We start from the raw sequence: 56,726 nt of genomic DNA, 5'->3' as shown, positions 1-56,726 counted from the left end.
AGGTAGAGAAGCCCTTAAAAAGGGATTACATATTTTAAAAAAATCATTTAATAACATATTAAAATTGCTTTATCAAATGATAGTAACCGTTCATTCAGAGGCTTGCCCCTTTGAGTGAATTTCGTGTGGATCTCTCAGGATCAAGCCGCGGGACGTAGGAAGGGGGGTGGTGTTTATACTTATGGATAATGATATGGAAGCAGGGACGTAGGAGGCGCAGATGTTAAAATTGCATTCATCTTGAATAGTTACAAAATTATTGTATAAAACAAAAACATGTTTTTTTAAACGAAAAATGATCATTGCTAAAAGCAATTATTCTTGACCTAAAATAATTCTTCATCTATATTTATTGCTCTTTAACTTAAGGGCATATGATGGCTGGCACTGACTCAACGCGTCCCTCTACATTAGGTGGGCCTAGTATTATTTTGATTGATCCTCAATTAGATGAAAATATAGGGACAGTTGCACGTGCAATGCTTAATTGTGGGCTCAATGATTTGCGTCTTGTAAGGCCACGTGAAAATTGGCTAAATGATAAAACGCGTGCCTCTTCTTGTGGTGCCGATATTGTTTTAGATCAGGCGCGTATTTGTGCAACAACCCAAGATGCTATCCATGACCTTAACCACGTTTATGCAACAACAGCGCGTGGTCGTGATATGGTGCGATGGGTATTTACTCCACGTGAAGCAGCCTTAGAAATACGAGATTATGTTCTTATTGAGGAAAAATCGGGCATTTTATTTGGTCCTGAACGTGCAGGTCTTCAAAATGAAGATATTTCACTTTGTGATAAACTTATTCGTGTACCGCTAAACCCTTCTTTTTGTTCACTTAATTTAGCGCAAGCTGTATTGCTTATTGGTTATGAATATTATCAGGCAAGTGATCAGACAGAAGGTAAAAGGCTTGTGCGTGCAGGACACAAAAAAGCAGAGAAAAACTTATTACTAAATTATTTTCAGCGGCTAGAATTTGCACTTGATGATGCAGGCTTCTTTAAAGTTGAAGAAAAAAAAGAGTTGATGCTTCAAAAAATTCGTGCTGTTTTTGAGCGAACTGAATTAATGGAGTTTGAAGTTCATCTTTTGCATGGTATATTGACGGCACTTACTGTTGCACCACATAAACCAAAATGCTAAGAAGTGATTGTTGTGTCTCAAAAAAATAAAATTATCTTTTCAGTTTTTCAATTCTATTTATCATGGAATTTGAAAAACACCATTCACATGATATATTGACCATAGATATCTGTTACTCTAAATAGACAAAAATTTTAAAAACAATAAAACTATAGAGATTATCATGCCTCAACAAAATGAAGCCACCTTTTCTATCTTCCAATTTTACTTGACCTTGTTTTCAATTGGCACGCTCGTGATGCTGTTGAATATCGAGTTTTCCGCTGTTAATTTAGCGCTTGTGCCTATTTCGAAAGATATAGACGTTAATTTAAATGACCTTCAATGGGTTTTAAGTAGTTACATCCTAGTTTGGGCAGCGCTTGTCGTGCCTGCCGGACGATTAGCCGATCTTTATGGCAAAAAATTGATGCTCATCATAGGCATATTGACTTTTATGATTGGCTCATTTGTGTCAGGTATCGCAAATCACATTGGTCCCTTGATTATGGGGCGTATTATTCAAGGGATTGGCGCTGCCATTTTATCAGCACCTGCTTATGGTATTATATTTTCATCTGCTCCTGCACGTTTGCAAGGGACTGCTATGGGTATAGTCGCAGGTATTGCAGGTTTTGGACTTGCAATAGGGCCTAGTCTTGCAGGATACATTATTAAAGATTTTAGCTGGCGCTGGATTTTTTATATTAATGTACCTTTAGGTGTTTTGGTTATTACTGCTATTTTTTATCTTGTGCCAAAATCACAAAACGGTAAAAGTCACGGTAAAATGAATTATGGCACTTCCTTACTTTTAATTTTAGGACTTGCTGGATTTGTTTTTGGGCTCAATCAAATTGAAGTATGGGGTTATAAACATAGTCTTTTATGGATTATTCTTATAGGCTCTTTATGTCTTTTGGGGATATTTTATAAACTCGACCAACGATCTGTGCATCAAACTTTACCCAAATCTTTGCTTCACCATAAAACATATCGTGCGACATTAATTACGATGATGTCATTGGCGTATATTTTTGCCCTTACCCTTTTCATGGTTTCTCTTTATTTGCAAAGCACCTTACGTCTTTCGGCCTACGAAGCGGGTATTGCGCTTATGTTCTTTTCTGCAAGTTATGGAATATTGTCACCTATTGGTGGTAAAATTACGGATAAATTTGGCATTCAAATACCCTGTGCTATCGGTGTTTTATGTCTTGCTGCAGGCTTAAGTTTATTGGGTTTTTCGTCTGAAAAATCAACACTTTTATTCCTTGCTTTCCCGCTTTTGTTGTTAGGAATAGGCTTGGGCATTACTTTTCCTGCCATTAATACGGCAATGTTTAAAACAGTGCCACCTGCATTGATGAATACAGGGTCAGCTTTGTTTACAATGGTGATGATGCTTGGGAATACAATTAGTGTGATCGCTTCATCGTCACTGCTTGTTTTTTGGAGCGATTTTAAATTAAAAGGCTTGCTTGAGAAAGCAAATATTACATTAACGCCAGAACATTACGATATTCTGCTTAAAGTTATCTCAAAAGCTGAACATACTAAAGACCAATTACAAGGCTTCAATGAAAAAGAAATCCCAACATTGCTTTCAATCATTGATCAGGCCTTTGTAAAAGGGTTTCATCTTAACATGTGGATTGGTGTTTTTATGGCTTTTGTAGCGCTTTATTATATAATGCGTTATTTTTCAGCAAATGCTTTTCAAAATCAAACGTCAACGCCTATTATGCCGGTACACTAATTTTTAGTCGTGCGTTATTGCGTTATATGGACAGATTTAATAAAGATCTGTCCGTTTATGCGTCATTAGTTTTAAGTGGTTTGAATGCTTAAAAGTATTAAATAAGTTCTAATTTTAATAAAAATTAAATATAAGTAAGTGACATTGATGATCTATAAATATGTATTGTGATTTTTAAAATTGAATCTTATAATTAATTTTACATAACAATAATAAGACCCTCGTTAAATCAAAAAGTTTAACATAAACATACTTTTATGTTTGTTTATAACATAAAAATGTAACTAAATAACTTAAAATTAATCTTGGGAGAAGTCATGTTGAAAAAAATTTGCGCGTTGTATTTTATGTTACTTTTCCTATGCAATCCTTCTGTTTTCGCGACTTTAAAATATGATATTTTTAATATTAAAAAGAATCATAACATTTATTGGACCGATGAAAATGAAAACAAATTACCTATAAATTTTAGTATTGATGATATCGCGACTTTTAAACATGTTGGAAATGAATCTTATGTTTTATATATTGAAAAAAATTGCAACGATAATGATACAGGCATAAAAGAAAAAATTAATATAAAATTTCAACTCAATAAATTAGATAGCAATATAAAAATTTTTGTGCAAGATAGCATAACAGATAGTAAATTAAATATTCACGTTAGCGAGCATGATAAAAATTCATTTTTAATAATTGATAACCAAGATGAATATAATATCCATTTTGATAGAAATCCAATACATCCTGTTTCAATTATATTTAAATCGATCAATCCGGATGAGTCTGAAAATGTCGATCCTATTGATCTTTCTTTTTCTATTTTTAAAGTAAAATCGCAATTAATGGCACCTAAAAAATCATCAAAAAATCGAAGAAAAAGACAAAAACAAAGAGAAAAAAGGCGATTGTTAAAAGAACAAGCATCTTCTCATGCAAATGTTCCTGTACCGCCACCACCACCTCCATTATTAGATTTATCTATACGTAAAACTTATCAACCTATTGTTAAAAAAGAAAAAAAACAAACTGATACGTCGAAACAAATGGTGAGTTCAATAGAACTTCAAGAACAGTTTGATAAATTAAAATCTGCAAAAGACCGTGAATTACCACCTAAAATTCAGGATGTATCTGATTTTAATTTATTTGATGCTTTAAAAAATGGTTTAGATAGTTTTAGGCAAAAAATTAAAGAAGACGAAAGCGATAAAACGGAAAGCTATAGTGATTTTTCGCTTCAAAGCACTTGTAACACTTATTCATGCTTATCCTATACTTTTGTATCAGCTATGTCAGCTATGAAGAAAGATGATGCAGAAAAATATAAAAAAGATGATGACACAGATAATGACGAAGTTGAAGACTTTGCCCAAGATGAAATTGAAGATTTTGTTCTCGTCGAAGACGATGAAATAAAACAAGTTCAAGCGTTAAAATGTACTGATTGCCCAAAACCTATTCAGCAACTCGATAATGACGCTGAAATAATTGCTGTTGATTTGTACGGCGGTGGATTACCACAACAAAATCAAACAACAAATGGATATGCTTTTGATGCAATCACTCTTTATCAAACAGAAGAATCAAGCAAAGATTTAAGTGATCATGCGGAAAGTAAGAAAAAAACTGGATTAAGAGGCATCTTAAAAAAAGCTGGAACGGCTAAATCAAAAATTGTTGGTATATTAAAAAATACAAAAAAAGAAAAACCTGTAATACAAGATGAGACATTACGGGATGATGTTGTCGTTACACCAAGACGTTTATCAGTAACGCATATGCGCAATATTTTTGAGACGCCCTCTGGATCAGTATCAATGGCTAATTCTCCTCCCAATGCTTTACCTAAAAGAATGCTATCTGAACGACCCAGATATTCATCTATAACGCATTTAAACGCGCCGTCTAATGAACCCAAAGATAAATTACTCGGCTTTGATGAAGATAAAATACTTCAAAAAAGAACATCTGTTAAAGACCTTAAGGCTTTATTTGAAGAACAACCAAGCGAATCACTCCGTTCAAAACCTGCATTGCCCCGAAGCGTTTCTTTTCAAAATATAAAACAAGTAGATGATGACACCTCATCTAAGAAATCTTTAGGATTGAAAAGAAAAATTTTTATGAAATCTACATTACATAAAAACGATTCAAAATCTTTAGAAGGTCAAAAATCTAAAACGCCGTTTATAGGAAAAGAAAACTAACAGATTGAGAAAAAAAGTTTTTTAAGTTTTTTCCTTAAAAAAGCTTGAATGTAAGCTCAAATTTTGCTAAATAATGTCAGGGCGTTAAATCCCTAATAAAAGCGGTCGTGGCGGAATTGGTAGACGCGCAGCGTTGAGGTCGCTGTGAGATAGCATCTCGTGGAAGTTCGAGTCTTCTCGACCGCACCATTCTCGAAGTTAAGCAATCAAATATATTTTAAGAGATTTTAAAGTGAAAAATTGTGTGAAGCTATTTTTATGTAGCGTTTATTTTGCTGTTTTTTCCACCTTTGTTTTCGCTGTAGAAATATCAGAAGATAATTTTGATCAATTTTTCAATAATTCTTATAATGCGTGGTTTTTAAATCGTGAATATTGGGAAACTTCAATAGAAAACAAAAAAGAAAAAATATTAATGCTTGATGTTTTTCTAAATGAAGAAGAAATAGATTTTTTACAAAAATTATTTCCTAATATTACAATATTAGTTATTCGTGTAGATACAAAAAATTCTTTTTTTCATGAAGACGAGCTTTTTTTTGGCGAACTTGATTGGGATGTTGATGAGGGTTTGAATATTGTTGATAATAAAAAACAATCTGAATTTACATCTATTCAAATAGAAAAATTATTAAATATTTATCCATCTATTACAACATTTCACTTTATAAATAAAAATGATATTCAAATGTGGTTAAATAATTTTGAATTTTTTAAAAAATTAACGCATTTAAACATTGAAACAGATACATTAACAAATGAACAACTTCATAAATTATCCAATTTAGAATTAGAATTTTTTAGATTGATCTATACATTACCAAGTACCAATATAAAAATTTTAGATAAAATGAATTGTCGTAAAGAAGTACAAAAAAAATAATTACTTTGGACATAAAATTTTTTAATAAATATTAGATTGTATGTTTTTCGTAATTTCTTAATCCTTCTATATAATGCCCCCATAAAATAGAACAGTAGCCAAAGGAGAGATTCAGCCTTAATGTTCTTAATTTTGGGGGGCGCTATATAATGTGACTTTAACTTTTTATGATAAAAAAGATTTAGAGTTTCTAGCTTGAAGATAATTCCATACATTCAGCTGGATCTAGAATTTGATTTAGCCACTCCTCAATAGCTTCATCAGAATCTTGTTCTTTTAATGTTTCTAGCATTAATTCTTTTTTTATTTTAATATCTTGCGCATCTTTTTCTAAAGAATAGGACCAATCATCCTCAGATATATAAAAATCTTTTTCTTTTAATGTTTCCGTTATTAATTCCTTAATTTTTTTTATAATTTCTCTTTTTTTTTCTAAGATGATTTCTTTTTCTAATGCTTTTTTCAATTTAATCATTATTTTTCCACTACTACCATTACTAGTCATATTAAGTAGCTGTATATATTCTTCATTTTCTAACAAAAACTCTAGTGTAATTTTATTAAACAATTCAATAATTAAATCTTTTGCAGATGTCGTTTTAATGTCGGTATTACCAATATCATTTCTAGCTGATTCATCACATTGTTCGAATGTTGTTGAATTGGGTTGAGCTAAAGGAAGCGTAGATAATTTTGTTATTGCTTTCGGTTGTGCCAAATTCAGTTGCACCAAAGGAAGTGTAGATGAATTTGCTATTGGTTTTGGTTGCGCCAAAGACGGTTGCGCTGGTGGTGAAATTCTGGACGAATTTGTTGTTGATTTGATCTGCGTGGAGGGAAGTGCAGATGAAATTGTTTGGGCTAAAGGAGGGGTATTTCTTGATTGTATGGGTAAGTTTGATTGAGGCGAAGAAAGTACATTTTTTGGTAGAGGTTGATTTTGTGTGATAGGGTATGTCGTTTGAGATTCTTCAGATGGATATGTACCGGGATAATATGTTTGAAAATGCAATGGGGTACCACTTTCTTGGTAAAGTGCAACTGCTTGAGTACAAGATATAAATTCTAATGGGTTAGTTTGCTGTTTTGTTCTATGTTGTTTAGGCATTTCTGGATTGTAATGATGGAACGGACGATCTTGTGGTTCAACAGCTTCACTGTGCCATTGCAATTGGCGGGCAGTTCTTGATGCTAGTATATTTGGGTTATTAAAATGATTTTGTTGTTGAATGGGAAAATGCGGGAGCGTTGGTATGTGCGCTCTAGTATTTTGTTGTATTGTTGGCTGTTGCTGAATATCAAAACTGCCGTTTGATTTTGTACTACCACAAGTTGCGCTTCGTTTTGCTTGTGTTTCATTTTGAGATGAATCGATGCTTCTTTTCTTTGATTGAGTTTTTTGAGATTTAAATTGGTATTTTCTTGCTTCTTCGTGATATTCAAAAATTCTTAAAATTTTATGATCTGTAGAAAGTAGACAGGGATTTTGAATAGGGTATTTTTTGTTGCCAATATAAAAAATTGTATGCATTATTCCATTATGCAATTCCTGATTTATTTCAATTCGCTGTGCAGAGAAAGACTCAATTTTAACATGAGATCCTTTGTTGCTTATATTCATACCCGTTTTACAAAAATTAATTTTATACCCATTGATATCAATTTGAATTATTGCTTCATTTACATCCCTCAGCGTAATTGTTGCATCCACAACATATGTAAAAAATAATGCAAATACCATAATAATTTTTTTCATTTTAGTAATTCCTTATTTTCTTGGTGTGGTTATATTACAAATTAATCTAAATCATTCTTATACGGATAGCATGCATTGTAAAGTCACAACATAAAAATCAATATATCAAGATGAATGGTCACAACGATTAATTATATGTTTTAATTAAATAAATATGATAAAATGAAGCTTATGAAGCGTATCGAATCCCGCAAATTGATTATTAGAGACGATAACGGGACCACAATATTTGTGCATCGATTGTTTCAACTAAATGATCTAATGGTTTTTGATGTAACCCTAACAATCTTTTAATAAAAGATCCTTGAGCTAATTGAATATATTTTATTTTAACGTTTTTACCGAATTTCGCGTAAATTGTTGGATATAAAAGTCCAATCTCATCGATCAGACCTAATTCTTTTGATTTTTTACCTGACCAAAAATCACCTTGAAAAAGAATATCATCCTCTGCTTGGAGACGATGAGTGCGTCTTCCTTTGACATAAGCAATAAAATGTTGATGGATATCGTTTTGAATGTCTTTAATACGTTTGATATCATCTTGATTTTCTGGCAAAAATGAATCCAATTGGTTTTTGCTTTGACCGGACGTATAAACGCGTCGCTCAACACCTATTTTTTCAAGTAATTTAGGAAACCCAAAACCAGCTGCAACAACACCAATTGAACCTATAATCGATGATTCAAGAGCAATAATTTTTTCTCCAGCACAAGCGAGCCAATAACCACCAGAGGCTGCAACATCTTCAACGAAAGACCAAACAGGTACTTTGTTGCGTTTGCTTAATTCTAAAATACGATCAGCTATAAGATTCGCTTGTCCCGGCAATCCACCAGGTGAATTAATAATAAGACATAAAAGATCAGGTTTACATTTAAATGCTTCATCAATAGGTTCACGTAAAGATTCAAATTGAAGAGATCCTTGCCCGTGAGATTTTTGACCAATAACACCCGCTAATCTTAGAATAGTAACACGCTTCTTTTTTGGTCCAAATAAACGCTGAAACCAGGATAATTTAAAAGATTTTGAACCTTCACTTTTTTGTGATTCATCTAAAACTTGAGATATTTTTTTTGGCACACCAACCCCCTATGCAGCTTTAGCTACAGAATCATCAATCAGCAAATTATAAATATCTGTTTTATCCGTTAAATGCCTTAGTCTTTCGCATAAAGTATGATCTTTAAAAAGACGCGCAACACGGGCTAATGCTTTTAAATGATCAGCGCCAGAAGCATCAGGTGCAATTAAAAGAAAAACAAGATCAACAGGATGATTGTCTAGGGATTCAAAATCAAGAGGTTCCGTTAACGTAATGAAAAGTCCATATGTTTTAGTAAGTCCAGCAATCTTTGCGTGGGGAATGGCAACACCATTCCCTACACCTGTTGATCCTAGTTTTTCACGCGTAAAAATTGCTTCAAACAAATCTCCCTGAGGCAGAGAAAGATGAATTGAAGCAATTTCAGCCAGTTGTTCAAATAAATTTTTCTTAGTTGTTACTTTAAGTTGCGTAACAATACGGTTAATTTGAGGAAGTAAATCAAATAATTCCATCGTCTCACTTTAACTGTTTTTAGGATCAATCCAGCCTATATGTCCATCAGGACGTCTATAGACTACATTTATACCACCATGTTTTTTATTACGGAAAACAAGCGTTGCAATATCGCGTAAATCCATATGCATAACTGCTTCGCTTACACTGAATGAGTCAATATTTGTTTCCATTTCAGCAATAACAATTGGTTGCGCATCATGTTCAATCAATTCTTCAGAGAAAGGATTGTTTTCGAGTACATATTGCTGCGCTGAAAGCGTATCAATCGCATCAGTAACGCGTTGATTACGATGCTCTTTTAATTTTGTTTTATAGCGTTTAAGTTGACGTCTAATTTTATCTGCAGCCATGTCATAAGCAACATAAGCATCATCGGCCGCTGCATGCCCTTGAATAACAAGACCTGCTTGAGGATGAAGCGACAATTCGACAAGAAATTGATGACGTTGCTTGGAGAAAGTAACCCGCCCATCGATGGGGTGTTGAAACATACCACGTGTGACTTCGGTTAAAATTTCCATGACATAGGTTCTCAATGAATCGCCTACATCAACATGCTGACCTGTAATTGTGATATTCATCCGTTTCTCCTTTTTGTTCTTAATATCATTATAGCAAAATTTTAAGATTTTCGCTCTAATTTAAGGGTGTTAACGATTTTAATTGGTTATTCATGACCATCAACATCGGAATGTCTAAAACCGGAAGAGATTTTAGCTCTTTAATCATTTCATCGATCGGTAAAATAGGCTCATTGTGCAAATCTAGCCAATTTTGCATCAAAACTTCCTTAATATTTTCCTTATGATGCATCATGTCAATTGTTATACCTGCCTGATGTGCATAAAACTCTTCAACAAGCGACGAAATTGCAATTTTTTGCCATTGATTTTCAACATCAACCAGACGCGCAGATTGTCTAAGCCAATTAAGAGAGAATCTTTTACCAACAGCAAAAAATACACTTGCTACCTCAATAACACTTAAATGTGTATAATGTCCAATACGAATAATATCACAAGCTGAATTTAAGAATGACATATTGGCAATACTGCGCGCTAAAGATTCAGGCACATTTTGGCGGGTAAATTCTGAAACCCTAGTTTCCAAATGATCCTGGTCATTTTGATCAATAATTTGATTAAAAGATTCTGTTAGAATTTTTATATCTTGACCAAAAAATTCTATATTTTCATTGAGCTTAAGCGGGTGCGCGCAATAACGTAACAACCACAAAGTTACACGCTGTAACAAACGTCTCACACGACCAACAAGCATTAATTGAACATTTACGGCCACTTTACCATCAAGTGCTTCAATTTGTGACCATATATCATCTAAATTAAATATGTGTCGTGTGATAAGATAAGCACGCACAACATCACTTGCTGAAGATCCTGTTTTTCTAATTTTTTCATTTACAAAGGCAATACCGGCTCTATTCACGATGTCATTCGTCACCATCATCGTTGTAATTTCGTGTTTCAAGCTATGTTTTAAGATTTGCTCTGGAAATTGTTCTTGAATTTGTTTCGGAAAATAATGCATTAATTCTTGATCTAAGGCAGGATCATCGGCAAATTTGTTATCCGATAAGCTACGTGTCAACGTCAATTTTGCATGCGCAATAAGAACTGATAATTCAGGCCTTGTTAGACCTTTTTTATGCAATCTACGCTCTTTCATTGTTTCTTCATCAGGCAATTTTTCAAGAACGCGATCGAGCATTCCTTTCTTTTCAAGATACTGAATAAGTCTTGAATAATGATTGGCGTGATCAAATCCTTGTTCTTCAGCATGGGTTAAGGCTTGCGTCTGAAGATAATTATCACGAATCACAAGTTTTCCAACTTCATCTGTCATTTCAAGAAGAAGTTTATTGCGGTCAATAAGTGTTAATTCTCCAGCTCTCATAACATCATTTAAAAGAATTTTGATATTAACTTCATGATCGGAACAATTGACGCCACCCGCATTATCAATAGAATCTGTGTTAAGTCTGCCCCCATTCAATGCAAATTGAATCCGTCCTAATTGTGTTATAGCAAGATTTGCACCTTCACCAATAATTTTGGCGTTTAATTCTTTTGCATTAATACGCAAAGCATCATTAGCACGATCCCCAACTTCTGCATTATTTTCAAAACTTGATTTGATAAAAGTGCCAATGCCCCCAAACCATAATAAATCTATTTTGAAACGTAAGATTTCACGAATAAGTGCATTTGGCTCTATTTCGTCCTGCGTTAAACCAAACAATATTTTAATTTCAGGTGTTAAAGTGATTGATTTTTCAGAACGCAGAAAAACACCACCGCCTTTAGAAATTGATTTTTGGGTGTAATCTAACCAAGTGGATCGTGGTAAATCAAAAAGTCTTTTACGTTCATTAAAACTTGTTAAAGGATCGGGATTGGGATCAATAAAAATAGCGTGATGGTTAAAAGCTGCAATTAACTGTATCTTGTCAGATAATAACATGCCATTGCCAAAAACGTCGCCCGCCATATCGCCTACACCAATACAGGTAAAGCTTTCATTTTCGATATCTTTGTCCATTTCATAAAAATGACGTTTAACAGATTCCCAAGCACCTTTTGCTGTAATACCCATTTTTTTATGGTCATAACCGGCAGAACCACCGGACGCAAAAGCATCCCCTAACCAGAAATTGTATTCTTGTGATATTTTATTGGCAATATCTGAAAAACTTGCCGTTCCTTTATCAGCGGCTACAACAAGGTAAGGATCATCATTATCACGTCTTATAACATTTTTAGGATAAATGATTTGATCTTCATATAGATTATCTGTGAGATCTAAAAGCCCCCGAATAAGAATCGAATAACAATCAATAACTTCTTGAGATGTTGGATTAGGTGATTTGACAACAAAACCACCTTTTGCACCCACAGGCACAATCAATGCATTTTTAATTGTTTGAGCCTTCATAAGACCTAAAACTTCAGTTCTGAAATCTTCCCGTCTATCAGACCACCTAATGCCACCACGTGCGACTTTACCACCCCTTAAGTGAATAGCCTCAACTTTAGGAGAATAGACAAAAACTTCATAAAATGGTTTGGGTAATGGCAATTCATCTATTTTACGGGAATCAAACTTAATCGCTACATAAGGGTGTGATTTTCCAAAAGCATTCTTTTGAAAATAGGTAACACGTAAACTTGCGTGAAGAAGATTTAAAAAGCGTCGAATGATGCGATCTTCATCAGCGTTTTTAACATTGACGAGTTCTTTTAAAATATAGGTGCTTTTTTCTTGAATCTTCGATTGGTCAATTGATTCATTTTTAGGATCAAAATAAAGATAAAAAATGTCTACAAAGGTTTTAGCCAAATGAGAATGTTTAACCAATGTTTCTTCAAGATAATTATGGCTAAAATGGACCCCGATTTGACGCAAATAACGAGAATACGTTCTTAAAATCGTTATTTCTTTCCACGTTAATTGAGCTGTTATGACGAGTGCATTTAAATAATCGTTTTCAATTGCACCTTCCCATAATTTAAGAAAAGCATTCTCAAATTTTTCTTTGATTTGATCCAAATCAATTTTGAGTTTTGAACTTAAGCAAAATTCGTGAATCCATAAGGATTCATCAAGTTCTTGAACTTTCACTTCAAAGGGCACTTCACTGATCGCGCGTAATCCCATTCCTTCAAACATTGGCATAACATCTGATAGATGAATGGGTGATGCAAGATGGTAAAGCTTAAGATAAATAAGTTCCTCGTCTTGATCTGGAAGTTGAAATAAATTAATACCTAATTTTTGACTTTGAATGACATCAAAACAAATTTCAATATCAACAAGCGCAAATTCAGGCGCATATTTATCGCGATACGAAAAAGGAAAAGCTTGAGAAAACTGACGGAAATAATCGCGCCCTAATTCTTCACCTTTTTTATTTAACAAAACAAGACGCAAATGATCTTGCCATGTTTCAGCAGCTAAGCTTAAATGTTCTGTAATTTCTTCTAAATTATAAAGGGGTAAAAACCCTCGTTTAATGCGTAAAATAACATGAAGTCTGGCCAAATTATCATCAGAAATATGGGTATAAAATGCAGATACTTTACCATTAAAAGAAAGTTCCAGAATTTTTAAAAATTTTTCACGCAAGGCTGTATCATATCTGTCACGCGGCACATAAACAAAGCATGAAATACTTCTTCCAAACGGATCTTTACGTATAAAAAGAGCAATTTCAGGACGCGCCATAAGCTCTAAAATACCTAAAGATATTTCATATAATTCTTCGGCTGAAATTTGAAAAAGTTCATCACGTGGAAAGCTATTTAAAATATGGGTAATGGCTTTACCGTCATGGCTTTTTGGGTGATAACCCGATCTTGTGACAATAGATGAGGCTTTACGTCTGCAAATAGGAATAAGTTCTGGCTTATCGTGGTAAGCAGAGGCTGTAAAAAGACCAATAAATTGATAATCACCTACAACATCTCCTTTAGGAGAGAATTTTTTAATAGAAACAATGTCTAAAAAACTAGGACGATGAACGGGTGATCTTTTTGTACTTTTGCTAAAAATAATTAAATCGGGACGTGTGGATAAGGCATGAACTTCTGGCGGCACATCCCCATTATCTTCATCTTCATAAAGCATAAAAGCGGGATCTTTAAAAAGCCCTAAAGCTTCATCTGAAAGAACACGATTTTGAATTTTACCATTTTTCGCAGAATAAAGATATTCGCGATAGCCTAAAAACGTAAAATGGTCTTGATCTAACCATTGAAGAAAAGCACGCGCTTCTTCTTCATCTTCAATTTTAAGACCTGGCACAAAAGTCATATCATTAATAACAGAGTATAATTTTTTGCGCATTATTTGCCAATCATGAACTGATTGGGCTACGTTTTCGAGTACGCGTCTAAGGTTTGCTTCAATATCATTTTTTTGGAATTCACTTAAAGATTCATTCAATTGTAAAAGCATAACACATTCAACTGAAATTGTTTCCTTAGACGTATCTGATGTTTTAGGGAAATCCATTATTTTCCCATTTTTATCACGCTCAATAACAAAAACTGGATGGAGAAAAAGAGAGGGCGAAAATCCTAAACGTAAAAGCTCAGAGGAAATAGAATCAACGACAAAAGGCATGTCTGTTTGAATAATTTCAATGATTGTTTTTGGGCCCAACCAATTGTTTTCTTGATCATAATTGCTTTTTAATCTAATTTTAAGTTCGTTTTTTTGACGATCTTGTAAAAATTCCCAAACGCCACTTACATAATGCGCAAGATGTTCAGGTGATGCATAAATAAGATCATCTTTTGTTAAATGGTCAAAAAAATGTCTGGTAAAAAGCGTTAGAATTTCTTTTTTAGTTGAAGGAAAATAATGGCTTGCTAAATCAATAATTTTTTCAATTTGTTCACTTTTACGGTTTTTCATCATATTAATGGCCTGTACTTTACCCATAAAATTTATATCCTTCACTATATTATTCTAAAACCTTAGACAAACCAAGAAACATACTCAAAAAATACTTATTTTTTATCAAATTCTGCCCCCCAAAGATGCTCACGCTCAATCCACCCTGTATGATTTTTATGGTTACTCAGCGTTAATCTGCACCAATTTCCTTTGCACAATTTTAATTGACCAATGATACCATCGCCAATTGTTACAATGATAGAAGAACTAGCTTGAGGCGCACGTCTTAAAAAGGCCTTAGATGTGTTAATCATAGCCGTTTTATTGCCTGTTAGCATCGACTGGAAAACCCAGCCAATCGTACCATCATGAAGTTCAATTTTACGCCAATTTTCTTGTTCAGCAATAACTTTAACGGGAAGGAATTTTTTTTTAATAACCCAAGAAATGGGATAACGTGTTCCAGGACCGCTTCTTAAATTAACGTCTGCTGATCTTAAAGCTGCAAATCGCGGAATGGGAAGACCTGAATTGAGAGGAAGTTTTGCGTAAAGATACGTATTTTCAGCCATACTAAAAATTAGACAAAAACTAAAAAAATGAGCTAATGTCTTAATCACAATGCATCCTTTTGAACCGAAAATGTCAATACCATGAAAAATATACCTAAAATCTTTGATAAAGCCTATATTAAATCGATACGGACAAAAACGCTACCTTTACTTCCGCCTTTTAATTTTTTACATTATGAAATAAATGAAAGGCTTATTGAAAGATTAAAAGAGTTTAATCGCTCTTTTGATACAGTTTTAATCCTAGGGTCTAAAAGTAATAATTTATTTAATTATTTAGAAAATAATAATAACTTTCAAAATATTACAATAATGGATTTTGGACACTTAAAAAAACATGAAAAATATAACTTTATTCAAGGCGATGAAGAAAATTTACCTTTTGCGCCAAATAGTTTTGATCTGATCATATCGTCTACCCATTTGCATATGACCAATGATTTGCCAGGTGCTTTAAAACAATTTCATACAAGTCTTAAAAACAATGGCGTTTTTATAGGGAGTCTTTTTGGTGGTGAAACACTTTACGAATTAAAAGAATCCTTTTATAAAGCTGAAATGACTTTAACCCAAAAAATATTCCCCCATATCATTCCCATGATTGAGGTCAAACAATTAGGGGATTTGCTCAAACGCGCAGGATTTGAACTCCCCCTTAGCACCGAAGATCGCCTTGAAGTAACTTATTCGCATCCCCTCAATCTTTTAAGAGATTTAAAACAAATGGGTGAATCAAATACATTAGACCAACGTTCACGACAATTTTTAAATAAAAAAGTTTTTGATAGAATGTGTTATAACTACATAAGTGATTTTAGCATTGAAGAAAATAAAATTTTGGCAAGCTTTGACCTGCTTATTGGTTCTGGCATGAAGATTTGATATAGTAAAGTAACTTCAAATTGATACATCGTCAAACCTTCCTCATGTAGAAAGGGACTACACATCGCGCGTCATTCCTTGTCTGAATTTAAAGTTATTTCACTATATTTTCACTAAGGAATAAACACTCGACCTCCACAGTTTGAAAGAGAAGAATATATGGCAAAAAATATAGAAAATTTAATCAAAGGTTATCAAAAATTTAAAGAAAATTATTTTGACGGGACGTCCTCAACTTTTGAAAGTCTTGTACGTTTAGGACAACAGCCTAAAATTTTAATGATTGCTTGTTCAGATTCACGTGTTGATCCAGCTATTATTACCAATTGTGAGCCTGGCGATTTATTTGTTATTCGCAATGTGGCTAATCTTGTGCCACCTTATCAGGCGGATGATTCTCTTCACGGCACAAGTGCTGCGCTTGAATTTGCTATATGTAATTTACAAGTACAACATGTCATCGTTTTTGGGCATAGCCAATGCGCTGGCATTCAAGCACTTCTTGATCATGCAATAACGCCATATCTGCCCTATAGCTTTATAACCAAATGGATGGAATTAGCCCAACCTGCTTGTGATCAAACCTATCTACAGCATGCTGAAGCGAACCCAGAAGCAAAAAATCATTTTTGCGGCAAATATGCCATTATAAACTCACTCAAAAATCTTATGACGTTTCCATGGATTAAGGAAAATGTTCAAAAAAACAATTTAATTATCCATGGTTGGTTTTTTGATTTATCAACGGGCATTATTAATGCATATAACGATAAAATAGATCAATTTGAAGAATTATAGTCGACAGACATTGGAAGGATACATCGTCACGCCTTACTCATGTATATAGGGATACACTTCGTTCGTTGTTCCTTGTCTACTTCTCAAGGCTATCGACTATATAAAATTTTAATCCTTATACCCAAATGATTTGGAAATGTCGATTTTTAGGCATGAGATTTGAGGTGATTTTTGATGCCAAAAATAACGACAGGTAATTGTTTTACCTTAGAAATTTTTGGTTCAAAAAGCGGCCAAAAATCATAGACTAAAAACGGTAGTTTCAGATAATTTGGGTATATATATTGAAAAATTAAAACATTTCATGGCATTATGCTGACGATAATAATTTTATAGAGGAACCCTAAAGAATGAAGAAATCACTTTTGCTTATTGCTGCTTTTTCTTTCGTCTCCAATATCACTTTTGCCGAAGAAAAAACAAAAGAAGAACCTGCCGCTATCAGCCAACACACCATTACGCTTAACCATTATAAGGATGGATCTGCACAAATTGTATCTGCTGATCATCAACATATTGCACCTGAAAAAGGACATCCAAGCGAAAAACAAGCCATTCTTTTTTCTGATAAATTGGTTAATTCATCTAAAAATGCTGTAAAAAAAGTTTCAACAAATGCACGTCCTGCTGAAAGAGGTCTTAAACCAACATTGACGCAAATTGTGAGCGAAACACCAAGTCAGCATATTAAAGACCCTATTCAAGCACATGCACAAAACGTACATACAAATGCGGCACCTGCAGCACATGCGGAAGCTGTTGTACAACCTGTGTCAGCTGAATAAAATTAAAATAACCCCCGTTTTAGCGGGGGTTAAGAAAACTTGATGTTCAATTTGAGGTTATTTCATTACAAGCTGCAGCTCTACTCAAACGATCATTAATCGCGCCCCCTAAACCTTCATTCGGAATGGGCATAACGGCGATACCGCTTGATTCTTGTGCATCAAGAATATGTAATGCTTCAAAAAAATGACTTGCAGCTTCTACCAGATCACCTTTTTCACTTAAATTATATACATATCCTTTTGTAGCAAGTGGATGCGGCCCAAAAGCAAGAAGCACTTCATTCTCTTTAATCTTAGTCACATTTAGACGTATTTTATGATTCGGCGCATAATGGCTTTTTAATTGGCCAGGTGCAATCAAAGGCGCATCAATTTTATCAGTACTACATCCAATTATTAAATTGGGGATATATTCTTTTAATGTTTCGAAAGAAACAAAACCAGGTCGTAATAAAGTTGGAATGGGACCTGATAAATCCAAAATAGTGGATTCAAGTCCAATAACAGATGTGCCGCCTTCAAGAATGTTTGGTGCATTATCACCAAATGAAGCATGCACATGGACAGCTTTCGTAGGACTTATTTTACCTGAAACATTGGCGCTTGGCGCTGCCAATGGTAGATTTATTTTTTTCAGTAATTCAAGGGCGATAGGATGATTTGGAATACGCACACCAAGGGTTTGAAGACCCGCGGAAGCAAGTTTGGATATGGGTGAATCTGATTTAAGGGGTAAAATCAAAGTTAATGGACCTGGCCAAAAAAGAGTACCCAATTTTAAGGCTAGATCTGAAAATTCAACATAATGTTGTGCTTGCTCAATTGAATAAAAATGAACGATGAGTGGATTAAATGATGGCCTGTTTTTAAGACGATAAATTTCAGCAATAGCCATATCACTTGTAGCGTCAGCGCCAAGACCATAAACAGTTTCGGTGGGAAAGACAATCGCTTTTTTATTGTGTAAAAAGGCAATCGCTTCATCGAGAGAGATAAAAGACATCATTTTATTTCAATTGTTAATATCTGTTATATTTAGTAGGTTTTAATACAAAAGTAAAATCAATCTTAACTCTTCCTGCTTCAATCTGTGGAGGGCGTTAGATTTCAGGATTCGACATACTCATGTATAAAGGATACACTCCGTGTGTCTCACCATTCATCTTCCTACCCACATTTTGAAACCGATTGAGTACACGGAATGAAATCATTTAAAGATATGCCGCACTTACTAAACACGCAAAAAGAAAAACCATCTTTTTGGATACGAGATGACGATTTAACGATACCTAATCCTAAAATGGATCAATTCTTAGATATTTGTGCGTCTTTTGCAATACCAGTCTCATTGGCCGTGATTCCAGCAGGGATGTCAAAAAATTTAAAGAATTATACACAAAATTATCCCAAATTATCCATTTTGCAACACGGTATTTGTCATGAAAATAAGGCGATAGCACAGCAAAAAAAATCAGAATTTATATCTTTTGATGATGCGCAATTACAAAATCTTTTGAGTGAAAAAAAACGCATGGAAGAACTTTTTGAGGACTCATTTAAACCCATTTTTGTGCCGCCCTGGAATAGAATGGATATGTCCTGGAAAGAACACATTTTAAAGCACTACAATCTTATTTCTGCTTTTGGCATTCATCTGGATGCATCTTATGTGAATACACATCTTGATCTTATCAATTGGAAAAAAAGATGTTTTAAAACCGAAGAGGAATTATATGTTGAATTGGAAAATTTATTAAAAAAAACGTCTAATATCGGTGTTTTGTCACACCATTTTATTTATAAAAAAAACGATTGGACGATATTTAAAAACTTATTACTTTCTTTAACGTCATAAAAAACATTAAGATTTATATTGATTTTGAATTTTACTATGGTATAAATACACCATTGTTTATATAAATTAAGAGGTTTACTGTGATAAAAAAAATTTCTACCGTCCTATTTCCAGCTTTTCTATTTTTTTCTTCAACGAATTATTTAGAAGCAACTTTTATTGATGGCCTTGTTGAAAGTGCAAAACCTGATAGATCAACACCTTGGATGCTTTTCGATCAACCCAATATCCAATTTAATGAATATAATATTTCTGCTTTGGACCTTGCTTGTGGTTTCAGGGCGTTCGGATATGCTTCACGTAATGATGCCATTGATGCGATGCTGAGCGCACTTGCTGATATAGACGAACAATATGAAAATCGTAATGCACAATTACGTGTCTATATTGAAAATGATTGTGGCGATAATGTTGAAGATTATTTAAAAAGTCTTAAAAACACACAATACGAACTTCCTTATACCATTAATAGATATATAGATAGCGATATTGATAAAAATCTTGAAGAATTTACATATACACTTATTAATGCTTTTGCTTTATTGAACAATATAAGCCTTTGCATTTACGAAGAAGTCAAAGATGAGAAAAAAACTATTTCTTTAACGCATTCATTCAGATGCGATAAAAGTGATAAAATACTACATCTTTTAAGTCGTGGGTTACATTACAATAAATTAGTTTTTACATCTGACGAAAATGAAAATTTAAGGGCACAGGATGCAGAAAATAATTATTTGAGTGAGTTACACGTTTTTTATGAACGTGAATTAGGCAATAAAGTAATGCAACCTTCTTTTAATAATCCTTTGTTCGATTATAATTTTTCTTCTAATATCACAGAACAATCTAATAAATTTAATGCAGATGAACAAAAAAAAATAAATTATTTTAATAATATGATGTTTTCATCTGATCAACGAGAACCATCTATTGTAGATAAAATTAATATTATTGAGGATTATACAGCTGAACAATCAACAAATGTAGAACAAAATCCGATGACGCCAATTTATCCAGGCATGCTTCATAAAGTTTCTGCATTAATTACAAATGAATCAGTTTTTAACGATATATCAAATGGTTATTTTGATACGCTTAAAAAAGAAGCATCTGACATTGATTATATTGAAATGTTAGAGAATCAGATGGATCTTTTACATTCAAATGTTGTAAATAGTATTAACAACGAAAGAGAACGTACTCAAGTCAATTTAGCCAATGAGATGTCAAGTAATAATCATTCTTATAATATTATAGATAATAATTCATTGAATAATATTACGTATAATAATGATGGTAATATGGATCTAGGTGACGATTTTTATTATAATCCGAATGATTTTAATTGATTACCAGACTTCAAGCATATCACTCCCTTGTTTCCCTGGATCCGCATTCGAGCCCTATGGGCTCTCATTGGTCCAGGGAAACAATTGAGTTGTTTGCAGATTTCGAAAAAGAGTTATATGTTGTCTTATGCATTAACAATCTATCACAACTTAGCAGTCGCGTTCTTCAACCAAATCTTAGTCTCTGCATCCACCAAATCGTTTAATTTTTCATAAACCTTTGTGTGATACTTATTAACCCAATCGATTTCAACTTGCGTTAATAAATCCTTATCAATCAAATGACGATCAATAGGCGCATAGGTTAAAGTTTCAAGCGATAACATAGGACGATTATTCGTATTGCCAGATTCTTGCACTGCCACAAGATTTTCAATGCGAATGCCATATTCACCCGCTACATAATATCCAGGTTCATTCGAAATGATCATACCCTTGCGAAGTGCCACATTATTAGGTGCTTTTGAAATACGCTGTGGGCCTTCATGAACATTCAAATAGCAACCCACACCATGTCCAGTACCGTGATCATAATCAAGGCCTTCTTGCCATAACGGATAGCGCGCGATAGCATCCAATTGATGACCGCTTGTGCCTTCAGGAAAACGTGCATTGCCAAGTGCTATATGTCCTTTTAAAACAAGCGTAAAATGCTTTTTTTGAGTCTTGGTTGGCGTACCAATCGCAATTGTACGTGTAATATCAGTCGTGCCATCCAAATATTGCCCGCCTGAATCAATTAAATAAAGCATATTGGGTGCAATAGGACGATTTGTTTCAGGACTTGATTTATAATGAACAATTGCGCCATTAGGGCCAGCACCTGAAATTGTATAAAAACATATGCCTTGAAACATAGGATCTTCTTGGCGACATTCTAGTAATTTTTGTTGTGCTGACATTTCGGTGATTTCTTCAGTCAATGCAGCCTTTGATACCCACGCTAAAAATTTTGTAACGGCAGCCCCATCACGAATGTGGGCTGAACGAACGCCTTTTAATTCAATCTCGTTCTTTTGAGCTTTTGGCAACAAACAAGGATCTTGCCCATAAATAAGTTCTGCATTTGATTGACGCAATTTAGCATCCACCCAAAAAGGGATGGTTTGGCGATCAACAAGAATTTTTTTCTGGGAAAGCGACAAGAAATGTTTTTCAAGCTCATGCTTTTCGGCGAAATGAACTTCATTCCCCAAATATATTTTAATTTCTGAGGATAATTTTTCAGATTCAATAAACCAAGCGACGTGACCTTTTGTATCAATCAACGCAAAACTTAAAGGTAAGGGCGAAAGCTCTACATCATTACCGCGTACATTCAAAAGCCAAGCAATTGAATCTGGTAAAGATAAAAAAGCATAATCAGCATGTTGTTTGATTAAATCTTGTGCAATTTGTGCGCGTTTATCAGAAGATTTTATGCCAGCATGCGTTATATTATGAATTTGAACAGGCGTTAAAGGTATTTTCGGTCGGTCGCTCCAAATAAGATCAATTAAATTTTGCGCAACAGGCACAAAAGTCACTTGTACGCCTACTAATTTTTCTTCATAAGATTTAATTTCTTCAGGCGTATGAAGCCATGGATCAAAACCAATACGTGATTTTGGTGCAATATTCTTTTGAATCCACGAGGATGCTGGCTTAATCCCCAATTCTTCGTAATCATAAAGATCATTTGGTACTTCATGTTGGACTTGAAGCGTATAACGACCATCTACAAAAATGGCAGCTTTTGTATTTGCAACAATTGCAAAACCAGCAGAACCTTTAAATCCTGTTAAATAAGCAAGTCGTTCAGAATGAAATGCTACATATTCACCCATATGCTCGTCACCACGAGGCACAAAAAAAGCATCAAGATTGTTTTTTTTAAGTTCTTGTCTTAATAATACTAGTTTTTCTTTTGAGTTCATGATGATGCCTTTATTTGATGTGTTAGTATGAGACAAGTCCATTCTCCTAATCTAATTCTTTTGTATAGTTTTAAGTCTTGCATGAAATGGGCATAAAGCACCATATTTTCTTGACGTCCAAGAAGTCCTGCTAAAATAACAAATCCATTGGGTGCCAAACATTTTTTCATATCAACAGCCATTTGCATTAAAGGTCGCGCCAAAATATTAGCGATAATCAAATCAAATTTTTGACCTTTAACTTTTTGGCTTTTATAGCCGTGGCCACAATAAGCATCAATCATAGATGCCATTTTATTGAGCGATGCATTTTCGTCTGTTACACGAATAGATTCAGGGTCGCAATCAACGGCTAACACTTTTTGAGACCATAATTTACTAGCGGCCATAGCAAGAATGCCTGTACCTGTGCCCATATCCAGTATTTTTTGAGGGTTTATTTTTTTTGATAATAACGATAAGGCTAAAAGACACCCAAAAGTACTTTGGTGCTCACCACTGCCAAAAGCGGTTGCCGCATTAATTTCTAAAGCATGTAATCCTTTGGGGAGGATGCCTTCATAATGACTTCCATGAATAAAAAATCGACCTGCAGTAAGAGGCGGGAAAGAGGCATAAGATTGTGCTAACCAATCAGCACGTGGCAAAAGTTCTAAAAAAACATCTTCGGCTTTTAGCTTTAATTGATCTTGAACTTCTGCAATAAGCGTTGCTTCTAAAAAATTCTTTTCAACATGCGGCAAAAAATAAGCTTCGACTTTCCAATCAATTTCGGAACCTGCCTCATAACTTGATAAGGCTTCTGCGTGATAGCCTAAAATTTCTTCAACCACTACAATTTGAGGTTGTTTGACGTTAACAGTTATTTTCCATAAATTCATACTACTAATCCCATTTTATACCTTTATAATGCATTTCTTATTAAAAAAGCTAGTAAAATTGCTGTATTTGGTACTTGTTACACGATACAATCCAAATTGAAATGCATCAATCTACCGGGCAAAAAATATAATTTTAGTGAGAAACCTGCCAATAACTCAGTGTTTTCCTGAACCAATGAGAGCCCAGAGGGCTCGAATGCGGATTCAGGATCCAAATAATACTCATGATCGCAGATCATGACGTTATTTAAATATTTTGCCATGCTCTTCGAGCATGTATTTCATTATGGATCCTGAATCTGCGTATGAAGCTTCGCTTCAACGCGTTCAGGAAAACAAAAGCGTGTAGACAATTTTCTGTTATAAAAATAAAAATTGTCCGGTATATTAAAATGCATAAACCCACAAAGGGAGAAAAAAGTGAAAGATTCAATCGTTATTGTTAGTACTGCACGTACGCCTTCAGGTGGTTTTCAAGGTGATTTAAAATCAGTTAAAGCAACAGAATTAGGCTCAATAGCCATAAAAGGTGCCGTAGAACGCGCACATCTTAAAGGCGATGATATCAGCGAAGTTCTTATGGGTTGCGTTTTACCAGCAGGCCTCGGCCAAGGGCCAGCACGTCAGGCATCCATTGGCGCAGGGATTCCTAAATCTGTAGGTTGTGTAACAATCAACAAATTATGTGGGTCTGGTATGAAAGCCATTATGCTTGGCCATGATTCCATTTTAACAAATACAAATTCTATCGTGGTAGCCGGTGGCTTAGAAAGTATGAGCAACGCCCCTTATTTGCTTGATAAAGCTCGTTCTGGCTATCGTTTAGGTCATGGTAAAGTACTCGATCATATGTTCTGCGATGGGCTGGAAGATGCTTATGAGGGCCGTCTTATGGGCACTTATGCTGAAGATACCGCGGAACATTATCAATTTACACGTGAACAACAAGATGCTTATGCGATTGAATCCTTAACACGCGCGCAACATGCTGTAAAAACTGGTTTATTTAAAGATGAGATTGTTGCCGTTGATGTTAGATCTGGCAAATCATCCATTCAAATTGTGAATGACGAGCAACCTTTAAAAGCAGATTTTGCTAAAATCCCCACATTAAAAGCAGCTTTTAGGGACGGCGGTTCCGTAACGGCGGCTAATTCATCCTCAATTTCAGATGGTGGCGCAGCTGTTGTTTTAATGCGTGAATCAGAAGCTGAAAAGCGTGGTATTAAACCACTTGCACGTATTTTAGGGCATTCAACACATGCTCAAGAGCCCGCATGGTTTACAACAGCACCCATTGGCGCTACTCAAAAACTTCTTCAAAAACTTAATTTGAGCGTTAAAGATATTGATCTTTTTGAAGTAAACGAAGCTTTTGCCATTGTTGCAATGGCTGCAATGCGTGACCTTTCTATTCCTCATGAAAAAGTAAATATCTATGGTGGCGCTTGTGCGTTGGGTCATCCTATTGGCGCGTCAGGTGCACGTATTGTTGTAACCCTTTTAAATGCGTTGCGTCACAATAATTTGAAAAAAGGTATTGCAACACTTTGCATCGGCGGTGGTGAGGCTACAGCATTAGCTGTTGAACTTATCTAGCAATGCATTCTTTGGGCGAATCCGGGAACGCATTTGCCCAACCACCCCCTAAAGATTTAATCAGTAATGCAGCACTCACCATTTCGCGACCTTTAAGCGTTACTAAATCTATTTCGCTATTCAAAAGATCTATTTGAAAAGTCACAACATCATAAAGTTGTGCTGTACCACTTTTATATTGATTCATGGCTATTTCCACTATTTGACGCGCGTTTTTAACAAATTCTGCTTGTTTTAATATTTCGTCGTCAAGATATTTAAGCGATACTAAATTATCTTCAACTTCCTGAAAGGCAGTTAAAACTGTTTGTCTATACGTCGCAATAAGTTGCTCTAGAACTGATCGCGCTTGTCTTATTTTTGAAACTTTTAAACCTGCATCAAAAAGTGTTGTAACGGCATTTGCTTCCAACAACCAAAATAAAGTGGGTATACTGAACCATTTTTTATAACTTTGACTCGATGAACCTTCATTAGCAATAAGCGATACAACAGGAAACAAAGCAGAAATAGCAATCCCAATTTGTGCATTTGCTTGAAATACAAGACGTTCAGCTTGTGCAATATCAGGTCGTCTTTCCAATAATTCAGAAGGAATGAGGCTAGGAATGCTTGGTTTTTGTAATTTTTCAAGTTGAGGCGTAAGTGTGAAATGAGCTGGTACTTTTCCTAGTAAAATAGCAATTGCATGTTCATATTCTGCACGTCCAATTTTATTATTTTCAGAAGCAATTTCAATTTTTTTGGTTAAATTATCAGCAAGCAAAATATCTTGTCTTGCAGCTGTGCCTGCTTTGTAACGATGATGTGTAATCGTCAATAACTTTTTGTAAGAATCCGATGTATTTTTAAGAATTTTTTCTATTTCATCTAATGTTGCTAATTGATAATAAGCCTGCACCAAACTTGCTTTAACAGATAAAACACCGTTTTCCAATTGATCTTTCACAGCTTCTTTATTTGCAAGATTTGCATCCACATTATTACGCACAGAGCCCCATAAATCAGGTTCCCAACCCGCATCAATTTGAAATAAATAATTTTTACTGTACTTAGTCCTTCCAGTACTTAGTGTTGATGATGATGAGGAAGAAGAAGCTGCAGAAGTAGAATTGCGTCTTCTTAAAACTGAAGTCGTGTTCGTTATTACTGGAAAAAAAGAAGTGCGCGCTTGTATAACAAGTTCATTTGCTTGTTTATATTGTGCTTGTAATGCTAAAATGGATTGGTTCTTAAATTCTATATTTTCTAATAATTTATTAAGTTCACTATTTTGAAATAAAGACCACCATGATCCTTTGGGTAATTGATCTTGTGGCTGCGCTATTTTCCATCCATCAGGTGCTTCTTTAAAATGAGTACCTGTATTCACAAAAGGTACAGCATATCTAGGGGAAAAATCACAAGCTTGCAAAGTGAAAATCATCATAAAAAGTAGAATATATCTAAACAATTTTATATTTCCTCAATTGGTTGCAATGGTTTTTTGCGTGTAAATAATTTATCCATTTTAATACGTAAAGCTTCAAAGCTAAGATAAATAACAGGCGTTGTATAAAGCGTTAAAATTTGACTTAAAATCAAACCACCGATAATCGAAATGCCTAAAGGCTTTCTAAGTTCTGAACCAACACCATCACCAAAAGCTAGAGGTAAAGCGCCTAAAATAGCCGCCATCGTTGTCATCATGATGGGGCGGAATCGAAGTAAACTTGCTTCATAAATTGATTGTTGTGGCGTTTTATGACCCTTTCGTTCAATTTGCACTGCAAAATCAATCATCATAATGGCATTTTTTTTAACAATACCAATTAGAAGAATAATACCAATGATAGCTATTATGCTTAATTCGGTTTTCATCAATAAAAGTGCCAATATTGCGCCGACACCTGCAGAAGGTAAAGTTGAAAGAATGGTCACGGGATGAACAAAACTTTCATATAAAACACCTAAAACGATATAAACGGCAAAAAGTGCGGCCAAAATTAAATAAGGTTGCGATTTAAGCGAATCTTCAAAAGCTTGAGCCGTTCCCCTAAAAGTTCCTTTAATGGTTGCAAGCGGTAAATTCATATCGGCGACTGTTTTTTTTATTTTTTCAACAGCTTCCCCTATCGAATAATCGGGCAAAAGATTAAATGAAAGTGTCGCTGATGGGAATTGCTCTTGATGATTGACGGCAAGTAATGTTTGACTCGGTTTAAAACTTGCAAAAGCAGAAAGCGGCACTTGCTTACCATCTGAAGACGTTAGGTAAATTTGATTCAACGTATCTGGATCTTGCCAAAACTTCAAGGCAACCACCAGAACAACATTATATTGATTCAACGAAGTATACATTGTTGAAATCTGGCGTTGTCCAAACAAATTATAAAGCATTGTATCTATTGTTTTTTCACTAATGCCAAATTGTGCAGCACGATCTCTATCAATAGTGACATAATACTCAAGTCCTTGATCTAATTGATCATTATTAAGATCAACGATCCCTTCAATTTTTTTAATTTCTTCCATCACCAATGGCGTCCAGTGATTCAATTCATCCAATTCATAAGACGAGAGCGTGTATTGATAATTACCGCTTCCCTGTCTTCCACCGATTTGAAGTTCTTGTGGAATACGCATAAAAAGCGTGGATCCTGGAATATCTGACAATTTTTTGCGCAATCTTTTCATGACGTCATCAATTGTTACTTTGCGTATTTCAGGCGGCTTTAGAACAATAAACATTGTTCCTGCATTAGACAAAGCTGTATTACCACCTACAAATCCTGATACCCTTTCAACGGCCGGATCTTCTTTAACCAAATGAACATAATCCTGAAGTTTTTGTTTTAAATGTGGAAAGGAGATATCTTGCTGCGCTCGGATAGAGCCCATAATTCTTCCCGTATCTTGTATAGGAAAAAAGCCCTTGGGTACAATAATAAAAAGATAAATATTAAGACTAATAATTAAAAATAAAATTATTAATACAAAAGCAGGATGTCTTAATGAACTTTTAAGACTTTTTCCATAAAACTTAATCATTGATTTTGTAAAACTAATTTTTTTCTTTTTTATTTTATTATTAGGAGAATTTTTTTTTGCCTTAAGCATTTGCGATGCCATCATCGGTGTAATGGTGAGTGACACAACCATTGATACTAAAATAGCAAAAGAAAGGCTCATTGCAAATTCATGAAACAAGCGACCAACAATGCCACCCATCAATAAAATAGGAATAAATACAGCAATCAATGAAATGCTCATTGATAAAACAGTAAACCCTACTTCTTGCGCGCCTATTAAAGCTGCTTTAAAGGGATGCATCCCTTTTTCGATATGACGCGCAATATTTTCAAGAACAACCACAGCATCATCGACGACAAAACCCGTTGAAATAGTAAGGGCCATAAGTGATAAATTATTTAAGCTATATCCTGCTAAATACATCAATCCAAACGTACCTAATAAAGAAATAGGAATCACAATACTCGGAATCAAAGAAGCCCTAACATCACGTAAAAAAATATAAATGACCAATATAACAAGGGCGATAGATAAAATGAGTGTAAATTCAACATCTTTTAATGAAGCCCTAATTGTTGTTGTCCGGTCTAACGTCATCGTCATATCTATCGCTTGAGGAATTGATGCTTTAAGATGAGGCATTATTTTATAAATATTATTGACTGTTTCAATAATATTTGAACCTGGCAATTTAAAAACGATCAGCAAAACTGATTCTTTATTATTATAGAATCCGGCATTTCTTAGATTTTCAAAAGAATCTGTAACATCAGCCACATCCGATAGTTTAATAGCTGCTCCATTTTTATACGAAATAATTATGGGTTTATATTGATAGGCTTTAAAAATTTGATCATTTGTTTTTAGTTCATACGTATGTGTTTCATCCTCTATTTGTCCTTTGGGCATCGTTACATTTGAACTTTGAATAACATTTTTTACATCTTCTAAACTCAAATTATAATTGTTTAATGCCATCGGATTAATTTCTACGCGAACAGCAGGTAGTGAACTACCGCCAACGATAACTTGTCCAACGCCTTCTTCTTGAGATAGTTTTTGCGCCAAAAAAGTTGATGCCGTATCGTACATTTCAATTTTTGAGTAAACATCAGATGTTAAAGCTAAAATACAGATTGGTGCATCTGCAGGATTAACGATTCTATAAGTAGGATTATTCGGTAAATCAGCAGGTAATTGACTTAATGATGCATTAATAGCCCCTTGAACATCACGTGCTGCCCCATTAATATCGCGCTCTAAATCAAATTGTACTGTAATTCTTGTACTACCTAATGCATTAGAAGACGTCATTTCGGTAATACCTGCAATACGTCCTAATTGTCGTTCAAGTGGTGATGCAATTGATGTTGCCATTATTTCAGGACTGGCGCCTGGTAAAGAAGCTGAAATACTAATTGTTGGAAAATCAACTTTTGGTAAAGCTGAAACAGGTAAAAACAAATAAGCAACAATGCCTATACAAATAATTGCAAGCCCCAACAAACTTGTGCCAATAGGACGAAAAATGAAGGGTGCAGAAATATTCATTTTAACCTTGATATTGCGGTTTTTTTTGCTTTGATTTCGATACCTTTTTTATTTTTCGTGCAACTGAATCAAAAAATAAATAGATAACAGGTATTGAATACAGCGTTAAAATTTGGCTTAAAATAAGACCTCCAATAATCGTGATACCCAAAGGTTGCCGCAATTCAGCACCCATACCAGAACTTAATGCAAGTGGCACAGCACCAAAAAGGGCAGCCAATGTTGTCATTAAAATCGGTCTAAAACGAAGAAGTGCTGCTTCATAAATAGCATCTATAGGTGCTTTATTTTGGGTGCGTTCTAAATCAAGCGCAAAATCAATCATCATAATAGCGTTTTTTTTCACGATCCCAATTAATAAGATAATACCGATCAAAGCAATAACGCTTAAATCATTGTCGGTTATAAATAAAGCACATAAGGCACCTACGCCCGCAGAAGGCAACGTCGATAAAATTGTAATAGGATGAATATAACTTTCATACAAAATACCCAACACGATATAAATCACAAAAATAGCGGCCAATACCAACCAAAATTCATTAGCAAGGGAGCTTTGAAAAACTTTTGCGGCACCTTCAAATTGCGTGCGAATAGTATCAGGTATTTGTAAATCTTCTTTTGCTTTATCAATAATATCAATAGCATCTCCTAATGACCCACCCGCTTTAAGATTGAATGAAATAAGAATCACAGGAAATTGGCTTTGACGGTTAATCAGCAATGGTCCGTTTGTCGTCGATACTTTTGTTATAGATGAAAGAGGTACAGGTTTCCCGTCGGTATTATTAAGATAAATAAAATCAAGGGCATGTTGAATATGTTGAAATTTTGGCGCGACTTCTAAGATCACGTGATATTGATTGACTTGAGTGTAAAGTGTCATAATTTGCCGCTGACCAAAAGCGCTATATAATGCATTGTCTATTTGAAGTGGCGTAATGCCTAAACGCGATGCCGAATCTCTATCAATGGTTATCAGCGTCTTAAAACCCTTGTTTTGATGATCTGTAGCCAAATCGTCTAATCTTCCGTCTTTTTGAAGATAATGCATCAATTCATTCGACCAATGCTCAACTTCTTTTTCATCAGGACCATTCAAACTAAACTGATATTGAGTTCGACTAATGCGATCATCAACATTAAAATCCTGAACAGCTTGTAAAAAAAGGTTTACACCCGTAACTTTCTCGACATTCTTTTCAATGCGATCAATAATTTCAACAACACGCGCTTCTCGATCTTCAATTGGCTTAAGATTAATAAGAATTCGACCAGAATTCAAAGTCGTATTATTACCATCCACACCTATAAAAGAAGATAAATTTTCAACGTCAGGATCTTCAAGAATCGTTTTAGCTAAAGTTTGCTGACGCTCTGCCATCGCGTTAAACGAGATTGATTGTGGTGCTTCTGAAACAGCTTGAATTATCCCCGTATCTTGGATAGGAAAAAAACCTTTAGGGATAATATAAAAAAGATATAAAGAAAGCGCCATCGTCATTAAAAAAGTAATTAATATAAATGGTTGATATGCTAAAACTTTACGAAGACTAATGCCATAATAGTAAATAATTTTATGAATAAAATCATTCGTCTTTTTTTCAAATTTATTCATTTTACGATGTTTGCGTTCTTTTAAAAACTTAGCACACATCATGGGTGTTAGTGTTAAGGAAATAAAAGCAGAAAGTAGAATTGTAATAGATAAAGTCATCGCAAATTCGCGGAAAAGTCTCCCCACAATATCGCCCATAAACAATAATGGAATAAGCGTCGCAATCAATGAAATTGTTAAGGAAATAATTGTAAAACCAATTTGTCTTGATCCTTTTAAGGCCGCTTGTAATGGTTTATGTCCATCCTCGATATAACGCGCAATGTTTTCAATCATCACAATCGCGTCATCGACAACAAAACCCGTTGCAATCGTTAATGCCATTAAAGTCAGATTATTAATACTAAATCCCAATAAATACATAGCACTAAAAGTACCAATAAGGGATAAAGGAACAGCAATACTCGGAATAATGGTTGCTGTAAAACTGCCTAAGAACAAAAATATTAATAAAACGACTAAAGAAATGGCAATCAGAAGATCAAATTCTGCTTCTTCAACAGAAGCGCGAATCGAAATGGTACGATCGGCTAATATTTTAACATCAATGCTTGCAGGTAGTGATGCCGTTAAATTGGGTAATAATTCTTTAATACGATCAACAACTTCAATTACATTAGCACCAGGTTGACGTTGAATATTGACAATAATAGAAGGATTTTCGTTCATCCATGCAGCAAGTCTTACATCTTCTGTAAGCTCAATAACTTCTGCCACATCAGAAAGCCGAATTGGCGCCCCATTATTGTAACTAATAATTTGGGTTTTAAAATCTTCTGCAGATAATAATTGATCATTAGCATTAATAACAAAGGATTGATGCAATCCTTCAAAAGTACCTTTTGGTTGACTGACACTTGACGCGACTAACGCATTTCTTAACATCTCAAGCGTTAATCCGTAAGCTGAAAGCGTAATAGGATTAACCTGAATCCGAATAGCTGGTTTTTGGCCACCGCTAATGCTTACAAGCCCAACACCTGATATTTGTGCTAATTTTTGAGAAAAACGCGTATCAACGAGATCCTCAATTTTCGGTAAAGACATTGTCTCTGAACTGATGGCAAGTGTCAAAATAGGTGTGTCAGCTGGATTCACTTTATTATAAATAGGCGGATTCGGTAAATCATTGGGTAAATAACTTGAAGCGACGTTTATGGCTGCTTGAACTTCTTGTTCAGCAACATCTAAATTCATTGAAAGTCCAAATTTTAGCGTGATGATCGAACAACCCATCGCACTACTAGATGTCATTTGCGATAGGCCCATCATTTGGCCAAATTGACGTTCAAGAGGTGCTGTTACCAAAGATGCCATTACGTCAGGACTTGCACCGGGATAAAAAGTGGACACACGAATCGTTGGATAATTCACTTCAGGCAACGCTGAAACAGGTAACATTTTATAGGTTAGAATGCCGAAAAACAGAAGTGCCACCATCATTAATGATGTTGCTATAGGGCGTAAAATAAAAGGTTGAGAGATATTCATTAAACTTTTTTATCTTTCTTTTTATCTTTTTTGGGTTTCGATGATGGATCTTTTTGTTCGTCCCCCGATAATGTTACCTCCATTCCTTCTTTTAATTTATCCCCGCCTTCCACAACAACAGATTGATTTTCACTTAAATCACCTTTTATGGCGCTGTTATTTTGATATTGTCCTAAAATTTCAACCATCTTAAGGGATATTGTTTGATTATCATTCAATACGTAAACATAATTTCCTTTTGAGCCCAATTGAATAGCGCGTGTTGGCGCTAACAAAACATCTTTATGTTCATCAATGAGCAAATGAATATTTACAAACTGATTTGGAAAAAGAATATTATCGTTGTTTTCAAAAATACTTTTTATTTTAATCGTACCTGTTGTTACATCAATTTGATTGTCGATTGTTTCAACAACACCTTTTTTCAACAAATTATTGTGCCAACGGTCATAGGCTTCAACAATTAAGGGTTCACTTTGATTTGTTTTTTTTTGAAATCGTGGAATCTCATCCTCGGGAATCGTAAAATACACACGCACCATGTTTGTTGCATTCACAAGAGCAATGCCAGCTACATCTGAAACTTGAACAAAATTACCTGGATCAACAAGCCGAATCCCTATTTTACCTTCAATAGGTGATTTAATTTTACAATAATTTAAATTAACACGTACTGTATCAATCAAACCCTGATCAGACTTAACAATACCAACATATTGCTTCACAAGCGCTATTTGTGTATCAAGTATTTGCTTTGAAATAGAATCTTTTGTATTAAGATCCTTATAACGCTCTAGATCTAATCGCGCATTTTCAAGCAACGCTTTATCACGTTCATATTGACCTTCATATTGCTTTAATTGTGCTTCAAAAGGACGCGCATCAATTTCAGCAAGTAATTGATTTTTTTTTACATCTTGTCCGTCATTAAAATGAATTTGAGTTAAAATACCATTTATTTGAGGCTTAATAAGAACAGATGCTTGTGAAGTAACGTTGCCTAAGGCTTTAATATAAACGGGAAGATTTCCTTTTGAAATTTTTTCACAAACAACAAGTGGCTTTTGTTCTTTTTTATCAGTTTCATTTGGTTTTTTAGCATTAAGATTGCCTACTTCCCCATATAAAAAAATAATACTTAGTACAACTAAAAACCACTTCACTGTTATTGTATCCTTACAACATTCTAATCACCACGATGATGGCGACCATGGTGACGACGATGCTTCTCTCCGTGAAAAGGTCCAAAATGATGAATGGGCAAACCCCTGTAATGACGATGGTGATTACGATGATACCATTCTTCACTTACCCAAAACCGATAATAAGGATCATAATGATAGCAAATAGCTGGATGTTCAGCTTGAAAAAAAGGATCAAAACATCTTGGATTATGAATTGGTTCATCTATGATGACCAAGGCATTTGCTTGAATATTAGGCAAAAAAATGAACGTAAGTACAAAAATTTTTAAAACGAGTTTTTTTATGTTTTTCATTTTCAACCCTTTATTTTTTAGCGCTCACGTTATAATAGGTTTTTTATTGATGAAATGAAATAAGGTTTTTTCGCACTTAAATAATAATGATTAGGATTAAAGGATGGGGAATTATGATATATAATAAAATAACTTTAAATTCAGACAAGAAATGACGCGCGATGTGTAGTCTCTTCCTACATGAGGAAGGAATGACGATGTATCAATTTGAAGTTATTTCACTATAGTGCTTTCGCTTTTGGTTAAGAGAAGGAATGAGGAACGAAGTGTAGTCTCTTCCTACATGAGCGACGAATGACGCTCTATTAACCAAAATGGAAAACACTATATAAATTGGTCTAACGTAAATTCATAATGCTCATTACAAAATTGACACGTCACTGAAATATATAAATTTTCAACAAGATCTTGTCGATCTTGTTCAGTCATATTGTTTAAAATATCAAAAATACGCCTACGGCTGCATCTGCAACCAGCCTTAATTTGTTTTGGTTCAAAAACTTTAATGTCATGTTCATGAAACAAGCGAAATAATACATCGTGTGGTGTCAACGTATCGGATAAAATCTCTGATTTTTTAAGAGTACTCAACAAACTTACGGCTGTTAGCCAATGTTCACTTTTTTGTTCTTCTGTTTCATCATCTAATTGTGGCATAAGCTGCAAAAAAATACCTGCTGCGCGCCATTTATTTTCTTTTTTTTGTGTTGCAAAAAATAATGCTGTTTTTAATTGCTCTGATTGGGTGAAATAATGTTGTAATGATTCAGCAAATGTTGCGCCAGTCAATGCAACAAACCCTTGATAACGATCTTTTAGATCACTTTGATCAAGCGTTAAAGCCAATTGACCGTTCCCCAACAAACGTGGCATAGAAATTATTTGCTTGGATTGTGTTAAAGCTTCAATTTTTTCTTTATCAAATTCTGCGTAACCTCGTGCAACGCCATTTTCAGTTACATCAGCAACAAGCAGATTAATAGGACCATCCGTTCTTGTTTGAAGCGTAAAAATACCATCATGCTTAAGAGCAGCGCTCATCAAAGACCCAAAAAGAATCGCTTCAGCTAAAAGATGACCAACAAGATCCGGGTAATCATGTTTATGGATAATCGTATCGACTACCTCTTCTAATACAAGAATACGACCACGAATAGGCAATTTTTCAAGCTGAAATGGAATAACTTTGTTGTATAGGTTCATGTGTTAAGCTTCAATGTAAACAATAGTATAGTGATTTAACTTCACGATGATACATCGTCACGCCTTGCTCATGTATAAGAATACACATCACTCGCAGTTCCTTGTCTGATCATAAAGTTAAATCACTATAACGTAAAAAGGAGGCAAAACCTCCTTAAATATAACTCGGTTCATTAGAGATCTATAGTGTTTTCGCTTTTGATTAAGAGAAGGAATGAGGCACGAAGTGTAGTCTCTTCCTACATAAGAAACGAATGACGCTCTATTAATCAAAATAGAAAATACTATAGTTTAAATATCTTCGGCAATAATAGGTCCTTTAGCACAAAGATTTAATTCATCGCGCAACCCTTCATCAGTGCAAAGACCTGTGCGCACGGGGTTTTGAGATTTAATATTTTGCATATCTTTATGTGTTCTATTGCGAATCGACAAAATAGTTGCTTTTGTTGTACCCAACAAACGCATAATTTGATGATCGTTTAATTCTGGATGGTTTTTAATGAGCCATGCAATTGCACTTGGTTTGTCAGCGCGTTTTGAAATAGGGATATAACGCGATCCTCTTTTGCGATCATGAATATATTCTGATTGTTTTTCAATGCGTTTTAATCTGGCCGTTGGATCTTTTGCACAACGTTCAATCTCTTCCCAGGTAAGCTGTCCTGACGAAACAGGATCAACACCTTGAATGATGATGTCGCCATCAGCAATTGACTGCACCTCTAAAGAATGTAAATTGCAAAAAGCTGCAATTTGCTCAAAAGTCAACGCTGTCTGTTCAACAAGCCAAGCCGCTGTTGCTTTGGGCATGAGTAAATATGTCATCGGTCTTTCCTTTAGCGTGCATTGGTAAGTTGAGTCTTCACTATACTTTTCTTAATTATATTTTGCAATTCTTCATAGCATTTTCAAGACTATTTTTCATAAAATCCGCCTTGTAGCGAGATAGAGTAGCGCATTTTACACCACGATGAAAGAGAAGATCGACGCAATAATTCATTTATATTAATTTTTATGATGATATAGGTTGTTAGATTTTTATGATCTTAACAAATCGACTCCATAATAGACTTCTTTCGAAACTCTACGACTGTGATCGATTGATGTGTTGTTTCGGTACTCAGATCCTCATGTATATAAGGATACAGAACGGTCTTCTGTGCCGAACCTTCTATCATTCGCCTCACATTAGCGAGTTTCGAAAGAAGTCTAATAAATTTTAATAAATTGTATCCATTCTTCTACATTCCGCGGTCACATCATTATCCAAAGGTTATGACACGCCTCAATTCTCAATACACACACCCACTGATTCCCTAGACCAGTGAAACCCAAAGGGCTCGAAAGATTAGTATTTATGTTTTTTGTTCATATTGTTGTTATTAATCGTCATTTGATTTTCTAATAATTTTTGTGTGGCTGCTAGTGCTTCTCGTGCTGGACGGTTAGCTTCTTCAAGCTCTTTTTTCCTATTGTAGCCATCAATGACATGGACGCGCTCTTCTTCGCTGAGTGTTACCCAAATGCTTTGAGGGACACCAAACATTTGTGGTTCGTAATGAAAGCAGCCTGATAAAAACAAAGAAATGCAAAAAAGCAAAGAAAATTTGTTCATAATATACTCTAACTTAGGTTAATTTGTATTTTTTTTAACATGTAATGGCATTTTTAACAACAAGTTTCTTTTAACTTGTTTTCTTTTTATATTTTAAGATTTCATCTTCTGTTAAATGTCTTGCTTCATCAATAAGCATAATAGGAATGCCATCTTTAATAGGGTAAGCACATTCAGCCAAAGGGGAAATAAGCTCTTGTTGTTCTTTATTATAAATAAGTCTGCCTTTTGTTTGAGGGCAAACGAGAATTTCAAGCAATTTAGGATTAATATCAGTCATTTATAGAACTCACAAAAATAGGATTCAGCACAATTTTAAGGCTCATTGCATATTTTCTACACAAAAACGTTAATGATTCTTTTATTAAATGCATTGATTTGATAGAATGATTTAATATTAATGACATAGCATGCCTTATGTTTTTATCGATCTTAAAAAAGATTCAAAAGAAGTCTACCGTAAAATTGTAATAACGAAAATCCTAATTTGAACGAAAAAGGAAAAATGCGTAAACTTTATCATTATTGGCTATCACCGGCCTCTCGCCAAGTGAGATTATGTCTTTCTGAAAAATCATTAAGCTTTGATCTTATCTTAGAAAAGCCTTGGGAAAGACGTGCCGAATTTATTAATTTAAACCCCACAGGCGATTTACCTGTTTTGGTAGAATCAGAAGGCGATGTTATAGCTGAAGTAAACCCCATTTGTGAATATTTAGACGAAGTCTATCCGGATCGACCTCTTTTAGGTCGGGATCCTATTACACGCGCAGAAGTAAGACGTCTTGTTGGTTGGTTCAATCAAAAATTTTATCATGAGGTAAGTGTTAATCTGCTGGAAGAGAAAACTTTTAAGGCTTATTATGGACGTGGCGCACCTTCATCGAGCGCTTTACGAGCTGGTGCCATCAACTTAAATAATCATTTAGCCTATATTTCATATTTGGTTGAAAGACGCAATTGGCTTGCAGGTGACCGTTTTTCTTTGGCAGATATTTGTGCAGCCTCTCATCTTTCGTCAATTGATTATTTAGGAGATATTTCCTGGGATAAACACCCAGAAGCCAAGGATTGGTATGCTAAAATAAAATCACGTCCTAGTTTTAGACCTTTATTGCATGAAGTCGTGCCGGGCATATTACCCTCTCGACATTATGTCAATTTAGACTTTTAATAGGTTAGCGCCAATCTTATGGGCAAATTTACAATAATAAAAATATAGAGGAAAATATGAATTTACGAAATAGCGATCAAAGTTGGGGTATCGTTACACAATTTTTACACTGGTTTATTTTTGCCTTTTTGATCGGCCAAATTACGCTTGGTTTTGTGATGGGTGACTTTCCAGATGGCGATGAAAAATGGAAATTATTTGATCTACACAAAGCATTAGGTATGTTGGCATTATTGATTATAGTGCTACGACTTTTTTGGCGTTTTTTAAATGTTGTGCCTAAAGATCCACCAATGCCTAATTGGCAAAAGAAATCGGCGCAAGGTGTGATTTGGGCACTTTATCTTTCGATGTTGATTATTCCTATAAGCGGATATTTGATGTCAACGCTTGGGGGTCATCCTATTAAAATTTTTGATTTATTCACAATAGATCCAATCATGAAAAATCCTGCAATTTCAAAATTTGCAAATAAAGTACACGAATATATGATCTGGGTGATTATAGGTTTTACGGCTTTTCATATTGTCGGCGGTCTTTACCATCACTTTATTTTGAAAGATAATATCTTAAGAAGGATGATGCCAGGATGGAAAGATAATAATAAAAAGAACAAATAAGATTTGGTGCCCCCGGGGAGACTCGAACTCCCACGTCCGCAAAGACAACAGATTTTGAGTCTGCCGCGTCTACCATTCCACCACAGGGGCATTAACGAGTTTGAATCTTAACGAAGTTTTGAAAATGGTCAATAGGTTTTTACATGATGGCAATTAAAAAAGTTATTTTTTCGAAAATATCATTTCACTTTTTGATGTTTGCATTTTTTGGGCTTACCTCTTTTTTTGTGCTTTCTTATGCATATTACAGTCAATATGTTGATATGCTCGAACCTTGTAACCTTTGCTTGTATCAACGTTATCCTTATTGGATTGCGATAGGGTTAAGCGTTTTTGGGCTTTTTTTGTACAAAAAATCGAAAATTCGCTTTGTTCTCTATGCATTTCTATTTTTTACATTTGCGGCAAATGTTGGTATTAGTTTTTACCATTTTGGTATAGAGCAAGCTTGGTGGACAGATCATGAAATATGCGGATCAACTTTGGGTGACGAAGATGACATCGATGAAATGCGCAAACAAATCCTTGCAACACCAGTTGTTCAATGTGCAATCGTACAATGGTCTTTATTTGGGCTGTCAATGACGGGATATAATTTTATTTTGTCCTGTTTTTTAATGATATTATCATTTTTAGGTATTATTAAAAAAAGAAGTAGCAAATGAAAAATAAAGAATATGAATCAATGATACGCGTCAACCATGCGGGTGAATTTGGCGCTGTTCAAATTTATAAAGGTCAGCTTGCCGTATTAAGACGACGTGAGACAAAAAAAATGATCGAAACAATGCTGTCTCAAGAAGAGGATCATTTTGCTTATTTTGATACAAAATTAAAAAATGAACATATAAGACCTACAATTTTGACGCCTTTTTGGCGTGTGATGGGTTTTGCTTTGGGGGCTGGAACGGCACTTTTGGGACGACGTGCTGCCATGGTATGCACTGTTGCTGTTGAGGAAGTTATTGAAGAACATTACGAAGAGCAATTACAGCATCCAGAACTGAATGACGATTTAAAGGATAAAATCAAAGAATTTCAAAATGATGAAATTCATCATAAGGAACAAGGTATTGAAAAATTTGCAAAAGCTGCACCTTGTTATCCTGTATTGAGGCAAATGATTCGTCAGGGCACAAAATTGGCGATCTTTTTATCAAAAAAAATATAAAAACAAACATTTTTTGATTTTTTATGAATTTTTTTGTATGATGGGCCTATTAGAAATTTATTTGAACCCTCCAAAGGAATCTTACCTATGTTTAAACGTTTTGCCCTTCCCCTTGCTTTTGTGCTTGTAACAAGTTTTGCACAAGCTGACAAAAAAGCACTTATTGACGAAGTTATCAAATTAAGTGAAGCAGACAAACAAATTGAGCAATCATTTGCACAAATTACTAAAAATGTCCCCAATCCATTTAAAGGTAAATTTGGCGATCAACAAACTAAATTTGATGAAGTTTTTACAAAAGCTGTTAAAGAAGAATTAATTCGTATCACCAAAGAAATTTATGGCAAAGTCATGCCACAATTAGCTGGTCTTTATGACAAGCATTTCACTGAAGAAGATCTTGCAGCAATTACTGCTTTTATGAAATCACCCGCTGGCATAAAGCAAAAAAATATGATGCCTAAAGTTATGGAAGAAATGTCAAAAGTCATGCAAGACACAAGCAAAGGCCTAATGCCTGCAATGCAAGATGCGTTGAAAAAAGGTATGGATGCTGCTAAAAAAGCTGGTATTGATCCAAAATTAGTTGATGAACTTCTTGAAAAACGTGAAGAAGAAGCTAAGAAACAAAAAGAAATGATGGAAAAATTCCAAAAAATGCAAGAAGAAGGCGCTAAAAAAGGCGAAGCAGAAGAAATCGATTAATATAATAAGGCCCAGCAGAATATTAGTATAATGCTGGGCCTTTTCTTTTTAAAAAAACTATTCAGTTCTATATTTCTTTCTTTCATACTTATATGTATTCATTATTTACTTACCCACCTTTATAATATAATTTTAAAAAAAATTTAAAGATATAGTTTTTTCTTTTAATCTAATTTTAACTTAATTACGCCAAAATAATAATACAACGACACATAAGTTATTACGTTAGGAGGAGACAATGGGCAGTAAAATATATGCAACAGCATTTTTTGGGAAAACCTATGATGATGCCCTAAAATTGCTCGTCGAGGTTAGAGATTATTTAGAAGCATATCAGCCAAATCAAGCAAAGCAAGCGGAACCCGCCATAAGGTTAGCACTTACGTGTCTTACGATGCGTCTTACAGCGCAATTGACGGATATTATGGCATGGCTACTGGTTCAAAAAGCTGTTCATACAGGCGAGATGCATTCTGATGAAGGTAAGGAAGGTCGCAATAGTCTAAGACGCTGGATTGATTTTGATCCAGAACAAACAAAGTTACCCATTCCAGGTAAACTCAAATCATTGCTTGATCGTAGTCAAACATTATTTGAACGGGTTGAACGTTTAGAGGTAATGATTAATCAGAAATAATTGGTTAGTATTAACGTAATTGGGGGATAATTTTTAATTTTATACGCCTTGCATCACTGTTTTCCTGAACGCCTTGAAGCAAAGCAACGAAAGCAGATTCAGGATCCAAAACGAGATTCATGCTCGAGAAAGCATGACTCTAAAGTTTTTTTTAAAGCATGTCATGATCTTCGATCATGATTATTATATGGACCCTGAATCGGCATTCGAGCCCTTGGCTCTCATTGGTTCAGGGAAACAGCTGGATTGTTAGTAGGTTTTGGGTCAAATATTTTATTGTTTGTCCAAACCAAAGCTTTTGAAACGTTTGTTGAAACGTGACAATTGGCCAGTATCTAGAATTCTTTGTGTACCACCTACCCATGCATGATGTGAAGTGCGGTCAGTTTCAAGACGCATAACGTCGCCTTCTTTTCCCCATGTGGAGCGCGTGTTGTAACTCGTGCCATCCGTTAAGATGAGGGTGATTTCATGGTAATTTGGATGGATATTCTTTTTCACGGTCTAAACCCCTTATTTCAAAACTCGAAAATAACTTATATCAAAAATTATTCAACATTGCAAGAAATAGCTTGTTTTCTTTTTAAACGTGCGATGAAAAAGCCATCAGCGCCGCCGAACTCTGATAATTCAAAAGGTAAAACTTGTATATCGCCAGAGGGTGTTAAAATGGATTTGATACCTTGGACCTCTTCCAATGTGAATGGAACACGTTCTATAGTTTTGTAATGAGCAAGCGCTTTTTCAATTTGTTGTGTATTTTCTTCTGGTTCAAGTGAGCAGGTGCAATATATTAATGTGCCTTCATTTGCTAAATGCTTCATACCTGTTAAAAGTATTTTTTCTTGAATCTCAAGCAATGAATCAAGATCATTTTCTTTTCTTAGGAACCTACGTTCAGGATGACGTCTAAAAGTGCCAGTGCCACTACAAGGTGCATCAACAAGGACATAGTCAAATTTATCCTTGCTTTTCCAGGTGATTGCATCTTCTTGAATGATATTTGCCTGCATTTTGAGACGTTTTAAATTTTCGTGTAACCTTTTTAATCGATGCGCTGAATTATCAATTGCGGTTACATCCAGACCATAAGCTATTAATTGTGCTGTTTTACCACCGGGGGCTGCACATAAATCAAGTGCTTTTTTACCATTAATAGGATTGAGTAATTTAACGGGTAAAGAAGATGACCAATCCTGAATCCACCATTCACCTTCATGATAGCCTTCTAAACTTTCGATCATTGACTGACGATAAGATCTAATTGTATTGAAAGGTATAATGGTGCCACCAAGTTTTTCGGCCCATATATCCGGATCAGTTTTAATGGTAAAATCAGTAGGCGTTTCTCTTGAAAAAGCGAAGGCAATTTCTTGCGCTTTGCCTAGACCATAATTATTACGCCAACGCTTAAACATCCATTCAGGAAAATTTTTATCAACGCCTGTTTCTTTGATCAAGAATTGATGTTCATTTCGAATGATTTTACTTAATACAGCATGCACAAAAGGCTTAAAGTTTTTCTGATTCAAATGATCGATTAAGTGAAGCGCCGTTGTTACGATCGCGTAAGAAGATGTTTTTAAAAAATGGTGCTGTACAATCCCTAAACGCAAAATATCGCGTATCATCATATTCTTTTTTTCTATCTTTTTAAGAACTAACGAATCGATAAGTGCGTCGCATTGTCCGGACGTTCTAATCACCGTAAGATAAAGTAATTTAGAAAAACCCTTATCTTCTTGGCTTAATTGTTTGTAGCCTTTACTATGCGTAAAATCAATTTCTTTGCCTTGCCATAATGCTTCTAATGCTTTAATAACGAGAAAACGAGGCAATACACCTTCTTTTTCTAGAAAGCTTTGACGATCAATAGGCATGCTTACGACCATGGGTTAGATCCTGCCATTTTTTTAAGACGCATAATGCGATTAAGGGTGTTTGGGTGTGTTGAAAATAAATTATCCATTAAATGTCCGCTTAGAGGATTGATGATAAACATATGTGCTGTTGCAGGATTATTTTCTGCCTTGGGACTTTCAATATGCTGTGCCGCGTTTTGCATTTTTTCAAGCGCACTTGCAAGCCACAAAGGATGTCCACAAATAAGTGCACCCAATCGATCAGCCTCATATTCACGTGATCTGGAAATAGCCATTTGAACGAGCATGGCAGCAATAGGGCCTAAAATAACGATAAGAATTGTACCAAATATATTTGTTTTGTTATTGCTATCGTTGCTATGTGATGTAAAAAGTGCCACATGACCTAACATTGAAATGGCGCCTGCAATACCTGCAGTAATTGTCATGATAAGCGTATCTCTATTTTTGACATGCGCGAGTTCATGAGCAATAACACCTTTAACCTCGTCAGGTCTTAAAGCATTTAATAAACCGGTTGTAACAGCAATGGCAGCATTTTCTGGATTTCTACCCGTTGCAAATGCGTTGGGCTGATCTTCATGAATGAGGTAAAGCTTAGGCATAGGCAATTGCGCGCGCATGACAAGCTCTTTAATCATACTATATAGTTCAGGCGATTCTTGAGGCGTTACAGCTTTCGCGTTATACATATTTAAAACAAGTTTATCGGAATACCAATAAGAAAAGAAGTTCATCGCTAAAGCAATAACAAGCGCAATAATCATGCCGCTTGTGCCACCAATTAAAAAGCCTATACCTACAAAAAGAGCCGTAAGTCCTGCTAGGAGTAGAAAAGTGCGTGCCATTTTTTTCCTTTAAGGGCTTATTTAAAATCTTGCATACCCTTACTAATATATCTTAAAAATAGAAATTTTAAAGGGTTTGGTTGAGTTTATTATTAAAACTGTTGAAAACAATGATGCTTTTGCATCTATAGTATTAAGAATCTTTCTTTGGATTTTTACAATGCTGATCACCTTCCAAATGAAAGCTTTTACATGATCTACAATAATGTAGATCTGATATTTTTGCATTTTCGCCCTTAAGTTGCGGAAATAGCAAATGGATCATATAAATTCTAATCTTATATACTATAAAAATAATAATGGCTGAAATAATTAAAAATTTAAGCATCAGACCTCTTTCGAAACTATTTGTTTAGTTTCTATGGACACAAATGAATGTAAACAAAGCAATTAATACGATTTGACTTTGTTACAATAAAAACATGTTAAAGATATCATGGAAATGCTGACTTTCATAGGTTTTATAGGTTAAATAACTTTAGACGCATGCTCTCTGGATCATGTGTCTCGTTGTAGGTTCAGAATTTACCAGCGAAATTTTACTTCAATGCAATAAAGTAATCATATATATAGACCTTTTCTCTGGATTGTTTTTTAATCTTTGGTACGCTATAACAGTTTGTAATCTTAATATAAAAATCTAAATATTATCTGAAAGACAAAAAATGAATAAATGTTGGAAATGACTAGCAATTCCTTGGATTATCCATGCCTATCTGGCGATTCCGCAGAGTCGAATTTCCTTGAAACTGAAAGATTATTAGGGCGCAATAAATAGCATGAATATTTGCCCTACGTTGCAGCGTATGGATGGCCAAAAGTCAAAATATCTGAGTGAAAAAAAAAGTGCAGAATGATAAAATTTTCGCAAAGAAAATAATGTTCAGTTTTAAATATCACTAATTTTATACAGATTAAATTCTTATCTTGCTTTTTAAGCAAAAAAGATATATAGTCCTCGTTAAATAAGCGAATCCTTTTTAGAAAAAACTAAAATTTTATATTTTCTAAATTATCCCGTTCTTATTTCAAAATGTATACCCAAAGAATTTCAAAATGTGGGTAGGAAGATAAGTGGTGAGGCACGCGCAATGTATTTTTCATACATCAGCATGACGAATCCCGAAATCTGACAACCTCCACAATTGAAAATTGTTGGTATAGGTAGGAAAATAATTGGCTAAACAGATACTCTTTGTTTTAAAGACACAATAATAGTGCAATGCCAAAATCTGATAATCCTAACAATTTGCATAATAGGTATATAAGAACTTATACCGTAAAAATCTCTTCCATCCTATATTATGTAGTCGATTGAAAGAGAAAACAATTGACAATAATATAGATAGGTCAACAATGAACGCTTTTCACCAGATGGGTCTCCCAGAAGAACTTCTTCAATATATTGATAAATTAGGCTTTACAGCACCCACGCCTATACAATTGGAAGCAATTCCCTTAGCCATGAATGATCATGACGTTATGGGTTCTGCACAAACAGGTACCGGCAAAACACTTGCTTTTGGTATTCCTTTAATTGCCAAATTGATGGCAAATCCATATGAATCCGCTTTAATTCTAACGCCGACACGTGAACTCGCACAGCAGGTTCATACGGCCATTAGACAACTTTTAGCCATACGTGGTGATCTTAAAACAGCATTATTAATTGGTGGTGATCCTTATCCAGGCCAAATGCAACAGCTTAATGCGAATCCTCGTCTTATTGTAGGAACACCTGGTCGCGTGATCGATCATATAGAACGCGGCACATTCAAAACAAAGAATGTACATTTCTTAGTTTTAGATGAAACAGATCGTATGCTTGATATGGGATTTGGTATTCAATTAGATCAAATTATTCCGCATTTATCCAAAAATCGTCAAACAATGATGTTTTCAGCGACTTTTCCTGTCACCATCGAAAAATTAGCAGCGAAATATCTTAAAGATCCAAAACGTGTTTCGGTTGGATCAAATTTCAAACCTGCTGCAGCTATTAAGCAAGATATTCTTAAAGTTTCTGAAGAAGAAAAATATCCACAATTATTGTCACAATTAAGTGAACGTGAAGGTTCTGTTATTATTTTCGTTAAAACGAAAATTGGTGCTGATCGCTTGGCGAATAATTTGTACAAAGAAAAATATCGCGTTTCAGCGATTCATGGCGATCTAAGACAGAAAAAACGTGAAAGCGTTATTCATGGTTTCCGTATTGGCCGCACACAAATTCTTGTTGCAACCGATGTTGCAGCGCGTGGACTTGATATTCCGCATATTCAGCATGTTATTAATTATGATTTGCCTCAATGTCCTGAAGATTACATCCATCGTATTGGCCGTACAGCACGTGCTGGTGCAACAGGTTTTTCATTATGCTTGATCACGCCACAACAAACAAAAAAATGGGGCGAGATTCAACGCTTAATGAATCCAGATCAAAAAATTGAAACACCCAGAAATGGTGGATCTAAATCATCGACTAATAAAAATTCAAAATCTTTTGGTCAAAATCGTCGTCGTGATTTTGATAAACAAGATCCTTTCTATCCTAAAAAACCTTTTGGTGGATTTAAATCTGAAGGCGGCGGTAAAGGTGGTTTTTCAAAACCACGTCGTGAATTCGATAACGATCGTCCATCAGCACCTAAACAACGATTTGAAGGCGCACCGCGCGACCATTATTCGCCTGATAAACCACGCACAGAAGGTTTTTCAAAACCCCCACGTCGTGAATTTGCCAAAGAAAATAATTTTGATCGTCCATCAGCGCCTAAACAACGCTTTGAAGGCAATCGTGAAGGATTCTCCAGAGACACGCCACGCGAAGGTGGTTTTTCCAAACCTCCACGTCGTGAATTCGACAGAGATGATTCAGCCCCTAAAAAACGCTTTGAAGGCAATCGTGAAGGTTTCTCCAGAGACACACCACGCGAAGGCGGTTTCTCCAAACCTCCACGTCGTGAATTTGATAACGACCGTCCGTCAGCGCCTAAACAACGCTTTGAAGGTAATCGTGAAGGTTTCTCCAGAGACACACCACGCGAAGGCGGTTTTTCTAAACCTCCACGTCGTGAATTTGACAGAGATAATTCCTCAGCGCCTAAACAACGTTTCGAAGGCAATCGTGAAGGATTTTCTAGAGACACACCGCGCGAAGGCGGTTTTTCTAAACCTCCACGTCGTGAGTTTGACAGAGATAATTCCTCAGCGCCTAAACAACGTTTTGAAGGCAATCGTGAAGGTTTCTCCAGAGACACACCACGCGAAGGCGGTTTCTCCAAACCTCCACGTCGTGAATTTGACAGAGATGGAACAGCGCCTAAACGTTTTGAAGGCCCACGCGCCCAACGCGCAGCTTTCGATGGTTCAAAAGGCCCCCGAGACGACAGACCGCGTGATGATAGACCCCGTGAAGACAGACCTAGAACTGAAAGACCTAAATTTGACGGTCCGAAACCAGGTTTTTCACGTGATGGTGCGGCACCTAAAGCAGGTTTTGATAAACCTAAAAGAGACTTTCAAAAGAAGAGTTTTGCCCCAAGTTCTGGTGCAAAATCCTTTGATAAAGATGGTCGCAAACCATTTAAACCAAGAGCACGCGCTGCTTAATTTAGCGGCTTAAACTAAAAAAGGGTTGTTGTGCGTGAAAGTCAACAACCCTTTTTTTTTATAAAAATACTTAAACGTGTTAACAAATTACTATAGTTTTTTCTAAAAATAATCATACCGAAAAGGCAACATCAACGGCATTATGATGTACGTATCCACGATGCTTAAAAGTTTTGTAATGCGTTTTTAAAACGTGAGCATATGCTTTATTTTCCGGGTATTAATAAAAAATTCATATTATGTTATGCTAATACGTGGAAAAAAACAGGACGATTATTGTATAGAAGCTTTTCAGGGGCTTTATTAATTGAGACGCAGAAAAATTTATTCCAAGAATGTAAAATAAAAGCAGGGTATAAGGTTGCATTTAAACTTCAAACTGTTATGGCTCGTCAGTTTAAAAGAGAAGAATAAGTTAAACAATGATTATCGTACGCAGGGCAAATAAAAAAGATATTGAAAGTTTATTACCGTTTATGACGCAACTTGGTTATCCAACTAATCTTGATATGTTTAAGGAACGTTTCGATTCTTTTTTAAATCTTGATGGTTATGGCATAGGCCTTGCTTGCTTAAAAGACCAGATTATTGGTTTTGTAGCTTGGTCAAAGTCTACTATTTTTGTAATAGATAAAATACGCATTCATATCGAAGCGCTTGTTGTGAATGAACATTATCGCGGTCAAGGGATTGGTAAGAAACTTATTGATTTTATTGAAGACTTTGGCAAACAATTTAGTCCCGTTGTCATTGATCTGACCTCTGGTGTTAGACGCGCGAAAGATGGTTCCCATGAATTTTATAAAAATCTTGGTTATCAAAATGAGGGTCACATGGCCAAATTATATTTTAGAAAAGAACTATGAAAAAACGTTATAAATACAGTATAGCTATAATCGTAGCAATTTTAGTTGCAATTATAATTTTATTAATTAAATCAAATCGATGGGAATCTTATTACATAAATAAATTAAATGAACCTGCAAGAGAATTTATCCTTCAAGCATTAAAAACAATCCCAAATCCTAAATCAAGTGCAGAGACGATTTAATTTTTTAAAAGGTAATATTTTATGAATAAAAAAAATAAATATGCTTATATTTTTTTAAAATTCAACATGTTCATGAAGCAAGCATCGGCCCTAAAGGACGGCCTGCAAATAAATGCATATGAAAATGAGGCACTTCTTGACCACCATTGATGCCTTTATTAGATAAAATACGACACCCTTTTTGAGTTTCATCTATATCTTTTGAAATTTTACTAAGCGCTTTAAAAAATCCTGCAATTTCTTGAGGGCTTGCTTTTTCACCAAAATCTTCAAATGAAACATAAGCACCTTTTGGAATGAGTAAAATATGAACAGGTGCTTTAGGATGAATATCATGAAAGGCTAATGCAAATTCATCTTCATATACTTTTTTACAAGAAATTTCCCCACGTAAAATTTTTGCAAAAATATTTGTTGAATCATAGCCCATCTACATACCCCTATTAAAATAACTTCTTAATTACCCTGCAGCCTCAACTAAACTACAATGATAATCATCGCAGGTTAATGATTTTTCAAGATTTATCTCTTTTTCATCATTAAAAATTTTAACGTCATTCGTGCCTTTGATTAACAACGTCGTAGCATTATTTTTAGGCATTAAATAATTTTGAATGGATTTTAATTCTGTTCTAAGAAGAAGCTCTTCCCCATTATATAATTCTATCCACGCATTTTGGTTAGGGACTAAGGTTGCTTTATCAGATTTAAGAATAGGCTTGTTGGTTTTAGGAATTTCAATAAGAAAAATTTTTTCATCACCAAAAGGCGTTAATTGTTCTACAATAGGTATGGGTTGAGTTTCAATGTTATCAGGCTCTTCTTGCAACAATGCTTCTTCATTGGCTTTCAAAACAACAGTTGCGTCACCTTCTTTAGATAAATTTTGCACTAAACGTTCTGGTATATCATATCGTTCTTCAATAAATGATTTTACTTTTTCCCAGTTAATATTAATCAAAGCTAAAACAATCAAACAAAAACTGGCGCTTAGGATAATTTTTTTACCAGGCCCTTTTTTTGATTTTGGGACATCAGCAAAACTAAGATGGGCAGAAGGAATTTTTTCGTGTGGTTCTTTTTCGTAAAGTTCAAAAAGAGGCTCAAATGGAATTTTTAAAAATTGTGCATAAGATTTAATAAAGCCTTTAATGTAAGTCACTGATGAAAAAGAAGCATAATCACCTGCTTCTAAAGCCTTTAGCAAGGTAGCTCGAATGCGGATGGTTGCAGCAACATCTTCATAAGACAAACCAAGTTTTTCACGTTCTTTTTTTAAAATTTCTCCTAATTCGATACGAGAAGAATTAACAGGTTCTTGGTTTAAATCATTTTCAGACATAATGTACTCTTATAAGAATAAAACTTAGACTCAGTGTACTACGATACCATGATCTTGTGCAAATTGTCTTAATTTTTCGCGAATAGAATGATCATTCGCATTCATCAATGCTTCAAGATAGGGTTTTATAATATCGCACGAAATTGTTGAAATCATTTTTTTCAAAGCAGGAATCTTTGAAGATGAAACGCTTAATTCTTGTATGCCTAAGCCAATTAAAGCCAAGGCATCCAATGGTCTTCCAGCCATTTCACCACAAACCGATAAATCAACATTTTCTTTTTTACATTTTTGCGCAACATGCTGAAGACATCTTAAAAAAGAGGGTGATAAAACATCGTAACGCTCACCTAAATACGCATTATTGCGATCACTTGCAAAAAAGAATTGTGCAAGATCATTTGTACCTAAAGAAACAAAAGAAAGATGAGGTAATAATTGATCGAGTTGCCAGATAATACTTGGCACTTCGATCATCGCGCCAATTTTTATTTTGCTAGGTAATGATTTGTTTTTTTCTTTTTGACGATTGATTTCTAAATCTAAAATTTCTTTTGCTTTTAAAAATTCTGCAACTTCTGTCACCATCGGAAACATGATATTAAGTTGTTTATGTTGTGATGCTTCAAGCAAAGCGCGAATTTGTTGACGCAAAATAAAAGGACGATCTAAAGTAATGCGCAAAGAACGCCAACCCATTGCAGGATTTTCTTCCCCGCCTTGTAATTTTAAATAAGGCAGAATTTTATCCCCACCTATATCAATTGTTCTAAAATTAATCGGCAAATCGCCGATAATTTTATAAATAGATTGATAGATTTCAATTTGTTCTGCGACATTCGGAAATTTCGATTTCACCATGAAAGGTATTTCTGATCTATAAAGACCAACGCCTTCAACGCCGTATTCTTTTAAATTTTTAAGATCTGATTGAAAGCCCGCATTAATTTTTAACGAAATTTTAGATCCATCTTGTGTGGAAGAAGGTAAATCAAGTCCCTTAAAATAGTAATTTAAATTTTCTTTAAGAAAATTAAGACGATCTTGATAAGATTCTAAAACATCTTCTTGGGGGCGGATATAAATAATGCCTTGTTCAGCATCCAAAATAACGGGATCATTATCATAAACATTGTTAAGAATTTGCTCAACATGGCTTACAAAAGGTAAATCTAGGGAACGTGCAACAATCGCGACATGAGAATGAATGGTTGCTTCTTCAAGGACGAGCCCTTTTAAAGAGTCACGATCATAATCAAGCAATTCAGCACTCGCCATATTACGTGCAAACAAAATGGCATTAGATGGAATCTTACGTTTGCCAAGATTTTCTTGACCTGTCAGATGGTAATAAAGACGGTTATTAAGATCTTCAAATTCTGATAATTTTTCGCGAAATATAGGATCTTGGATTTGTTTGAAACGGGCTTGTGTATCGTTACGCACTTTATAAACAGCGGCTTCTGCCGTTAAACCTTCATAAATGGCTTCTTTTATTTTAGTGATCCACCTGAAATCATTAAAAATAGAACGGTAATTTTCTAGAACTTCTTCGTAATCACTTTTGAATTGAACATTGTCACGTTTAACGTAAGTTTGAATTGCTTTATTAATATCTTCTAAAGCTTTATCAAGACGTTGAATTTCAATGTCAGGATTATCCGCGAGTAATCTTTTAAGGTCTATGCGTGGTTGATGTAATAAAGCTTGACCAATCGCAATGCCAGAAATAATACGTTTGCCTTCAAGACGTGCTGGCAACATAACTGTTTCAGGCGCTGTTAAATTAACTAATTGTCCGCCTGCGATAAGTTCAGCAAATACAGTTGCTATAATTTCAAGTGTTTCTATTTCATCTTCTAGATATGTACGATTAACGTAACTTTGCGCTGAAATAACACCAATAACTTCACCGTCTCGTAAAATAGGAACGCCCATGAAAGATTGAAAACTTTGTTGTTTTTCAGTGTGTTCATGTTGGTTCATAAAGTGATAAGGCTGTGTGTTATTAAGCGCAATAGGAAGTGCACTTGAAGCGATTGATCCGATAAGACCTTGCCCCACAACTATTTTTTTAAGTTGTGCATGTTCAATGTCTTCGCCCTGAATCGCATAAAGTTCTAAAATTTGATTAGATTTTAGTAAATAAAGAGAACAAATATCGGCCCGTAATTCTGTTGCAATTAATTTTACGATAAGATTCAACCGATGGGCGACTGTGCCACGGGCTGCCATCACATCGCGCATTCTTTTAAGAAGTTGCCTTGGATTTCCTGTAATTCTTGGCGCTACAAGCGTCACTCTTTTCCTCACAAAATAATTGCGTTATGTGAACTATATACAAAAACATAGAGATTGATACAGCATTAGTAAAGACCTATACACATTCGTTGTATAAAGCAAGATCTGTTGCATTTAAATCTAAGCCTAAAAAAAATAACTATTTTATGCGCGACAAGCCTTATAGAAAAAATGAAAATATGTTAGGCACAAGCATGATTTTTAGATTTGGAGAATCTTATGTTTGGTCGTTTGACAATAATAGCAATCTTATTTGCTACTCATTTTTTGCCAGCCTTTGCTCATGAACCCATAACAAAATTTGATAATATGGCGGTTATTGCAACAAAAACTGAAAAAAAAGTTTTTGATGTTGCTGGATCCACAAGCCATATAAATCAAGATGATTTAAATAACATCCAAGCAGAACGCCTTTCCGATCTATTTAAAATGACACCTTCAGTCGAAATTTCAGGGGGACCCCGTAAAACAGCTGAACAAGTAAATATTCGCGGTTTCGGTCAAAATAGAACAGTTTTACGCGTTGATGGTGCACGACAAAATTTTAATTTTGGACATAATGGCGGCGTCTTTATGGATCCTGAATTTTTAAGCGAAATTGATGTATTGCGTGGACCTCAATCAAGTCTTTATGGAAGTGGTGCTATTGGTGGTATTGTCGGTTTTAGAACTTTAGAGGCTAAAGATCTTTTGCGTAAAGGTGAAGATTGGGGTGCTAAAGCTAAAATAGGCTATGGCAGCAATCAAAAAGAATTTTTAGCCAATACATCTCTTTATGGTCGGTATGAAGATCGCATCGATGGTCTTACAAGTTTTGTATTTCGTGATAGTGACGATTTAAAAACTGGTAAAAATAAAAAAATCCGTTATTCAGCGGACGAAATTAAATCTGGTTTGTTTAAAGCAAATGCTTATATTTTAGACTCCCATAAAGTAACAGGTTCCTTTTTAGTTTTTAAAGATAATTTGTCGACACTTTCTACCCCTAATCTTTTAAATTCAGATCAAATTAATTTAAGAATGTCTAATTTAAATATGTTTTTAGGACCAGATTTAAATTTTCCAGTATTGCGTGATACAAGACAATTAACAAGCACATTGGGATATGTTTACCAAAATGATGAAAACCCTTGGGTACATTTAAATGCTAAAATTTACAATACAGACACAAACATTAAAGATAAAGTTAACAATGATATTGTGCCCCGCTTAAAACGCGCTGACACAACAAAATTTTCGACCAATGGGTTGGATGTTTATAATACGACAAATATAAAAGCAAATGAGGATTTTGGTCTTAAAATCACCTATGGTGTTGAACATTTCAAAGATGATCAAAAAGGTTTCAGGAATGGTTTAACCCGCGCGCAATTTCCAAAAGCCCATGCTACAAATACTGGTCTTTATATTCGTGAAGAAATAACTTTTTTTAAAAAGCTAAGTATCGCAACTGGTTATCGTCACGATGCTTTTAATGCACATCCTGCAAAAGAACTTAAATTACCTAAAAGACATGACCATCATGGCTCGACGTCTTTTTCAGCAACTTTACGTCCCATTGATTGTTTAATGACGTACATATCCTATGCTGAAGCCTTCAGAGCACCTCACTTAACAGAACTTTATGGCGGCGGCATTCATTTTATGACCCGTTTTCCAAACTTCTTTATACCCAACCCTAACTTAAGCCCTGAACGCGCTAAAACAACTGAATTTGGTCTAGGCCTCACTTTTGATAATATTTTCATGGAACAAGATAAATTCAGAACAAAATGGGCTTATTTTGTAACCCATGCCAATGATTTTATTGAACGTCGTGTTCGTATGATGACGACGACCATTGAAAATATTACCTCAGCCCGTATTCGTGGTTTTGAAGGCGAAGGTGCTTACGAATCCAATTATATTTTCGGTGGTTTTGGTTTTTCTGCTTTGAATGGATATGACAAAACACATGCAAGTCGCATCGCAAGCGTCCCGCCTATGAAATTTGCATTCACGTTAGGATCCAATTTACCTGAAATTGATGCAAAATTAGGCTGGCGTTCAATTTTCAATCGTGAACAAAAACGTGCACGTCACCAAACAGAGCAAACACCGCCACAGAAAACACATGGTTTTGCAACGCATGATGTCTTTATGTCCTATTTACCGCAACAAAATTGGGCAAAAGGCATAGAATTCAATATCGGTGTTGATAATCTATTCAATAAATATTATCGTAAACATTTAGCGAACATCCCTGAAATGGGACGAAACTTTAAGCTAAGCCTGGGTTTCAAATTGTAATATTTTAATTTAATTATGTGTGGATGCATTGAGACTTATTCTTAAAAAATATCGGTTTTCAATTGCATTCACACTTTCTATAGGCCTTCATTTTTTTGCCTTTTTTGTCTGTCCGCATCTTAATCAAAAAGAAAGTTTAAAAGGCGAGACATTGCTTACCTATGAGGTTGCAATTTTAGAGCCTTCTATTTGTATTTCTGATGAAGTGTCAGCTACATCAATGCTTCATGAAGTTTCTATTTTAGATGTTGTACAAGAAATTTCACCCGAATCCATACAAGATATTATCCCGGCAATAATCAAAGAAGAATCAATTGATAATTCACTTGTACCTGAACTGATAAAGGATATTCAGCAGATCGATGAAAACGCTTTGCCACAAAAGATAGAAACGCCAAAAACAGAATTACCAAAAGTTACAAAAAAACTTATTTTAAAACCTGTAAAACCTAAATCTCAACAAGTACCTAAAATTAAGACCACCCCCAAAAAGATGCTTGCCCCCCCTAAAAACACTATACAAACAAACATTACGTCTTCTAAAAATGAATTAAATAATGTGCATGGACCTGAAAACGCCGCACATCACCAACAACAAAATGCCTCTTTAGGTACTAGTGAACATGAAGCGCCTATTATGCCTATTGAAAAAGCAAAGTTACGTGGCAAATTAATTATGCCACCATATCCTAAACGCGCCTTTGATATGGGACTTGAAGGTGAAGTAACGCTCCAAGTTTTAATCGACAAAACTTCTCAAATCAAAGATATTAGAATAATACGTCATAAGGGCAATAGACTTTTTTGCGTAGAAGCTTTTAAAACAATTAAAGAAAAATGGGGCGGCTTGATCGAGCCCCACCAACAAAATGGTCAATTTATTGAAGGTTGGATTGAAATTACAATCCCCTTTATCATTAAACAGGAATAAAAATGCATTTTTTAGATTTCAGCACACATTCTTTTTGGTTTTATTATTTAATGACTTGTTCTTTTTTAGCGCTAGCTTTGATTTTAGAAAGATTTATATATTTTTTAACTTTAAAACAATTACCTAAAATGGATTGCCAGCATCTTCAAAAAGCATTAGAAGCAGGACGCTATCCCGATGAATGCCCTAAAATTAGATCAAGCGCTCTTAAAGAAGCTTTAAGTCTTATTTTTGCACATCAAAACCAAGACAGAACCTTACGCCAAGAAGTACTAAATGCATGGTTTGATAATCATAAAAAAGAAGTCTATCAACGCCTTAAATGGCTTAATCTTGTGGCACTCATGGCATTGCTTGGTGGTATTTTAGGTTCAACTTTGGGCGGCATAAAAATGATTACCGTGTTAACATCCTTTGCACCCAATGATTTTATGCATGTATTAAAACAATCCCTCACTTATCTTGCTTTTGGCATGATGATTTCATTTCCTGTTTTTATTCTGACTAAAATTTTTAAAATTATAGGTGGATTCTATTTAAGCAGGCTCAATAAATCTTTAAAAATGTTATTGTTGTCGCTTGAACGTTATCCCAATCCAGAACATTCAAATGTTGAAGCTGTTTGTCCTTATACGGGAAAGAAATAACCACCTAAAATTGATAATATAACTCAATGATAGGTAAGCCCCTAGTTTGACTAGGGAGACTATAAAGGCTTGGCCTTCAGATTCAGTAATAGTGTAAGATCCATTTCGGCTTGACGGTCAGAAAGGATCTTACACATGAGTAATATATCATCATACGAAA

The 56,726-nt window shown here is 34.8% G+C and carries 48 protein-coding genes and 2 tRNA genes; 24 read left to right on the top strand and 26 right to left on the bottom strand.

Annotated features, from left to right (window positions below; all coding sequences use genetic code 11):
* The first annotated feature begins 374 nt into the window (after positions 1-374).
* From Q8L85_01250 to Q8L85_01230, 5 genes are all read left to right on the top strand, one after another.
* Positions 375-1,148, top strand: a complete 774-nt coding sequence (locus tag Q8L85_01250) for an RNA methyltransferase (GenBank protein MDP1723313.1) — start codon at positions 375-377, stop codon at positions 1,146-1,148.
* Between the two features lie 163 nt (positions 1,149-1,311).
* Positions 1,312-2,886 carry an MFS transporter gene (locus Q8L85_01245; protein ID MDP1723312.1) on the top strand — a complete coding sequence of 525 codons (1,575 nt, stop codon included), beginning with the start codon at positions 1,312-1,314 and terminating at the stop codon, positions 2,884-2,886.
* A 317-nt stretch (positions 2,887-3,203) separates the two neighbouring features.
* Entirely contained in the window at positions 3,204-5,096 is a 1,893-nt protein-coding gene (locus tag Q8L85_01240; protein ID MDP1723311.1) for a hypothetical protein, read from the top strand.
* 101 nt (positions 5,097-5,197) lie between these two features.
* Positions 5,198-5,285 (top strand) — tRNA-Leu (locus Q8L85_01235).
* Between the two features lie 55 nt (positions 5,286-5,340).
* Positions 5,341-5,979 carry a hypothetical protein gene (locus tag Q8L85_01230; protein MDP1723310.1) on the top strand — a complete coding sequence of 213 codons (639 nt, stop codon included), beginning with the start codon at positions 5,341-5,343 and terminating at the stop codon, positions 5,977-5,979.
* Between the two features lie 190 nt (positions 5,980-6,169).
* On the opposite strand, the gene Q8L85_01225 is transcribed toward Q8L85_01230, so the two are convergent.
* From Q8L85_01225 to Q8L85_01200, 6 genes are all read right to left on the bottom strand, one after another.
* Positions 6,170-7,735: a hypothetical protein gene (locus Q8L85_01225; protein MDP1723309.1), complete on the bottom strand. Its 1,566-nt coding sequence runs from the start codon at positions 7,733-7,735 to the stop codon at positions 6,170-6,172.
* Positions 7,736-7,937: 202 nt separating this feature from the next.
* Positions 7,938-8,822, bottom strand: coding sequence for a S49 family peptidase (locus tag Q8L85_01220; GenBank protein MDP1723308.1), 885 nt, complete (start codon positions 8,820-8,822; stop codon positions 7,938-7,940).
* A gap of 9 nt (positions 8,823-8,831) precedes the next feature.
* On the bottom strand, positions 8,832-9,299 hold the full coding sequence (locus Q8L85_01215) for a PTS sugar transporter subunit IIA (GenBank protein ID MDP1723307.1): 468 nt from the start codon (positions 9,297-9,299) through the stop codon (positions 8,832-8,834).
* A 9-nt stretch (positions 9,300-9,308) separates the two neighbouring features.
* Positions 9,309-9,884, bottom strand: a complete 576-nt coding sequence (gene raiA / locus Q8L85_01210) for a ribosome-associated translation inhibitor RaiA (protein ID MDP1723306.1) — start codon at positions 9,882-9,884, stop codon at positions 9,309-9,311.
* 55 nt (positions 9,885-9,939) lie between these two features.
* A complete protein-coding gene (locus Q8L85_01205) occupies positions 9,940-14,742 on the bottom strand; it encodes an NAD-glutamate dehydrogenase (protein MDP1723305.1) in 4,803 nt (1,600 codons plus the stop codon).
* Positions 14,743-14,834: 92 nt separating this feature from the next.
* Complete coding sequence (locus Q8L85_01200; protein MDP1723304.1) at positions 14,835-15,341, bottom strand: SH3 domain-containing protein; 507 nt, start codon at positions 15,339-15,341, stop codon at positions 14,835-14,837.
* Between the two features lie 33 nt (positions 15,342-15,374).
* Here Q8L85_01200 and Q8L85_01195 point away from each other — a divergent pair, with 33 nt between their 5' ends.
* From Q8L85_01195 to Q8L85_01185, 3 genes are all read left to right on the top strand, one after another.
* Positions 15,375-16,175, top strand: coding sequence for a class I SAM-dependent methyltransferase (locus Q8L85_01195; GenBank protein MDP1723303.1), 801 nt, complete (start codon positions 15,375-15,377; stop codon positions 16,173-16,175).
* A gap of 159 nt (positions 16,176-16,334) precedes the next feature.
* The gene (locus tag Q8L85_01190; protein MDP1723302.1) at positions 16,335-16,973 is read left to right on the top strand and encodes a carbonic anhydrase; all 639 of its coding nucleotides are present in this window, start codon (positions 16,335-16,337) and stop codon (positions 16,971-16,973) included.
* A gap of 350 nt (positions 16,974-17,323) precedes the next feature.
* Positions 17,324-17,758: a hypothetical protein gene (locus tag Q8L85_01185; protein ID MDP1723301.1), complete on the top strand. Its 435-nt coding sequence runs from the start codon at positions 17,324-17,326 to the stop codon at positions 17,756-17,758.
* 46 nt (positions 17,759-17,804) lie between these two features.
* Here the strand turns inward: Q8L85_01185 and Q8L85_01180 are convergent, their stop codons facing one another.
* Positions 17,805-18,767 carry an L-threonylcarbamoyladenylate synthase gene (locus tag Q8L85_01180; protein MDP1723300.1) on the bottom strand — a complete coding sequence of 321 codons (963 nt, stop codon included), beginning with the start codon at positions 18,765-18,767 and terminating at the stop codon, positions 17,805-17,807.
* 195 nt (positions 18,768-18,962) lie between these two features.
* Here Q8L85_01180 and Q8L85_01175 point away from each other — a divergent pair, with 195 nt between their 5' ends.
* Together Q8L85_01175 and Q8L85_01170 are read left to right on the top strand one after the other, a co-directional pair.
* The gene (locus Q8L85_01175; GenBank protein MDP1723299.1) at positions 18,963-19,616 is read left to right on the top strand and encodes a hypothetical protein; all 654 of its coding nucleotides are present in this window, start codon (positions 18,963-18,965) and stop codon (positions 19,614-19,616) included.
* 80 nt (positions 19,617-19,696) lie between these two features.
* Entirely contained in the window at positions 19,697-20,968 is a 1,272-nt protein-coding gene (locus tag Q8L85_01170) for a hypothetical protein (protein MDP1723298.1), read from the top strand.
* 143 nt (positions 20,969-21,111) lie between these two features.
* On the opposite strand, the gene Q8L85_01165 is transcribed toward Q8L85_01170, so the two are convergent.
* Positions 21,112-22,920 (bottom strand): aminopeptidase P family protein, encoded by a 1,809-nt coding sequence (locus tag Q8L85_01165; GenBank protein ID MDP1723297.1) that lies wholly within the window; start codon positions 22,918-22,920, stop codon positions 21,112-21,114.
* Positions 22,881-23,765, bottom strand: coding sequence for a 50S ribosomal protein L11 methyltransferase (locus Q8L85_01160; GenBank protein ID MDP1723296.1), 885 nt, complete (start codon positions 23,763-23,765; stop codon positions 22,881-22,883). The genes Q8L85_01165 and Q8L85_01160 overlap by 40 nt, the downstream gene beginning before the upstream one ends.
* A gap of 420 nt (positions 23,766-24,185) precedes the next feature.
* Between Q8L85_01160 and Q8L85_01155 the strand changes: the two genes are divergently transcribed.
* Positions 24,186-25,364 carry an acetyl-CoA C-acyltransferase gene (locus tag Q8L85_01155; GenBank protein ID MDP1723295.1) on the top strand — a complete coding sequence of 393 codons (1,179 nt, stop codon included), beginning with the start codon at positions 24,186-24,188 and terminating at the stop codon, positions 25,362-25,364.
* On the opposite strand, the gene Q8L85_01150 is transcribed toward Q8L85_01155, so the two are convergent.
* From Q8L85_01150 to Q8L85_01110, 9 genes are all read right to left on the bottom strand, one after another.
* Entirely contained in the window at positions 25,357-26,817 is a 1,461-nt protein-coding gene (locus Q8L85_01150; protein ID MDP1723294.1) for an efflux transporter outer membrane subunit, read from the bottom strand. The genes Q8L85_01155 and Q8L85_01150 overlap by 8 nt on opposite strands.
* Positions 26,818-26,819: 2 nt before the next feature.
* Positions 26,820-29,927 carry an efflux RND transporter permease subunit gene (locus Q8L85_01145; GenBank protein ID MDP1723293.1) on the bottom strand — a complete coding sequence of 1,036 codons (3,108 nt, stop codon included), beginning with the start codon at positions 29,925-29,927 and terminating at the stop codon, positions 26,820-26,822.
* Position 29,928: 1 nt separating this feature from the next.
* Positions 29,929-33,036 (bottom strand): multidrug efflux RND transporter permease subunit, encoded by a 3,108-nt coding sequence (locus tag Q8L85_01140; protein ID MDP1723292.1) that lies wholly within the window; start codon positions 33,034-33,036, stop codon positions 29,929-29,931.
* Positions 33,036-34,199, bottom strand: a complete 1,164-nt coding sequence (locus Q8L85_01135) for an efflux RND transporter periplasmic adaptor subunit (GenBank protein ID MDP1723291.1) — start codon at positions 34,197-34,199, stop codon at positions 33,036-33,038. Before Q8L85_01135 ends, Q8L85_01140 begins: the two co-directional genes overlap by 1 nt.
* Before the next feature lie 23 nt (positions 34,200-34,222).
* Positions 34,223-34,534: a hypothetical protein gene (locus tag Q8L85_01130; protein MDP1723290.1), complete on the bottom strand. Its 312-nt coding sequence runs from the start codon at positions 34,532-34,534 to the stop codon at positions 34,223-34,225.
* A gap of 324 nt (positions 34,535-34,858) precedes the next feature.
* Positions 34,859-35,737: an Hsp33 family molecular chaperone HslO gene (locus tag Q8L85_01125; GenBank protein ID MDP1723289.1), complete on the bottom strand. Its 879-nt coding sequence runs from the start codon at positions 35,735-35,737 to the stop codon at positions 34,859-34,861.
* Positions 35,738-36,028: 291 nt separating this feature from the next.
* Positions 36,029-36,565: a DUF1013 domain-containing protein gene (locus tag Q8L85_01120; GenBank protein ID MDP1723288.1), complete on the bottom strand. Its 537-nt coding sequence runs from the start codon at positions 36,563-36,565 to the stop codon at positions 36,029-36,031.
* A gap of 523 nt (positions 36,566-37,088) precedes the next feature.
* Positions 37,089-37,355 (bottom strand): hypothetical protein, encoded by a 267-nt coding sequence (locus Q8L85_01115; GenBank protein ID MDP1723287.1) that lies wholly within the window; start codon positions 37,353-37,355, stop codon positions 37,089-37,091.
* A gap of 70 nt (positions 37,356-37,425) precedes the next feature.
* A complete protein-coding gene (locus Q8L85_01110) occupies positions 37,426-37,626 on the bottom strand; it encodes a Trm112 family protein (protein ID MDP1723286.1) in 201 nt (66 codons plus the stop codon).
* 234 nt (positions 37,627-37,860) lie between these two features.
* On the opposite strand from Q8L85_01110, the gene Q8L85_01105 reads away from it, so the two are divergent.
* Both Q8L85_01105 and Q8L85_01100 read left to right on the top strand, forming a co-directional pair.
* The gene (locus tag Q8L85_01105; GenBank protein MDP1723285.1) at positions 37,861-38,529 is read left to right on the top strand and encodes a glutathione S-transferase family protein; all 669 of its coding nucleotides are present in this window, start codon (positions 37,861-37,863) and stop codon (positions 38,527-38,529) included.
* Between the two features lie 56 nt (positions 38,530-38,585).
* Positions 38,586-39,149, top strand: coding sequence for a cytochrome b (locus Q8L85_01100; GenBank protein MDP1723284.1), 564 nt, complete (start codon positions 38,586-38,588; stop codon positions 39,147-39,149).
* A gap of 4 nt (positions 39,150-39,153) precedes the next feature.
* On the opposite strand, the gene Q8L85_01095 is transcribed toward Q8L85_01100, so the two are convergent.
* Positions 39,154-39,239, bottom strand: a tRNA-Leu gene (locus tag Q8L85_01095).
* A 56-nt stretch (positions 39,240-39,295) separates the two neighbouring features.
* On the opposite strand from Q8L85_01095, the gene Q8L85_01090 reads away from it, so the two are divergent.
* From Q8L85_01090 to Q8L85_01075, 4 genes are all read left to right on the top strand, one after another.
* Complete coding sequence (locus Q8L85_01090) at positions 39,296-39,814, top strand: disulfide bond formation protein B (GenBank protein MDP1723283.1); 519 nt, start codon at positions 39,296-39,298, stop codon at positions 39,812-39,814.
* Complete coding sequence (locus Q8L85_01085; protein ID MDP1723282.1) at positions 39,811-40,320, top strand: demethoxyubiquinone hydroxylase family protein; 510 nt, start codon at positions 39,811-39,813, stop codon at positions 40,318-40,320. Before Q8L85_01090 ends, Q8L85_01085 begins: the two co-directional genes overlap by 4 nt.
* A gap of 87 nt (positions 40,321-40,407) precedes the next feature.
* Entirely contained in the window at positions 40,408-41,025 is a 618-nt protein-coding gene (locus Q8L85_01080) for a DUF2059 domain-containing protein (protein ID MDP1723281.1), read from the top strand.
* Positions 41,026-41,263: 238 nt separating this feature from the next.
* Positions 41,264-41,662, top strand: a complete 399-nt coding sequence (locus Q8L85_01075) for a DUF1465 family protein (GenBank protein MDP1723280.1) — start codon at positions 41,264-41,266, stop codon at positions 41,660-41,662.
* A gap of 273 nt (positions 41,663-41,935) precedes the next feature.
* On the opposite strand, the gene rpmE is transcribed toward Q8L85_01075, so the two are convergent.
* The 4 genes from rpmE to Q8L85_01055 form a co-directional block, all read right to left on the bottom strand.
* A complete protein-coding gene (gene rpmE, locus Q8L85_01070) occupies positions 41,936-42,163 on the bottom strand; it encodes a 50S ribosomal protein L31 (GenBank protein MDP1723279.1) in 228 nt (75 codons plus the stop codon).
* Positions 42,164-42,210: 47 nt separating this feature from the next.
* Positions 42,211-43,554: an RsmB/NOP family class I SAM-dependent RNA methyltransferase gene (locus Q8L85_01065; GenBank protein ID MDP1723278.1), complete on the bottom strand. Its 1,344-nt coding sequence runs from the start codon at positions 43,552-43,554 to the stop codon at positions 42,211-42,213.
* Positions 43,545-44,393 (bottom strand): zinc metalloprotease HtpX, encoded by an 849-nt coding sequence (htpX, locus tag Q8L85_01060; protein MDP1723277.1) that lies wholly within the window; start codon positions 44,391-44,393, stop codon positions 43,545-43,547. Before htpX ends, Q8L85_01065 begins: the two co-directional genes overlap by 10 nt.
* A 133-nt stretch (positions 44,394-44,526) precedes the next feature.
* Positions 44,527-44,721, bottom strand: a complete 195-nt coding sequence (locus Q8L85_01055) for a hypothetical protein (protein ID MDP1723276.1) — start codon at positions 44,719-44,721, stop codon at positions 44,527-44,529.
* 1,028 nt (positions 44,722-45,749) lie between these two features.
* Here Q8L85_01055 and Q8L85_01050 point away from each other — a divergent pair.
* From Q8L85_01050 to Q8L85_01035, 4 genes are all read left to right on the top strand, one after another.
* The gene (locus tag Q8L85_01050) at positions 45,750-48,005 is read left to right on the top strand and encodes a DEAD/DEAH box helicase (GenBank protein MDP1723275.1); all 2,256 of its coding nucleotides are present in this window, start codon (positions 45,750-45,752) and stop codon (positions 48,003-48,005) included.
* Positions 48,006-48,206: 201 nt separating this feature from the next.
* On the top strand, positions 48,207-48,419 hold the full coding sequence (locus Q8L85_01045; GenBank protein ID MDP1723274.1) for a hypothetical protein: 213 nt from the start codon (positions 48,207-48,209) through the stop codon (positions 48,417-48,419).
* An 8-nt stretch (positions 48,420-48,427) separates the two neighbouring features.
* The gene (locus tag Q8L85_01040) at positions 48,428-48,871 is read left to right on the top strand and encodes a GNAT family N-acetyltransferase (GenBank protein ID MDP1723273.1); all 444 of its coding nucleotides are present in this window, start codon (positions 48,428-48,430) and stop codon (positions 48,869-48,871) included.
* Positions 48,868-49,056: a hypothetical protein gene (locus Q8L85_01035; protein ID MDP1723272.1), complete on the top strand. Its 189-nt coding sequence runs from the start codon at positions 48,868-48,870 to the stop codon at positions 49,054-49,056. The genes Q8L85_01040 and Q8L85_01035 overlap by 4 nt, the downstream gene beginning before the upstream one ends.
* Positions 49,057-49,126: 70 nt before the next feature.
* On the opposite strand, the gene Q8L85_01030 is transcribed toward Q8L85_01035, so the two are convergent.
* The 3 genes from Q8L85_01030 to ptsP are packed head-to-tail and all read right to left on the bottom strand — an operon-like array spanning position 49,127 to position 52,699.
* Complete coding sequence (locus Q8L85_01030) at positions 49,127-49,486, bottom strand: HIT domain-containing protein (GenBank protein ID MDP1723271.1); 360 nt, start codon at positions 49,484-49,486, stop codon at positions 49,127-49,129.
* A 30-nt stretch (positions 49,487-49,516) separates the two neighbouring features.
* On the bottom strand, positions 49,517-50,398 hold the full coding sequence (locus Q8L85_01025; protein MDP1723270.1) for a helix-turn-helix domain-containing protein: 882 nt from the start codon (positions 50,396-50,398) through the stop codon (positions 49,517-49,519).
* Positions 50,399-50,428: 30 nt separating this feature from the next.
* On the bottom strand, positions 50,429-52,699 hold the full coding sequence (gene ptsP, locus Q8L85_01020) for a phosphoenolpyruvate--protein phosphotransferase (protein ID MDP1723269.1): 2,271 nt from the start codon (positions 52,697-52,699) through the stop codon (positions 50,429-50,431).
* A gap of 219 nt (positions 52,700-52,918) precedes the next feature.
* Between ptsP and Q8L85_01015 the strand changes: the two genes are divergently transcribed.
* From Q8L85_01015 to Q8L85_01005, 3 genes are read left to right on the top strand one after another with little or no spacing between them, the layout of a single operon-like run.
* Positions 52,919-54,988, top strand: a complete 2,070-nt coding sequence (locus Q8L85_01015; GenBank protein ID MDP1723268.1) for a TonB-dependent hemoglobin/transferrin/lactoferrin family receptor — start codon at positions 52,919-52,921, stop codon at positions 54,986-54,988.
* A gap of 28 nt (positions 54,989-55,016) precedes the next feature.
* Positions 55,017-55,919, top strand: coding sequence for a TonB family protein (locus Q8L85_01010; protein ID MDP1723267.1), 903 nt, complete (start codon positions 55,017-55,019; stop codon positions 55,917-55,919).
* Between the two features lie 2 nt (positions 55,920-55,921).
* Positions 55,922-56,566, top strand: a complete 645-nt coding sequence (locus Q8L85_01005) for a MotA/TolQ/ExbB proton channel family protein (GenBank protein ID MDP1723266.1) — start codon at positions 55,922-55,924, stop codon at positions 56,564-56,566.
* Positions 56,567-56,726 lie beyond the last annotated feature (160 nt).

The organism is Alphaproteobacteria bacterium (genome assembly GCA_030680745.1).
Taxonomy (GTDB): domain Bacteria; phylum Pseudomonadota; class Alphaproteobacteria; order JAUXUR01; family JAUXUR01; genus JAUXUR01.
Note: the sequence above shows the minus strand (reverse complement) of the source record. Positions and strands in the feature narration are given on the sequence as shown.

Bases quoted from the DNA above. Each gene is read 5' to 3' on its own strand.
- Q8L85_01195 (MDP1723303.1), top strand. From the start codon at position 15,375: ATGAAAAATATACCTAAAATCTTTGATAAAGCCTATATTAAATCGATA.
- Q8L85_01160 (MDP1723296.1), bottom strand. From the start codon at position 23,765: ATGAATTTATGGAAAATAACTGTTAACGTCAAACAACCTCAAATTGTA.
- Q8L85_01015 (MDP1723268.1), top strand. From the start codon at position 52,919: ATGTTTGGTCGTTTGACAATAATAGCAATCTTATTTGCTACTCATTTT.
- Q8L85_01115 (MDP1723287.1), bottom strand. From the start codon at position 37,355: ATGAACAAATTTTCTTTGCTTTTTTGCATTTCTTTGTTTTTATCAGGC.
- Q8L85_01245 (MDP1723312.1), top strand. From the start codon at position 1,312: ATGCCTCAACAAAATGAAGCCACCTTTTCTATCTTCCAATTTTACTTG.
- Q8L85_01240 (MDP1723311.1), top strand. From the start codon at position 3,204: ATGTTGAAAAAAATTTGCGCGTTGTATTTTATGTTACTTTTCCTATGC.
- Q8L85_01105 (MDP1723285.1), top strand. From the start codon at position 37,861: ATGCGTAAACTTTATCATTATTGGCTATCACCGGCCTCTCGCCAAGTG.
- Q8L85_01175 (MDP1723299.1), top strand. From the start codon at position 18,963: ATGAAATCATTTAAAGATATGCCGCACTTACTAAACACGCAAAAAGAA.
- Q8L85_01145 (MDP1723293.1), bottom strand. From the start codon at position 29,927: ATGAATATTTCTGCACCCTTCATTTTTCGTCCTATTGGCACAAGTTTG.
- Q8L85_01120 (MDP1723288.1), bottom strand. From the start codon at position 36,565: ATGACATATTTACTCATGCCCAAAGCAACAGCGGCTTGGCTTGTTGAA.
- Q8L85_01090 (MDP1723283.1), top strand. From the start codon at position 39,296: ATGGCAATTAAAAAAGTTATTTTTTCGAAAATATCATTTCACTTTTTG.
- Q8L85_01125 (MDP1723289.1), bottom strand. From the start codon at position 35,737: ATGAACCTATACAACAAAGTTATTCCATTTCAGCTTGAAAAATTGCCT.
- raiA (MDP1723306.1), bottom strand. From the start codon at position 9,884: ATGAATATCACAATTACAGGTCAGCATGTTGATGTAGGCGATTCATTG.
- Q8L85_01030 (MDP1723271.1), bottom strand. From the start codon at position 49,486: ATGGGCTATGATTCAACAAATATTTTTGCAAAAATTTTACGTGGGGAA.
- Q8L85_01080 (MDP1723281.1), top strand. From the start codon at position 40,408: ATGTTTAAACGTTTTGCCCTTCCCCTTGCTTTTGTGCTTGTAACAAGT.
- Q8L85_01045 (MDP1723274.1), top strand. From the start codon at position 48,207: ATGCTTTATTTTCCGGGTATTAATAAAAAATTCATATTATGTTATGCT.
- Q8L85_01185 (MDP1723301.1), top strand. From the start codon at position 17,324: ATGAAGAAATCACTTTTGCTTATTGCTGCTTTTTCTTTCGTCTCCAAT.
- Q8L85_01040 (MDP1723273.1), top strand. From the start codon at position 48,428: ATGATTATCGTACGCAGGGCAAATAAAAAAGATATTGAAAGTTTATTA.
- Q8L85_01190 (MDP1723302.1), top strand. From the start codon at position 16,335: ATGGCAAAAAATATAGAAAATTTAATCAAAGGTTATCAAAAATTTAAA.
- Q8L85_01055 (MDP1723276.1), bottom strand. From the start codon at position 44,721: ATGCTTAAATTTTTAATTATTTCAGCCATTATTATTTTTATAGTATAT.
- Q8L85_01075 (MDP1723280.1), top strand. From the start codon at position 41,264: ATGGGCAGTAAAATATATGCAACAGCATTTTTTGGGAAAACCTATGAT.
- Q8L85_01005 (MDP1723266.1), top strand. From the start codon at position 55,922: ATGCATTTTTTAGATTTCAGCACACATTCTTTTTGGTTTTATTATTTA.
- Q8L85_01205 (MDP1723305.1), bottom strand. From the start codon at position 14,742: ATGATGAAAAACCGTAAAAGTGAACAAATTGAAAAAATTATTGATTTA.
- Q8L85_01035 (MDP1723272.1), top strand. From the start codon at position 48,868: ATGAAAAAACGTTATAAATACAGTATAGCTATAATCGTAGCAATTTTA.
- Q8L85_01050 (MDP1723275.1), top strand. From the start codon at position 45,750: ATGAACGCTTTTCACCAGATGGGTCTCCCAGAAGAACTTCTTCAATAT.
- Q8L85_01065 (MDP1723278.1), bottom strand. From the start codon at position 43,554: ATGGTCGTAAGCATGCCTATTGATCGTCAAAGCTTTCTAGAAAAAGAA.
- Q8L85_01250 (MDP1723313.1), top strand. From the start codon at position 375: ATGATGGCTGGCACTGACTCAACGCGTCCCTCTACATTAGGTGGGCCT.
- htpX (MDP1723277.1), bottom strand. From the start codon at position 44,393: ATGGCACGCACTTTTCTACTCCTAGCAGGACTTACGGCTCTTTTTGTA.
- Q8L85_01140 (MDP1723292.1), bottom strand. From the start codon at position 33,036: ATGAATATCTCTCAACCTTTTATTTTACGCCCTATAGCAACATCATTA.
- Q8L85_01100 (MDP1723284.1), top strand. From the start codon at position 38,586: ATGAATTTACGAAATAGCGATCAAAGTTGGGGTATCGTTACACAATTT.
- Q8L85_01215 (MDP1723307.1), bottom strand. From the start codon at position 9,299: ATGGAATTATTTGATTTACTTCCTCAAATTAACCGTATTGTTACGCAA.
- Q8L85_01130 (MDP1723290.1), bottom strand. From the start codon at position 34,534: ATGAAAAACATAAAAAAACTCGTTTTAAAAATTTTTGTACTTACGTTC.
- Q8L85_01225 (MDP1723309.1), bottom strand. From the start codon at position 7,735: ATGAAAAAAATTATTATGGTATTTGCATTATTTTTTACATATGTTGTG.
- Q8L85_01025 (MDP1723270.1), bottom strand. From the start codon at position 50,398: ATGTCTGAAAATGATTTAAACCAAGAACCTGTTAATTCTTCTCGTATC.
- Q8L85_01085 (MDP1723282.1), top strand. From the start codon at position 39,811: ATGAAAAATAAAGAATATGAATCAATGATACGCGTCAACCATGCGGGT.
- Q8L85_01180 (MDP1723300.1), bottom strand. From the start codon at position 18,767: ATGATGTCTTTTATCTCTCTCGATGAAGCGATTGCCTTTTTACACAAT.